The following is a 56,334-nucleotide window of genomic DNA, read 5'->3' as shown; positions in this document are numbered from 1 at the left end:
CGTGGCCGCCAATCCCGGCCTGCGGCTGTGGGCGGCGCCGTCACTGTCCACTGTGCTCTTCCGCCCGCGGGCTTCCGACGACGTGGTGGTGCGCGTGCGGCGGACGCTGCTGGAAGCGGGCCGGGCGGTGCTCGGCCGCGCCACCATGCCCACCGGTCCCGGCGGCGCCGACCAGGTCTGGCTGAAGCTGACCCTGCTCAACCCGGCGGCCACCGCGGCGGACTACCGGCCGCTGCTGGACCTGGTGGTGGAAACGGCCGCGGCGATGGCCGCCACCGGCGAGGAGCGGGTCCTTTCGTGACCGGTCCGGTGGACCTCGCCGGGGTCGGCATCGGCCCGTTCAACCTGTCGCTGGCCGCACTGGCCGCCGGGGTGCCGGAGCTGGACGCGGTCTTCTTCGACCGCCGGGCCGGGTTCCGCTGGCACCCCGGGCTGCTCATCGACGGCACCACGCTGCAGGTGCCCTTCCTCGCCGACCTGGTCACCCTGGCCGACCCGACCAGCGAACTGTCCTTTCTGAACTACCTGCGGGCGAAGGACCGGCTCTTCCCGTTCTACTTCGCCGAGCGCTTCCACGTGCCGCGGGCCGAGTACGACGACTACTGCCGCTGGGCCAGTGAGCGGCTGCCCTCGTGCCGGTTCGGGCGTACGGTGACCGACGTGCGGTGGAACGCCGGGGAGCACGCGTTCGTGTTGTCCTTCGCCGAGGGCGATCCGGTGCTGGCCCGCAACGTCGTGCTCGGGGTGGGCACCTCGCCGCGGGTCCCCGAGCCGCTGCGGGACCTCGTCGGCGACCCCGGTGCGCCGGTCGTGCACTCGGCGGGCTACCTGGACGCGCGGGAGGAACTGCTCGCCGCGCCGTCGGTCACCGTGCTCGGCTCCGGGCAGTCCGGTGCCGAGGTGTTCCTGGACCTGCTGCGGGCCCGGCCGCACGGGCTGCGCTGGCTCAGCCGGACCCGTTCGTTCGCCCCGATGGAGTACTCGAAACTGGGCCTGGAGCAGTTCACCCCCGACTACACGGCCTACTTCCACGGCTTGGCCGAGCCGGTCCGCGACCGGCTGGTCCCGTCGCAGTGGCAGTTGTACAAGGGCATCGACGCCGAGACGATCGCGGCCATCCACGACGAGCTGTACCAGCTGGGCATCGGCGGCGGCTGGCCGGACGTCACGCTCACCCCCGGGGTCGAGGTGGTCGGTGCCCGGCACGCGGAGGCGGGCGTCGAACTGCGGTTGCGGCACACCGAGCAGGGCTCGACGGCGACCGTCCACACCGGAGCCGTGGTGGCCGCGACCGGGTACACCGAGACGCCGGCCCCGTTCACCGGCGACTGCGCTCGTGACGCGGCCGGCCGCCCGGTGATCGGCCGGGACTACCGGCTGGCGCTGCCGTCCGGGGTGACCGGTTCGGTGTTCGTGCAGAACGCCGAGCGCCACACCCACGGCGTCGGCGCGCCGGACCTCGGCCTGGCCGCCTGGCGCTCGGCCAGGATCCTCAACGAGATCAGCGGGCGTACGGTCTACCCGTTGCCGGAACGCGCCGCGTTCACCACGTTCGGACTGGAGGGCTCGTGACCGAGACAGCGCAGGTTTCCCTGGCCACCGGCGACCCGGCGGACACCGCCGCGGCGTGGCGGGCGGCCGGTGCGCTCATCGTGCACAAGATGCTGGGGGAGCTGTCCTACGAGGGCCTGCTGCGACCCGAACCGGCGGATCCGGCGGAGTCCGGTGCCGGGTACCGCGGCTGGGTGCTGACGCTGCCGGGCGCCCGGTACGAGTTCCGCGCCCGCCGCGGTGCGTTCGACGCGTGGACCGTGGAACCGGGCAGCGCGGTGCGCGTGGCCGAGCGGACCGCGCCCGCCGACGATCCGCGGACGCTGGTGGTGGACGCCAGGGCCGCGCTCGGCCTGAGCGGGCTCCGCCTCGCCGACGTGCTGGCCGAGCTGACCGCCACGGTGGCGAACGAAGCCACCCGCCTCGCCGCCGCGCCGTCGGCGGCGGTGCTGTCCACCCTGGACTACGACCTCGCCGACGGGCACCTGACCGGGCACCCGCGGCTGGTGCTGAACAAGGGCCGCGTCGGCTTCTCGGCGGCCGACCGCGAGCGGTACTCCCCGGAGTCCGGTGCCGACGTGGTCCTGCGCTGGTTCGCCGTGCACCGCGAGCACGCCGAATTCCGCTGCGTCGCCGAACTGAGCGAAGAGCGGCTGCTGGCCGAGGAACTCGACCACGACCTGCGTGCCGAGTTCACCGCGAAGGTGGCCGAGCACGGCGATCCGGCGGACTACCTCTGGGTGCCGGTGCACCCGTGGCAGGCCGACGAGATCATCGGCACGCTCTACGCCGCCGAGCTGAGCACCGGCGTGCTGATCGACCTCGGCACCGGCCACGACCACTACCGTCCACACCAGACGGTCCGCACGCTGGCGAACGTGAGCAGGCCCGGGCGCCGCGACGTGAAGACGGCCGTCTCCGTGCGCAACACGCTGGTCTACCGCGGGCTGAACTCGGCGGCGACGCTGGCGGGCCCGGCGATCACCGCGTGGCTGAAGCAGGTCAGCGCGGCCGATCCGGTGCTCACCGAGCAGTACCGGTTCGAGCTGCTGGGTGAGGTGGCCAGCGTGTCGGTCCGGCACCCGCTGTTCGGTGCGCTGGACGAACTGCCGTACCGCTTCCACGAAACGCTCGGCGCGCTGTGGCGCGAGCCGTTGCGCGAGCGGGTCGGCGAGGGCGAGCACGCGTTGTCCTTCGCCGCGCTGCCGTACCGGGGACCGGACGGTGCCTCGGTGCTCGCCACCCTGATCCAGCGCTCCGGGCTGGACGCGGAACAGTGGTGCGGGCGGCTGTTCGACCTGCTGCTGACCCCGCTGCTGCAGTGGCTGCTGCGGTACGGCGTGGGCTTCTGCCCGCACGGCCAGAACCTGGTCCTGATCGTCGACGCCGACGGCAGGCCGCTGCGCGTGGCGATCAAGGACTTCGCGCAGGGCGTGGACCTGCTCGACGAAGACGTCGACGTGTACGCCCAGCTCGCGCCGGAGGCCGCGGAGGAGATGCTCCGCTGGCCCGCGCACCTGCTCGCGCAGTCGCTGTTCAGCTCGGTGTTCTCCGGCCAGTTCCGGTTCTGGGCCGAGCTGCTGCTGGACGAGCTTTCCCTGCCGCGGGCCCGGTTCTGGGCGCTGGTGCGGGAAGTGGTCAACCGCTTCCGCGAAGCGAACCCGGAACTGGCGGCCCGGTTCGACGCCTGCTCGCTGTTCGCGCCGGACGTCGAGCGGGTGACGCTGAACCGCGAGCACCTCGCCGGTGGCGGGTTCGACAAGGTGGAACGGGACGACGAGTTCGACGTGCGCTGGGGCCGGGCGCCGAACCCGCTGCACGGCCCGGACCCGGCGGGCGCCTGGTGATCGGTTCGCCGCGGCCGGCCGGGCCGCGCAGCCTGGCGGATCGGCGGGCGGCGGCGGTGGTCCCGGACGGGCTCGCCGGGGTGCCCCGGGTGCTGCTGCTGGTGCCCGATCCGCACGCGCGGTTCGCCGCGGTCGAGCTGGACGGCGGGTTCTTCGCCGAACAGGTGCTGGCGCACGGGTACGGCGTCTGCTCCTACGTGTTCGTCTGGGACGTCGACCGCGAGGTTCCGCCTGCTTTGGCCGAATCACTGCGCCGGTACGCCGGCCGGTTCGGTGACCTGCGGATGCGGCCGGACCTGGCCACGCTGACCCCGGTGCCGGGAGCGCTGGCGGTGGTCTGCGACGTCGAATGGCCCGATGGGTCACCGGTGGGCATCGCGCCGCGCACGGTGCTGGCGCGTCAGCTGGCGGCGCTGGAGGAACGCGGCCTGGTGCCCTCGGTCGGCATCGAGCACGAGGTCACCTTCCGCGGCCCGGACGGCGAGCCGCTGACCGGGCACCCGGTCGACTACGCGCTCGGCGGCACCGAGCGCCTCCGCCCGGTGCTGGACTCGGCCGCCGGACTGCTGAGCGCGGCCGGGCTGGGCGTCGAGTCGGCCCGTGCCGAATGCCACCCGGGGCAGTACGAGATCGTGCTGCGGCACCGGGACGCGCTCGCGGCCTGCGACGACGTCCTGTTGCAGCAGTTCCTCGTCCGGCGGGCGGCTGCCGAACACGGGGTGACGGCCGGTTACCTGGCCGCCGAGGGTACCGGGCAGGGCAGCTCCGGGCACGTGCACCTGTCGTTGTCCACTGTGGACGGGCAACCGGTGGAGCGGCTGGGCGGGTTCCTCGCCGGGGTGTTGCGCGAAGCCAGGGCGCTCACGCCGATCTGGGCGCCGACCTGGAACAGCTACGTCCGCCTGCGCACGGGCCCGTTCTCCCCGCGGGTGCTGCGCTGGGGCACCGACGACCGCACGGCGTCGATCCGGGTGGCCGGTGGTGACCGCCCGCGCCTGGAGTTCCGGTTCGCCGGCGCGGACGCCCAGTCCCACCTGGTGGTCGCGGCGCTGATCGCGGCCGGCCTGACCGGGCTCGACGAGGACCTGGAGCCGCCGCCGGAAGGTTCCCCGTGCGGGGAGCTGGCCGACTCCCCGTGGGAAGCGCTGGCCGCGTTCTCCGAAGCGGGTGCCCGATTGCTCGGCCCCGAGGTCGCGGCTCAGCAGGTTTCGCTGCTGCGCGCGGAGATCGACGCCGGGCTGACGGCGGTCAGCGATTGGCAGCGCGATCGAGCGCGCCGGCGTTCCTGAGCCCGGCCAGCGCCGGGGCCGCCAGCCACAGCAGCAGGGCGACCGCCACTAGCAGGTAGAGGTTCCCGGCGAACTGCTGACCGGTGGTCCACAGCAGTTCCTTGTTGTTGTACCCCGGTAGTTCGTGGAACGGGGCGACGACGAAGGCGACCGCGGTGACCAGCGCGGCGGTGAACCAGCCGATCGCGGTGAGCGAGCTCTCCGCCACCCGCCGGACCACGTAGGCGAGCATGACCACCAGCGCGGGCACCACCCAGACCCAGTGGTGCGACCACGAGGTCGGCGAGACCAGCAGCGCCAGCGCGGCGTTGGCCATCAGCGCCGGGGCCGGATCGCTCCGCCGCATGGCCACCACCGTCACGCCGAGCACGAGCAGCCCGAGCACGATCCACCACACGGTGACGTCGGCGGGGGAGAGGCCGAACCGCGCGAGCGCGGCTTCGATGGCCTGGTTGGTGCGGAACGGTGAGCCGCTGACCTCGGCCAGCCCGGCCGAACCACCGGTCCAGAACTTCACCGAACCGGCGAAGTCCACCACGAAACCGACGGCGGTGGCGGCCACGCCGGTCACCGCGGCCACGGCCGCCGCGCGGTAGTCCTTGCGCAGCAGGAAGAACAACACGAACGCGGCGGGCGTGAGCTTGACCGCGGCGGCGAGGCCGACCCCGATGCCCCGTGGCCACCACGCCTTCGGCGCCAGGCAGTCGACCGCGACCAGGCCCATCAGCAGCAGGTTGACCTGGCCGAAGCCGAAGGTGTTGTGCACCGGTTCCAAGTAGACGGCCAGCGGGGTGGCCAGCGAGGTGATCACGATCGCGCCACGGGGGCCGCCCTCGGGCCACACCTGCCTGCCCACCACGTAGCCCGTCGCCGCGATCGCGGCGAAACCGGCCAGCACCAGCAGGGTGTTCGCGGTGAACCAGGGCAGCGCGGCGAACGGCAGCAGGGCCAGCAGCGCGAACGGCGGGTAGATGAACGGCAGCGGGTTGCCGATCTGCGTTTCCGGCATCGCGCCGTAGAGGTCGCCGTCGGCGCGCCAGGCGTTGAACCCGTTGCGGTAGACCTCCAGGTCGATCTGCCACGACCCGGCGTCCTCGAGCACCGGCCAGCAGGTGAACCAGGCACCGGCGAGGCCGAGCAGCACCGCCACCCAGAAGAACCGCAGCACCACCGGTTTCGCCGTCACCGCACGCCCCCTCGATCGATCGGGCTCGAGTCTAGGCGAGCGCGACCCGGCGTCGCCGGTGCGTGCGGCGGTAGGCCGACGGCGGGGTGTCGTAGTGGTCCAGGAACGCCTGGCGCAGCGATTCGGTGGAGCCGAACCCGCAGCGCCGGGCCACCGCGGACAGCGGCAGGTCGGTGCCGCCGAGCAATTGCGCGGCGGCCTCGGTCCGCACCCGGCGGACGTGCCTGCCCGGCGTGGTGCCGAGGTGGGTGTCGAACAGGCGGGTCAGCTGGCGCGTGCTCAGGCCCGCCCGCGTGGCCAGCGCCGGGGTGCCGAGATCGGCGTCGAGGTGGCTGACGATGTGGCCGATCAGGTCGCGCACCACCCGGTGCTCCGGCGGCGGGGCGGCCAGGAACACGCTGACCTGCGCCTGGTTGCCCGGCCGCTGCAGGTAGGTGACCAGGTAGCGGGCGATCAGCCGGGCCATCGACGGCCCGTGGTCGGCTTCGACCAGCGCCAGCGCCAGGTCGAGCCCGCTGGTCACCCCGGCGGAGGTGTAGACCTCGCCGTCGCGCACGTACAGCGGTGCCGGATCGACCTCGACCTCCGGGTGGCGCGCGGCGAGGCGGGCGGCGTCGGCCCAGTGGGTGGTGCAGCGGCGGCCGGTGAGCACCCCGGCCGCGGCGAGCAGGGTGGCCCCGGTGCAGACCGAGGCGACCCGGCGGCTGAGCCCGGCGAGCCGCCGGACCTGCGCCACCACCCGGCCGTCCCCGGCGGCGTCCAGGTGCCCGAGCCCGCCCGCCACCAGCAGCGTGTCGAGCGGGCCGGGCACCTGGTCGAGGCGCACCTGCGGGTTGACCGAGAGCCCGGACTGGCAGCGGATCGGCCTGCCGTCGAGCCCGCCCAGCCGCAGTTCGTAGGCCGGGTCGGCGCCCAGCCGGTTGGCCGCGTCGAACACGTCCGACGGGCAGGCGATGTCGAGCAGTTCCGCTTCCGGGAAGGCCGCGATGAGGATCTGCCTGGTCATGGGGCGACGGTAGCAGCGGATGGCTTACCGACACGGTTCGCAGGATTCCGGACATCGGCCGTCCGCGGGTGGCCCGGCGCGGCCACCGTGGGTGGCATGACTGAACCGAAGACGATCGCGTGCGTGCTGTACCCGGGGTTGACCGTGCTGGACCTGGTCGGGCCGTTGCAGGTGTTCGGCGCGCTGGCCGGGCTGTCGCCGAAGTACCGGACGGTCGTGGTGAGCCGGGACCACGAGCTGGTGCCCACGGACACGCCGCTCGGCCTGAAGGCGAGCCACACCTTCGACGAGGTGCCGTCACCGGAGATCGTGGTGGTGCCCGGCGGGGGCGCGCCGACCTGGCGGGCGGCGGCCGACGAGCACCTGCTGGCCTACCTGCGGCGGGTGGCGGAGAGCGCCGAGGTGGTCGCCTCGGTGTGCACCGGGTCGCTGATCCTTGGCGCGGCGGGACTGCTGGCCGGGCGGAAGGCGAACACGCACTGGAGCCACCGCGAGTTCCTGCGGGAGTTCGGGGCCGAGCCGGTGGCGGACCGCTGGGTGGAGGACGGCAAGTTCGTCACCGCCGCCGGGGTGGCCGCGGGCATCGACATGGCGCTGCACCTGGTGGCGCGGCTGGAAGGCGAGGAGCTCGCGCGCGGGGTGCAGTTCGGCATCGAGTACGACCCGGAGCCGCCGCTCGGCGCGCTGGACTGGGCGAAGGCCCCGCACGAAGCGTTCGCGGCGTGGACCGCGGCGGGGATGCGCGAAGGTTTGGCCGGCACGGCTCTGGCCGAACGCTTCCTCCGGGAGTAAGGTCTAGACCATCCCGCCGCCGCAGGGATACGAAGGGAATTCTGCATGCCTTCAACCACTTCCCGGCGACGGTGGGCAGCGGCGGGCCTGGCCGTCGCGGCCGGTCTTTCGGTGGCCGTGGCGGCCGCACCGGCGGCGGGCGCCACGGTGCTGCCGAACGGGTTCCGGAGCGTCGGGTACCTGCCGTCGTGGTCCGGGAACGTCAACAGCATCCAGTACGGCAAGCTGACCCACATCAACTACGCGTTCGTGCTGCCGAACGCGAACGGCACGCTGCAGGCGGTGCCCGATCCCGGCAAGCTGTCGTCGCTGGTGACGCAGGGGCACAACAACGGGGTCAAGGTTTCGCTGGCGATCGGCGGCTGGAACAACGGCAACGACTCGGCGTTCGAGGCGCTGGCGGCGAACCCCGGCAGCCGGACCACGTTCGTCAACAGCGTGGTGAACGTGGTGAACCAGTACCACCTCGACGGCGTCGACATGGACTGGGAGTACCCGGACCCGGGGGCGTCGGGCAGCAACTTCACCGCGTTGATGCAGCAGCTGAGCACCGCGATGCACAGCCGGGGGAAGCTGCTGACCGCGGCCGTGGTGTCCGGCGGGAACACCGCCAACGGGGTGCAGCCCGCGGTGTTCGGGTACGTGGACTGGCTCAACATCATGGCCTACGACGGCGGCAGCCCGCACGCGAACTACGACTGGTCGATCGCGTCGGCGAACGAATGGAAGAACCGGGGCCTGCCCGCGGCGAAAACGGTCTTGGGTGTGCCGTTCTACAGCCGGCCGGGGTACCTGACCTACGCGCAACTGGTGGCGATGGACCCGGCGAACGCCAACCGCGACTGCGTCACCGCGAACGGGGCCCAGCAGTGCTACAACGGCATTCCGACGATCAAGCGGAAAACGCAGTGGGCGATGGCGAACGCCGGCGGAATGATGAACTGGGAACTGTCGCAGGACACCACCGGCAGCACTTCGCTGGTCAGTGCGATCTACGACACGGTGATGGGTGGCGGTTCCGGCGGTGGGGCGATCACCGGGTTCGGCGGGAAGTGCGTCGACGTGGCCGGTGCTTCGAGCGCGAACGGCACGGCGGTGCAGCTGTGGAGTTGCAACGGCAGCCCGGCCCAGCAGTGGACCGCCGGCGGCGGCACCCTGCGGGCGCTGGGGAAGTGCCTCGACGTGACCAGCGCCGGTACCGCGAACGGGACACCGGTGCAGCTGTGGGAGTGCAACGGGACGGGGGCGCAGGTGTGGCAGGCGTCCGGTGGGGCGCTGCGGAATCCGGCTTCGGGGCGGTGTCTGGATGCGACCGGGCCGAGTTCTGCGGATGGGACGCGGTTGCAGCTCTGGGATTGCGCGGGGTCTTCGAACCAGGTTTGGCAGGTGCCTGCTTGATTTCCTGAATTGTCGGCTCCACCCCGGTTTTTCGGGGTGACTACGGTGAGGGCGGCTTCGTCAAGGCTGGGAAGATGCCTTGACGAAGCCGCCTCGCCGTGTTTTGGCTTTGGACCGGGGATGGGAAGGGGTGGTCGGCATCCCGGGTGTCGAGCGCCAAGGGGGCCTCGTGGTGGCGTTGGCCAGTGGGGCTAGCCCGAATGGTGGTGTGCAATTAACCACCTATCCTGGTTCGATTCACGGCACCGCCGCTGGATGTGATCGGTCACTGCAGAAGGAGCAGTCCATGTCCCTGCGCCGCCGTGTCGCTGCGGTTTCGTCCGTGGTCGCACTCGCCGCCCTGTTGTCACCGTCCGCCGCCGGGGTGGAGCCGCTGGCCGTCAAGGAGGTCGCCAGTGGGCTGAACCAGGCCTGGGCGGTCGACTTCCTGCCCGACGGCACGCCGCTGTTCACCCAGCGCAACGCCCGGTCGATCAGCAAGCTCACCGACGGCAAGGTGGTCGAAGTGCAGACCATTCCCGAAGCCGTGGTGACCGCCGAAGGAGGGTTGCTCGGCCTCGCCGTTTCCCCGGACTACGAGACCGACCAGACCGTCTTCATCTACTACACCGCCAACTCCGACAACCGGATCGCCAAGCTCACCCTCGGCTCCGCGCCCACCCCGATCGTCACCGGCATCCCGCGTGGCAGCCAGTTCCACCACGGCGGGCGCCTGCGGTTCGGGCCGGACGGGTACCTCTACGCGGGCACCGGTGACGGTCAGGTGGCCCAGAACGCCCAGGACGACGCCTCGCTCGGTGGCAAGGTGCTGCGCGTCGACACCGACGGCAACGCCGCGCCCGGCAACCCCGGCGGTCACAGGTGGATCTCCAAGGGGCACCGCAACGTGCAGGGGCTCGCCTGGGCGGGCGACGACCTCTACACCGCCGACATCGGGCCGAGTGACGTCGACGAGCTGAACAGGATCGAGCCCGGTGGCAACTACGGCTGGCCGACCTGTTCCGGGCCGTGCGGCAACCCGGGGTTCACCGATCCGGTGAAGACCTGGCCCACCTCGGTCGCCACGCCCAGCGGCCTGGCCTACCACCAGGGCAGTCTGTACCTGGCTTCGCTGAAGGGCGGCACGTTCAAGCTCACCACCGCGGGTGAAGGCGGCAAGATCTACACCGAACTGGGCCGCACCCGCGACGAGGTCGCCGGGCCGGACGGGCAGCTCTGGGTGGTCACCCCCGGCTCGATCTACACCGCCGACGGGTCCTGAACCCCGGCACGGGGGAGGAACGACGTGCGGAGCTCGGTGGCCGGAGCGCTGCCCGCGGGAGCGGTGCCGGCCGGCGGCGGGGTCTCGCCGCCGCCGGTGTGCGCCCGCGCTGCCAGCAGCCGGGGTACTGCCTGTTCTCCGCGACGGACTTCGGCGGCGCGAAGGTGGGGGTGCCCACCGGCACGGGGTGCCACCCGGCGAGTGCGCTGGGCATCCCGGTGGTGCGGTCGGCCGCCCGCGGCTTCGGCGACGGGTACGCGCTGGAGCGGTACGCCGATCTGGACTGCGCGACCGGCGCGGGCACCGTCCACACCGAACTGCCCGACGTGACGGCGACGGCGTACCGGCTCATCCCGATCCCGGGCTGAGCCGGTACGCCCGGATCAGATACCGCAGCTGGGGGCCGACCAGAACTGGCCGGACCGGTGCGCCACGTGGGTGTGGTCGTCGTGCCCGGGGTAACCCGGGCCGAGGATCTCGCTGAACCCGTGGTTGCGGGCCTGCTTCGCCAGGCCGCAGAAGCCCTGCGAACCGGCGCCCAGGTCGACGGCGTCGCCGTAGAGGTGACGGCTGTTCGTCGCGCCCCCGACCGCGTTGTTGCAGGCGACGCTGCGGAAACCACCGTTGACCACGATGGCGCGGTCGCCCATGGCGTGCCGCATCGCCTGCAGCTTCCACATCGACACCAGCGCGTTGGCCTTGGCGGTGGCGGCGGAGACGTTGCCGCCGGACCAGTCGGAGTTGCAGTTGTTCAGCTCGTCGTAGCTGAAGTTGACCGGCGTGCAGTCGTTGTCCTGCAGCTCGTAGAGCTTGCTGAAGGTGGCGGGCCCGGCGATGCCGTCGGCGCCGAGGCCGTACGCCTGCTGGAAGCGGGTCACCGCGGCCTTCGTGCCGGCGCCGAACTGGCCGTCGATGGCCAGCACACCGCCGTAGCCGGGGTAGCCCGCCACGCGGATCTGCAGCTGCCGCACGTCGTCGCCGGAGGCGCCCTGGGACAGCGTGCGGCCCCAGGTGTAGCAGGCGTCGGCGGCGGACACGTCCTCCGCGGTGACCGGGCCCGGGTCGGCGGCCGCCGGGGCCGCCATCGTGGTGCCGAGCCCGGCCAGCAGGGCCAGCATCGGCAGGAGGGAACGGAATCTCATGGAGCAACACCTTTCATGGCAGGGAAGGTGACGCCGCAGCGTTTCGATGTCACACGCATCCTGTCAATGAATCACCAGGCAAAGACCTGGTTCGGCCGTAAGTGACCACCCGTCCGGCTCACGACGAACGGATCTTGACGGCCCACCCCGGTGCCACCCCGGTTTGGCACCGGAGCACAGGGACCGGAGGCGAAATTCCGCCCGGTGGTCACAGAGCGCACCTCCGCGCGTTGTGCCGGTGACGAACCAGCTGTGATACTTCGCGCCCTGGTCCGAAGCCGAGCGCGGGAGGCGGGAGATGATCCGGGAACGAGCCCTGGTACTGGTGGGCGTGCTGGCGGCGGGCCTGCTGCCCGCCACCCCGGCGTCGGCTGCGCCACCAGCGCCGCTGGTGCAGCCGATCCCGGCCGAGGCCGGGCGCGGGCACGCGGTCAGCGGCGCCGAAGGCATCGTGGACCTGGACCGGCTCGGCTACGTCGAGAGCGAGTACCTGCTCTCCGGCACCGCGGAGACCTACGCGCAGGACGGCGCCTGGGTCTCGGACGGCGTCTGGCCGGTCGAGGTGGCGAGCACCGGTAACCCGTACACCACCCGGATGCTCGTGCAGCGGCCCGCCGATCCGGCGAAGTTCAACGGCACCGTGGTGGTGGAGTGGCTCAACGTCAGCTTCGGCGTGGACATCCCGGTGGACCTGTCGCAGTCCTACGAGTACCTCGCCAGGCAGGGCTACGCCTACGTCGGCCTGACCGCCCAGCAGGTGGGCGCGGAGAAGGTGGCCGAACTCGATCCCGCGCGCTACCCCGGTGTCGAGATCAGCGACGACGCGCTGTCCTACGACATCCTGACCCAGGCGGCGACGGCGGTCCGCGCGCACCCGGAGATCGTCGGCGGCGCGCCGGAGATCGTGCTGGCCAGCGGTCATTCCCAGTCGGCCACGCGCCTGACCACCTACGCCAACGCGATCCAGCCGCGCTCGGCGGCCTTCGACGGCTTCCTGGTGCACGGCCGGGCCGGAGGCGCGGCGCCGATCGCCGGTGGCCTGCCGCCGGTGCACACCCGGGTCCGCACCGACCTGCCGGTGCCGGTTTTCGTGCTGCAGGCCGAAACCGACGTCATCCTGTCCGCCTCGGTGCGCCAGGACACGGCGAAGGTGCGCACCTGGGAGGTGGCCGGCACCGGCCACGCCGACCAGTACGGCCTCGACCTGTACAACGCGGCCAACGCCAGGGACGGGGGCATCAACGGCGGTGCGCCGACCTACTGCGACAAGCCGGTCAACAACATGACCTTCCGGTACGCGCAGAACGCGGCCTACGACCACCTGAACCGCTGGGCCAGGGGCGGCGCCGCACCGCCGACGGCACCGCCGATCGACATGCTGTTCGGCCTCATCATCCGGCGTGACGCCGACCAGAACGCCCTCGGCGGCCTCCGGCTGCCCGACTTCGAGGTGCCGATCGCCACCCACAGCCCGCACAACACCGGCGGCAACGTGCCGGGCGCCTGCCTGATCCTCGGCACCACCACCCCGTTCGCACCGCCGCGGCTCGTGCAGCGCTACCCGGACCACGCCACCTACGTCGCCGAGTTCACCGCGGCGGCGGACCGGGCACGGGACGCGGGTCACCTGCTGCCCGCCGACCACGCCGAGGCGATCGCCCGCGCCGAGGCGGCCAAGGTGCCGTGAGCGCGTCCACGACCTGAGCCGACGTACCGGGGGGTGTTCGTGAACTCGTGGACCGCCTCGGTGACGACGGCGCCACGATCGCCGAACTCGGCGCGAGGCCGTTCTCGGGCACTGCCGGGCGGTGCTGCCCGGGAACGGCCGTGTGCTCATCGTCGAACCGCTGCTGCCGGAGCGGTGCCCGAGGGTGTTCCGGCGCTCGACGTGCTGGAAGCCCGGCTCACACCTGCTGGCCGAGCTTGAACCCCTCCTGCTCCGCGGTGTAGGAGAACCCGTCGGCGCCGATGGTGACGTCGGATTCCCGGGTTTCGGCCCTGGCGACCAGCGGCTGGGGCTTGCCGTCCAGGTCGAGCACGGTGGACGCTTCGGCGTACCAGCTCGGCACCACCGGGTTGCCCCACCAGTCCCGGCGCTGGTTGTCGTGCACGTCCCAGCTGATCACCGGGTTGTCCGGGTCGCCGGTGTAGTAGTCGTGCGTGTAGATCTCGATGCGGTGCCCGTCGGGGTCGCGCACGTACAGGTAGAACGCGTTGGACACGCCGTGGCGGCCGGGGCCGCGTTCGATCATGCCGGGACGGCGCAACGCGCCGAGGTGGTCGCAGATGTGCAGGATCTGGTGCCGTTCGTGGGTGGCGAAGGCGATGTGGTGCAGCCGCGGCCCGTCCCCGCCGGTCAGCGCCACGTCGTGCACCGTCGGCTTGCGGAACATCCAGGCCGCGTAGACGGTGCCCTCGTCGTCGCGGATGTCCTCGGACACCCGGAAGCCGAGGCCCTCGTAGTACCGGCGCGCGGCGGGCACGTCCGGGGTGTCGAGGTTGAAGTGGTCCAGTCTGGACAGCGCACCGGCACCGTGCACGTCGTAGCGCTGGGTGAAGCGCTCGGTGTGCTCGGCGTGGTGGAAGAACTCGACCGGGAAGCCCAGCGGGTCCAGCACGCGCACCGCTTCGCCGATGCCGCGGGTGGCCCCGGCCGGGCGGCGTTCCACCCGCACGCCCAGTTCCCGGTAGTACGCCTCGGCCAGCTCCAGATCGGCTTCGGACCGCACGCGGTAGGCGAGCACGGCCACCGCGGGCACCTCGCCCCGGCGCAGGATCAGCGAGTGGTGCAGGTACTCCTCGAAGGCCCGCAGGTAGATCGCCTCTTCGTCTTCGTGCGTGACGACCAGGCCGAGCACGTCGACGTAGAACTCGCGGGAGGCGGCCAGGTCGGTGACGACGAGTTCGGCGTAGGCGCAGCGGAGCACGTCCGGCGGGGTGGTGGTCATGACTGTCCCTTCTGGACGGAACCGAAACGGGGGGTGTGCACCTCGTCGAGCGTGACGTGGATCGCCTGCTGGTCGGTGTAGAAGTCGATCGAGCGGTAGCCGCCCTCGTGCCCGAGCCCGGAGGCCTTCACCCCGCCGAACGGGGTGCGCAGGTCGCGGACGTTGTGCGAGTTGAGCCAGACCATGCCTGCCTCCACCGCCTGGGCGAAGGTGTGCGCCCTGGTCAGGTCCGAGGTCCAGATGTAGGCGGCCAGGCCGTACTTGACGTCGTTGGCCAGCCGCAGCGCCTCGGCGTCGGAGTCGAACGGGGTGATCGCCACCACCGGCCCGAAGATCTCCTCCTGGAAGATCCGCGCGGTCGGCGGCACGTCGGCGAACACCGTGGGCGCCACGTAGTTCCCGGTGTCCAAACCGGACGGACGGCCGCCGCCGGCCAGCAGCGTGGCCTCGGTCTTGCCCAGCTCGACGTAGCTCATCACCTTCTCGTAGTGCTCGGGGTGCACCAGCGCGCCGACCTCGGTGGCCGGGTCGTGCGGGTCACCGACCACGATGTTGCGGGCCCGGTCGGCGTAGCGCTGGCAGAACTCGTCGTAGATGGCGCGTTCGACCAGGATGCGGCTGCCCGCGGTGCAGCGCTCGCCGTTCAGCGAGAACACGCCGAACAGCGTGGAGTCGATGGCGGCGTCGATGTCGGCGTCGGCGAACACCACCGCGGGCGACTTGCCGCCCAGTTCCATCGACATGCCCTTGAGCGAGGCCGCGCAGTTGCGGTAGATCAGCTGCCCGGTGGTGGTCTCCCCGGTGAACGAGATCAGCGGCACGTCCGGGTGCTTGACCAGCGCGTCGCCCGCCTCCTCGCCGAAGCCGTTGACCAGGTTGAACACCCCGTCCGGCAGCCCGGCGTCGCGGAAGATCCCGGCCCACAGGCTGGCCGAGAGCGGGGTGAACTCGGCGGGCTTGAGCACCACCGTGCAGCCCGAGGCCAGTGCCGGCGCCAGCTTCCAGCTCTCCAGCATGAACGGGGTGTTCCACGGGGTGATCAGCCCGGCCACGCCGATCGGCTTGCGGTGCACGTAGTTCACCTGCCGCCCCGGTACGGCGTAGGTGTCGTCGGCCTGGGCGACGACGAGGTCGGCGAAGAAGCGGAAGTTCTCCGCCGCCCGCTGCGCCTGGCCGAGCGCCTGGGTGATCGGCAGGCCGGTGTCGAAGGTTTCGAGTTCGGCCAGCCGCTTCCCCTGTGCCTCGACCGCGTCCGCGATCTTGTTCAGCACGCGGGCCCGTGCCCGGGGCAGCAGGCGCGGCCACGGCCCCTCGGTGAACGCCCGGCGGGCGGCGGCCACCGCCCGGTCGACGTCCTCGGCCTGGCCCGCGGCGGCGGTCACGTAGGGCTGGTTGGACACCGGGTCGAGCACGTCGAAGGTCTTGCCCGACAGGCTGTCGACCAGCTCGCCGCCGATGTAGTGCTGGATCTTCGACGGCAGCCCGTCCGGAACGTGGTGCTTCGCCATGCCTACTCGCCCTCCACCGCGGTGAGATAACTTTCGCCCTGCGCCAGCAGGTCCTTGATCCGGGCGATCCCCGGTTCGGTCGGGGTGATCAGCGGCGGGCGCACGTACCCCGAGCCGATCAGCCCGCGTTGGGCCAGCACCCACTTGCCCGGTGCCGGATTGGTTTCCACGAAGAGCAGGTCCACCAGCGGGTGCAGGCCGTAGTGGAGCTCCCTGGCCCGCTCGAAGTCGCCGGCTTCCCACGCCTCGTACATCTGAGCGCAGGCCGCCGGTGCGATGTTGGCCGTGGCGCTGACGAAACCGGCGCCGCCGAGCGCCAGCAGCGGCAGGCACAGCAGCTCGATCCCCGACCACACCAGCAGTTCCCGCCCGCACAGGTGCAGCACGCGGGAGAAGTGCTCGAAGTCCTTGGTGGTCTCCTTGACGCCGACGAAGTTGTCCAGCTCGCGGAAGAGCCGGGCGACCGTCTCCGGCGCGATGTCCACCGCGGTCCGGCTCGGCACGTTGTAGGCCACGATCGGCAGGTCCGGGAACTCCCGCGCGACCGTGCGGTACCAGGTGTAGAGCGCTTCCTGGGTGGGCCGCGCGTAGTACGGCGTGATGACCAGCGCCGCGTCGGCCCCGGCCTCGGCCGCGGCGGCGGTCAGTTCGAGGGTTTCGTCGAGCTTCGCCGAACCGGTGCCGGGTACCACCGGCACCCGGTCGGCCACCTCGGCGGTCACCGTGCGGATGGCCTCGGCGCGCTCGGCCACGGTCTGCGCCCCCGGCTCGCCGGTGGAGCCGCCGATGGAGATCCCGTGCGAGCCCGCCGCGAGCTGCCAGCGCACCAGGTTCGCCAGTCCCTCGTGGTCGAGTGCGCCGTCGGCGGTGAACGGGGTCATCAGCGGCGCGATCGAGCCCCTGATGGCCTGCGGATCCGAGCGGAATCGCATGGAGTTCCCTTTCTTTGTCCTGCGGTCAGTGGCGACCGGCCTGGTAGGCCAGGAAGGCGTCCAGGGTCGCCAGCCGGTGCTCGCGCACGGCCAGTTCGATCTCCACCGGCGGTGCCCCGCGGTCGAGCAGGTCGAGGATGTTGCGGTGCTCGCGCACCGATTCGTGGGCGCGGCCGGGCACGAAGCTGAAGGTCGAGGTGCGCAGCCCGCTGAGCCGGGTCCAGCCGCGGTTGACCAGGTCGAGCACCTGCGGATTGGGGCAGGTGCCGAACAGCACGCTGTGGAACTCGCGGTTGAGCGCGGTGAACCGGGACGGCTCGAAGTGGTCGAGGCAGCCGGTCAGCTCCTCGTTGAGCTCCTTGGCCCTGGCCAGCGCTTCGGCGGGCAGCGTCGGCGCGGCGAGCGCGGCGGCGTAGCCCTCGACCAGCGCAAGCGTTTGCATGGTGTGCTGGTACTCGCTTTCGTCGACCATCGCGACCTGCGCGCCGACGTTGCGTTCGAAGGTCACCAGCCCTTCGGCCTCCAGCAGCCGGATCGCCTCGCGGATGGGCACCGGGCTGACCCCGAGTTCCTGCGCGATCTGCCCGAGCACCAGCCGGAAGCCGGGGGAGAAGGTGCCGTCGCCGATGCGTTCCCTGATCCACTGGTAGGCGATCTGCGACTTGCTCAGCGTCGGGCTGTTCACCGCGTCGGCTGCCATCGCGCGTACTCCTCCCGCCACTGCTCGTTCATCGGGTACAGGCCCTCCACGGGGTGGCCCTCGGCGACCTGCTCGGCGATGAAGGCCTCCTGCCGCTCCTGCTCGATGGCCGCGTCGGCGACCTCCTCGGCCAGGGACGGCGGGATGACCAGCACACCGTCGGCGTCGCCGACGACCACGTCACCGGGCTGCACCGAGGCGCCGCCGCAGGCGATGGTGAGGTCGGTGTCCCACGGCACGTGCCGCCTGCCGAGCACCGCCGGGTGCGCGCCGGAGTGGTAGGTGGGGATGTCGAGCGCGGCCACGGCTTCGACGTCGCGCACGCCGCCGTCGGTGACGATGCCCGCGGCACCGCGGACCTGGGCCCGCAGGGCGAGGATGTCGCCGACGGTGCCGGTCCCGGTCACCCCGCGGGCTTCCATCACCAGCACGTCACCCGGTTCGAGGGCGTCGAAGGCGCGTTTCTGCGCGTTGAACCCGCCGCCGTGCTCGCGGAACAGGTCCTCGCGGAACGGGATGTACCGCAGCGTCCGCGCCCGGCCGATCAGCTTGGTCCCCGGCCGGGTCGAGGTGACCCCGTCGATGGACACCTCGTTGTAGCCGCGTTTGCGCAGCTGCGCCGACAGGGTCGCCGTGCCGACGCTCGTCAGCTTGGCCTTGAGTTCGTCGGTGAGCGTGAAACCGGTTTCCCCGTGGGCTTCGGCGCGCTGGCGGGCGTCCACCCGCGGCTGCGCCCCGTAATGTCCGAAGTGGACGGTTCCGGCGGTGATCGGCGTGACCAGCTTCCCGGTCGACCGCCCGTCGGCGGTGCTGACTTCGACCTCCACCACGTCACCGGGGCCGACCACCGAAGCACCGGCCGGGGTGCCGGTCAGGAGCACGTCACCGGGTTCCAGGGTGATCAGCTGCGACAGGTCGGCGACCAGGCGGCCGAAGTCGAACAGCAGGTCGGCCGTGGTGTCCTCCTGCACCAGCTCGCCGTTGACCCAGGTGCGCACGCGCAACCCCGCCGGGTCGACGGTGTCGGCGGGCAGCACGGCGGGCCCGAGCGGGGTGAACCCGTCGCCGCCCTTGGAACGCAGGTTCGACCCCTTGTCGGCGTAACGCAGGTCGTAGAGGCCGAAGTCGTTCGCGGCGGTCACCCCGGACACGTACGACCAGCCGTTCTCCGGGCTGACCTGGCGGGCCCGCTCGCCGATGACCAGCGCGACCTCGCCTTCGAAACCGAGCAGTTCGGTGCCGGCCGGCCGGGGGAGCGGGTCCCCGCTGGCGGCCACCGAGGTGGACGGCTTGAGGAAGTACGACGGCTGGGACGGCGTGCGGCCGCGCTGGGCCGCCCGCGACGGGTAGTTCAGGTGCAGCGCGATGATCTTGCCCGGCCGTTCGAGGCCGGGAACGGTGCTGGTCATGGGCAGGATCCTGACTGGTCCGAAAACATATCTCAGAAGGTATACGATCCGCGGCAGGCCATCAGTAGTGCAGCCAGACCGATTTGGTCTCCGTGTAGGCGTCGATCGCCCACGGCCCCATCTCCCGCCCCCAGCCCGAAGCCTTGTACCCGCCCCAGGGCGCGGCCATGTCCGGGATCGACGGCATGTTCACGAAAACCGCGCCCGCCCGGAGGCCGTTGGCGAACCGCTGCGCGGTGGCGATGTCACGGGTCCACACGGTGGCGGCCAGCCCGTACTCGGTGTCGTTCGCCCTGGCGAGCAGTTCGTCGGTGTCGTCGTAGGTGGTGACCGCGAGCACCGGGCCGAAGATCTCCTCGCGCATGATCTTCATGTCGTCGGTCGTCCCGGTGAACAGCGTGGGCGCGTAGAAGTAGCCGTCGCCGTCCACCGCGCGCCCGCCGGTGACCAGTTCGGCGCCCTGCTCGCGGCCGGTCGAGACGAGGAAGTCCACGTGCTCGCGGTGCTTCGCCGACACCAGCGGCCCCAGCTGCGTCGACTCGTCGAGCCCCGGCCCGATCCGGAGACCTTCGAGCCCGGCCGCCAGCTTGTCGACGAACTCCTGTTCCCGCTTGCGGTCGACGAAGAACCGGGTGTACGCGGCGCAGACCTGGCCGCTGTTGAGCGTGGCACCAGCGAGGTTGCCGGCCACCGCGGCGTCGAGGTCGGCGTCCGCGGCGATGATGCTGGGTGCCTTGCCGCCGAGTTCGAGGGTGAGCCGCTTGAGGTTCGACTCCGCGCTGGCCGCGGTGATCAGCTTCCCGACCGCGGTGGAACCGGTGTAGGACAGGTGGTCCACGCCGTGGTGCCGGCTCAGCAGCGCACCCACCGCGCCGTCGCCGGTGACCAGGTTGACCACGCCCGGCGGGAACCCGGCCTCGGCCACCAGCTCCACCAGCCGGATGCTGGTCAGCGGGGTCACCTCGCTGGGCTTGACCACCACGGTGTTGCCGGTGGCCAGCGCGGGCGCGAGCTTCCAGACCAGGATCATCAGCGGGAAGTTCCACGGCGTGATCAGCGCGTTCACCCCGACCGGCTCGCGGCGGGTGTAGTGCAGCGTGTCCGGGAAGGACACCGGGTTCGTGGTGCCCTGGATCTTGGTCACCCAGCCGGCGAAGTACCGCAGGTGCTCGGCCGCGCCGGTCACGCTGACCTGGCGGGAGATGCCGATCGGCTGGCCCTGGTCGCGGGTCTCCAGCGCGGCCAGTTCCTCGTGGTGCGCTTCGACCAGGTCGGCCAGGCGGAACAGCAGCGCGGCGCGCTGGACCGGCAGCAGACCGGCCCACGCCGGCGCGGTCAGCGCCCGGCGGGCCGCGTCCACCGCGGCGTCGACGTCGGCCGCCGACGCGGTGCCCACCTCGTCGATCACCTGGCCGGTGGCCGGATCGTACGTCGGCAGGGCCCCGCCACCCGCGGCGGTCCACTGTCCGTCGATGAACAGGCGTGTGGCCATTATGCGTTCCTCCTCGACCGTTGTGGGATCGAGTATCGGGCGCCGCGCGGTCCCCGGTCTTGCCCGCCAGGGCACGCCGATTGTCGGCCAGCGAAGCGAATCCGCCGGAGGGCCGGGCCGGGTGGGAGAACTGGGGCCATGGACGTCATCGTGGTGGGTGCGGGTTCGGCGGGTTCGGTGCTGGCCAGGCGGCTGGCCGACGCGGGTGCGCGGGTGCGCCTGCTCGAAGCGGGCGGCCCGGACACCAATCCGGCCATCCACGACCCGTCGCGGGCGGGCGAGCTGTGGCACGGTCCCGAGGACTGGGACCACCACACCGTGCCGCAGCCGCACGCGGCCAACCGGCGGCTGCACCTGCCGCGCGGCAAGGTGCTCGGCGGTTCCCACGCGCTCAACGCGATGATCTGGGTCCGCGGCGCGCCCGAGGACTACGACGGCTGGGACCTGCCCGGCTGGCGCTGGCACGACGTGCGGCCGGTGTTCGAGCGGATCGAGAAGGACCTGCTGGAGATCGTGCCGAACGAGCCGCTGCACCCGATCCAGCAATCCATTGTGGACGCCGCGGTGCAGACCGGGCTCGAGTTCAACCCCGACTACAACGCCGACCGGCTCGACGGCGTGTCCGTGCAGCGGATCACCCTGCGCGACGGCCGCCGGCTCAACACCTGGCTCGCCTACGCCCAGCCGGTGGCCGGGCAGCTGACCGTCCACACCGGAGCGCTGGTGCACCGGCTGCTCTTCGACGGCACCAGGGTGACCGGGGTGCTCGCCGAACTCGACGGGCAGCCGCACCGGTTCCAGGCCGATCAGGTGGTGCTCGCCGCCGGTGCGCTCGCCTCGCCCGCCATCCTGCTGCGCAGTGGCGTCGGTCCGGCGGGCGAACTGGCCGCGCTCGGCATCGAGGTGGTCGCCGACCGGCCCGGCGTGGGCCGCAACCTGCACGATCACCTGCTGTCCCCGGTCATCTTCGCCACCGACCGGCGTGAGGTGGAGCCACCCGCCCCCGGCCGCTCGGTCACCCAGACGCACCTGTTCTGGCGCAGCCGCCCCGGCCTGGCGGTGCCGGACACCCAGCCGATCCACTTCAGCGTGCCGATGTACGAATCGTGGATGACCGGGCCGGAGACCGGGTTCTCGCTGATGGCGGGCATGGTCTCGCCCCGCAGCCGGGGCAGCCTGCGGCTGTCCGGGCCGGACCCGGCCGACGAACCGCTGATCGACCTGGCCGCACTGGCCGAGCCCGCCGACTTCGAAAGCCTGGTCGCCTCGGTGGAGCAGTGCCGGGAGATCGGCCGCGCGCCCGCGCTGGCGGACGAGTGGGGTGCCCGCGAGCTGTACCCGGGCCCCGCCGCCGACGTGCGCGAGTACGTGCGGCGGACCGCCATCACGTACCACCACCAGGTCGGCACCTGCCGGATGGGCACCGGCGAGGACACCGTGGTCGATCCGACGCTGAAGGCGCACGGGCTCGACGGGCTGTGGGTGGCCGACGCGTCGGTGCTGCCGGTGGTGACCACCGGCAACACCAACGCGCCCGCGGTGCTGGTCGGCGAGCAGGCCGCGCGGTTCATGCTCGCCCGATAGTCCGGCGCAGCCAGGAGGAGCGGGTGGCCAGCGCGGCCCTGGTCACCTCGCTGTCCGGGGCGATCCGGTCGAACCCGTGGTAGGCGCCCGCCCACACGTGCAGTTCGGCGGGCACGCCCGCCGACCAGAGGCGGCGGGCGTAGTCCACGTCCTCGTCGCGGAAGATCTCGGCCGCGCCGACCTCGATGAACGCGGGTGGCAATCCGGAGAGGTCGGTGGCGGTGGCCGGAACGGCGTACGGCGAGCGGGTGCCGTTCAGCAGGGACCGCCAGCCGAACTCGTTGGCCGCCCGGCCCCACACCCCGCGCTCGGCGAACTCCACCGTGGACGCCGAGTCGTTGCGGTCGTCGAGCATCGGGCACAGCAGCAGCTGCCCGGCCAGCGCCGGGCCACTGCGGTCGCGCGCGAGCAGGGCGAGGCCCGCGCTCAGCCCGCCGCCCGCGCTGCCGCCGCCGACGACCAGCCTGGCCGGGTCGAAACCGAGTTCGGCGGCGTGGTCCACCATCCAGGTCAGACCGGCGTAGCAGTCGTCCAGCGGGGCGGGGTGCGGGTGTTCCGGCGCCAGCCGGTACTCCACGGTGACCGCGACGAAACCGAACTCCTCGACCAGGGCGACCATGCGCGGCAGGTCGGCGAACCGGTTGTCCACCACCATGCCGCCGCCGTGGATGTTGTAGAACCCGGGTGCGCCCGGTTCGGGGTGCGCCGGTTTGACGACGGTGACGACCACGCCGGTGCCGGGCACCTCGTGGTCCGACCACACCAGGTCGCGGTCGCCGATCGCCTCGGCGCAGGTCTGGTTGGCCGCCACCATCGCCTGCCGGACGGCGGGCAGCGATTCGGCGCTGAGCGGGGGTCCGGCGGGCAGGCCGCGCAGGGCTTCGGCCAGTTCGGGGTCGAAGGCGGTCACGGTCCCTCCGGATCGACGACCCCGCGGTCGGCCCAGAACGGTTCGACCAGCTCGCGCAGCTGCCCCGCGCCCACCCGTTCGACCAGCTCGACCGCACCCAGGTTGTCCCGGAGCTGTTCGGTGCTGGTGGCGCCGAACAGCGTGGTGGTGTTGGCCGGGTGGGTGAGGGTGAACGCCAGGCACAGCTGCGCCGGGGTGGTGCCGAGGTCACCGGCGAGCTTGCGCAGGTCCTCGGCCGCGTCGGCGATGCGCTGCCGGATGCCGCCGGGGTCGCGGCCGACCTGGCGGGCACCGCTGTTCTTGCCCAGCAGCACGCCGCCTTCGAAGATGTCCGAGGACTGGAGCGTGACGCCGAGTTCGCCGAACACCGCCGCGAACGGCGCACCGTCCGGAATGGACCGTCGCGCCACGCTGTACTTGAGCTGCGCGATGGCCGGGCCGGGTACGTTCTCGGCCTCGGCGAAGTCGTGCAGCGCGCGGATGGTGCTCGCCGACCAGTTGTTCACCCCCCACTGCCGGATCAGCCCGGCTTCGCGCAACCCGTCGAGGTCGAGCACCAGCCGGTGCAGGTCGGTGTCGTCGCTGCGGAGGTCACCGAGCACCACCAGATCGGCGTGCTCGACCCCGGCGCGGAACAACGCGTTCTCCAGCTGGTCGCGCAGGCTCTGCGCCGGATACCCCTCCAGCCAGAGCTTCGCCGAGAGCAGGTAGTCCTCCCGCTTCAGCCCGGCCGCGCGCACCATGGCCGAGAACAGCACGTCGGTGAACACCGGTGTGCTGCCGGGAAAACCGTAGACGGCGACGTCGAACAGGTTGATCCCGGCGTCCACGGCGGTGCGCAGCATGGTCACCGCTTCGCGGAAGTCCATCCGGTCGTAGGTGTGCCACGAACCGAGCGAGAGCACGCCGGTGTGCGGGCCGTCGCGGCCGATGCGGCGTTGCGGAATGGCGGACATGGGTTCTCCTAGGGCAGACGGGGATCGATGACGGCCTTGAGTTCGCCGAGCCGCGACATCGACTCGACGGCGGCGGAGGCCCCGGACAGGCCGACGGGTTCGCTGAACAGCTCGTCCCACGGCAGCCGGGCGGCGAAGGTGCGGAAGAAGTGCACCGAACGGTGGTAGTCGGCGATGTCGCCGTTGAGCGAGCCGACGACGGTGAGTTCCTTGCCCATCACGGTGCCCAGCGCGACGGGGGTCGGCTGCGGGCCGGTGGACCCGACGATCGCCACGGTGCCGCGCTGGGCGGCGAACGCGACGGCCTCCGCGCCGATGGTCGGGCCGCCGGCGAAGTCGAAGACGTGGTCGGCCCCGCGCCCGCCGGTCAGCTCCTGGACCCGTTCGATGCGCTCCTCCGGGGTGCCGTCGACCGGGATGGTGGCCGTGGCACCGAAGCGCTCGGCGGTCCTGAGCCGGTCGTCCGGGCCGCCGACGGTGATCACCTCGGCCGCCCCGGACAGGCTCGCGACGGCGGTGGCGAACACCCCGAGCGCACCCGCGCCCTGGACCACGACGGTCGACCCGGCCCGGATGCCACCCGAGCGCGCGACCGCCCGCAGCACGGTTTTGCCCGCGCAACCGGACATCGAGGCCCAGGTGTCCTTCACGTCGCCGGGCAGCAGGAGCTTGGCCGCGCCCGGGGTGACGTAGCAGTGGCGCACCAGTCCGCCGGTGGCGTACGGGAAGGCGTCGGCGCGCTGGAGGAAGCCGTAACCGCGCTTGTCGCAGGCGACCGGTTCACGCAGGATCGTGCAGCCGTAGCACTTCCCGCAGGTCGATTCGGACCAGCCGATGCGGTCGCCGACGGAGACTTCGCGGCCGAGGGTGTCGGTGGTGCCGGGGCCGGCGGCCACCACCTCGCCGACCATTTCGTGGCCCAGCACCATCGGCAGCATGCCGGGGAAGGTCATCTGCCCGGACCACAGGTGCACGTCGGTGCCGCACAGCGTGGTGCAGGTGAGCCGGACCAGTGCCGCGCCGGGTTCGGGCTCCGGCGGCAGCGGCAGTTCCCGCAGGGTGAGCGCGGTGCCGTGCTCGGTGAGCACCGCGGCTTCGGTTCTGTTGGGCATCTTTTTAGTCTACAGTCGTGGAAGAAAAAGTCCAGACGCTGGAGGAAACCATGCCGTCGCAACACATTCGTCCCGCATCGCTGGTGGTGCGCGGCGGGCCGATCCACACCTTCGACGCGGCGGGCACGGTGGTGCGGGCGCTGGCCGTGCGGGACGGCCGCGTCGTCGCGCTCGGCGAAGACGTGGTCACCGGACCGGGCACCGAGGTGGTCGAGCTGGACGGGAGAACCGTGCTGCCGGGCATCAACGACTCGCACCTGCACGCCACCTGGCTCGGTGCGCGCTGGCCGGACACGCTCATCGGAAGCGCCGGTTTTGCCGGCGGGCCGGAGAAAACCGTCGAAACGGCGGCCGAACGCCGGGCGGCCATCCTGCGTGCGGGTGACCTCTGCGCGTCACTCGGGATCACCAGCTACACCGAGCCGGGGCTGGGGCCGGGGGAGCGCGGCTGCTTCGCGCCCGAGGTGCTCGAAGAATACGCGGCGCTGGCGTCGGAGGGCTTGCTGCGTGCCAGGGTGACCGTGCTGCGGTTGTTCGGCCTGCTCGACGGCGTCAGCACGCTCGCGGACTTCGAACGCGGCCTGCGCTCGCCGGTTCCGGAGGCCGATCCACGGTGGCTCAACGTGCACGGCGTGAAGATCTTCGCCGACGGCATCCCGCCGATGCGCTCGGCGTGGACGCACCACTGCTACGCCGACGGTTCACACGGCCACCTGCTCGTCGGCACCGAAGCCGACCTGGTGGCGATGATCGTGCTGGCCCACGAAGCCGGAATGGTGGTCGGGGTGCACGCCACCGGTGACCGCAGCATCGAGGCGGTGCTCGGTTCCCTGCGTCAGGGCGATCACGTCGTGCACGGCGACCTGGTGACGCCGGAGCAGCTGACCCGCATGGCCTCGCGTCGCATCGGCCTGACCACCCAGCCCGCGATCGCCGCGGCGATGGGCGGCATGGTGGCCACGGCACTCGGGGACGAGGTCGCCGCCCGCGCTTGGCCGCTGGCGGAAATGCTCGGCGCGGGCGTGCCGCTGACCTTGAGCAGCGACGCGCCGGTGGTCACCCCGGACTGGCGGGTGCACCTGGCCGCGGCCGGCCGGTTGCTGGGTGTGTCCGGTGTGGACTCCCGGCTGATGGCCCGGCTGCTGCGGTGCTACACGACCGCGGCCGCCGAACAGGATGGCGCGGCGGCGTGGAAGGGATCGCTGACCCCCGGCCGGGTGGCCGACTTCTGCGTGCTGTCGGCGGATCCCCACGAAGTCGCCTTCGCGGACCTGCCGGGGGTCGGCGTGGAGCTGACCGTGTCCGGCGGCCGGGTCGTGTACTCAGGTGAGCAGCTGCCCGCCGTCGACCTGCAGGCTCACGCCGGTCAGGTGGCCGGCGCCGGGGGAGGCGAGGAACAGCACTGAGGGCACCACGTCGGCGACGGAAGCGATGGAGCCCAATGGGATCCTCGCTTCCCAAGCCGCGCGGGCCTCGGTGTCCGAGGCGAAACCGGCGGTCATCGGCGTGAGCACCGGGCCGGGCGCGACGGCGTTGACGCGGATGCCGTGCGGGGCCAGTTCCAGCGCGGCCGACCGGGTGAGCGCGTCGACGGCGGCCTTGGTGGCTTCGTAGTGGCCGAGCCCGGGCGTCGGCTGCCGCGCGCCGATCGACGAGATGTTCACGATGACCCCGCGGGTGCCCGCCTCGATCATCCGCGCGCCGACCGCCCGGGTCATCAGGAAGGTGCCGCGGAAGTTGACCGCCACGCACCGGTCGAACACCCCGGTGTCCAGGCCCACCAGCGGCCCGCCGCCCCCGGCCAGCCCGGCGTTGTTCACCAGCACGTCGATCGGGCCGAACTGCCGGTCGACCAGCGCCAGGGCGGCCTCGACGGAATCGGCGTCGGAGATGTCGAGCTGCACGTGCTCCGCCCCGATCTCCCCGGCGACGTCGTGGGCGGCGCGGGCGGACAGGTCGGCGACGACGACCCGGTCCCCGCCGGACAGGAAGGCTTCGGCGACGCCCCGGCCGATGCCACTGGCACCACCGGTCACCACCACGGTTCGCTTGTTCATTCTACGATCGTAGACTAAAAATGAGTTCTCCGGCGAAAGGAAATCCTCGTGCAGCACAACGGTTTGGGCTTCGGCACCTCGGTACTCGGCCTGGGTTCGTGGAACACCTGGGACCGCATGGAATTCGACGACGCGGTGCACCTGATCCGCCAGGCGGCCGACGCCGGGGTCACGCTGTTCGACGTGGCGCACTACAACATGGGCCCGCACGCCGAGCAGTCGCGCACCGACCTCATCTTCGGCGAAGCGGTCCGTGCCGCCGGGCTGGCCCGTGCGGAGTACCAGCTGTGCGGAAAGCTGTGGCTCTGGGACTACCCGAACACCGGCTTCGCCGAGCAGTTGGCCACCTCGTTCGACCGGATCGGCGTCGAGCGGGCGGAAGCGGTGGTGGTCGGTGACTACTTCGAGCGGCCGGACGTGCCACGCATCGTCACCGAGGTGGCCGAGCAAATCCGAGCGGGCCGCTTCGACGTGTGGGGGGTGAACAACTGGATCGCCGAAGACCTGGACACCGCCATTGCTTTCGCCACCGAGGAGGGCCTTCCGGCGCCGGCCTTCGCGCAACTGAAGTACAGCGTGGTGCGCCGCTCGATGGCCGAGGGCCCGTTCTACCGCAAGCACTTCGAAGCCGGTCGGCTGGCGTTGCAGGCCTCGGACGTCTTCGAAGGCGGTGTCCTGCTCGGCAAGGAGCCGACCCGCAAGATCGGCGCCGACCACGGCGGCATCCGGGAGTCGATCAAGGCCGCAGCCACCGACGTGGCCACCGTCGCCGCCGACTTCGGCGCCACCCCGTCACAACTGGCCATCGCCTACTGCCTGGCGTACACCCCAGTGGCGAACGTCCTGTTCGGCGTGAGCCGCGCAGCCCAACTGACCGACAACCTCAACGCCATCACCCTGGCGACCAACCACGGCAAAGAAATCCGCACTGCCCTGGACCACCTCTGGCTGGACCGCAACGTCCCCGCCGACGGCACCCACTAAACGAACAGAACATTCACCAGACCCCAAAACGGGACCACCCACACTCCCCCCACCCCGATCCGAAGCCAAAACACGGCGAAGACCTCGATGTCAAGGCATCTTTCCCGCCTTGACACCGAGGTCTTCGCCGTAGTCACCCTAAAAAAGCGGGGTGGGAAACCCCATCAACGAAGAAATTCCAGGGTCGCAGCCTTGAACTCCGGACCACGCAACGCCCCACCGTGATCCCCAGGCACACGAATCAACTCCGACCCCGCCACCACCTCGACGAGCTGCTCAATCCCCCGACTCACCGGGTCCTCCTCACCCGCCACGAACCGGGTGGGCACGTCAACCGCCCCCGCCACCGGCGCGAACGGTTCCCGGCGCAACCCCTCGACGCACCGGGCCAGCGCCACCGGGTTCCGCCCCGGCGCGGTGATCATGTGCGCGATCATCGCGGTGAGCGGATCGGACGGCGGTTTCCCGCCCTCGGCGAAGGCCAGCGCGGCCTCCAGGTCGACCGCGCCGAACGGTTCCACCGGGCTCAACCCGGCCAGCACCAGCCGCCGCACGGGTGCCTGGGCGGGCAGTTCCCAGGCGAGCCGGGCCCCCAGCGAATACCCGACCACGTCCACTTCGGACAGATCGGCGACCAGCCCGGCCAGCTCGGCGGTGATCGCCTTCGGGGTGGGTGGGTCGCCGGGCGCCGGGCTGGAGCCGTGCCCGGGCAGGTCGGGGACCAGCACCGCGCGCCCGGCGGCGGTCAGCGCCGACGGCCAGCCGGTGGTGATCCAGTCGGTGTGCCCGTCGGAGGCGAAGCCGTGCAGTAGCAGCACGGGTGGTCCCGACTCGGTCTCGGGGGCGAAGCGGCGCACGGCCAAAGTGGTGGCGGACAACGGACTCCTTTCTCAGCTACGAAACGGGCCGGGTGCGCAGGCGCTGCAGCTCGCTCAGCGTCCTGGCCCTGGCGTCGACGGCGATGCGCAGGGACGAGCCGATCAGGTTCAGCAGGAACACGCAGACCATGATCGTCACCCCCGGCACCACCACCAGCCACGGTGCGACCACCAGGTACGACCGGCCTTCGGCGATCATGTTGCCCCAGGTCGGCGTCGGGGGAGCGATGCCGAGGCCGAGGAAGCTCATCGCGCCGTCGACCAGCATCGCCGACGCGGACAGGATGACCACCTGCACCAGCGCCAGCGGCAGCACGTTCGGGAACACGTGCACCAGCAGGATCTTCCACCTGCTCATCCCGGACACCCTGGCCGCGCCGATGTAGGCGCGGGCGGCGATGCCGAGCACCCGGCTGCGGATCACCCTGGCGGTGAACGGGGTGAAGATGACCGTCAGCGCGATCAGCTCGGTCCAGATGCTCGCGCCCAGCGAGATGGCCAGCGCCATCGCCAGGATGATCGCCGGGAACGACATCCAGGCGTCCATCACCCGCATCAGCACCGCGTCCGCGGCCCGGAAGAAGCCGCTGACCAGCCCGATCACCATTCCGGAGAAGGCCGCGCAGAGGGTGATCAACGCGGCCAGCCCCAGCGAGGCGCGCCCGCCGGAGACCAGCCGGGCGAGCACGTCGCGGCCGAAGGAGTCGGTGCCCAGCGGGTGCGCCGCCGACGGCGGCAGCAGCCGGTTCACCGGATCGGTGGCGCTCACGCTCGGCAGGAAGAACGGCAGCACCACCACCGCGAGCACGATCAGCGCCAGCAGCGCGCTGGAGATCACCAGCAGCCGGTTGCGCCGGAACACCCGGGCCGCCCGGCGGGGAGCCGGCGCGTCGGCCACCGGGGCGGACGGATCGGCCAGAGCCACGCTCATGCCACACGCACCTTCGGGTCGAGCAGTGCGTACGACAGGTCGACCAGCAGGTTGACCAGCACGAACAGCACCGCGACGAACAACGTCACGCCCTGGATCAGCGGGAAGTCGCGGGTGGAGACCGCACCCATCAGCAGGTGGCCGAGGCCGGGCACGACGAAGATGGACTCGATGATCACGATGCCGCCGACCAGCATGGCGAAGTTGCTGCCCAGCTGGGTGATCAGCGGCATCAGCGCGTTCGGCAGCACGTGCTTGAGCATCACCTGCCGCTCGGACAGGCCCTTGACCCGCGCGGTGCGCAGGTAGGCCAGCGGCAGTTCACCGAGCAGGCTCTCCCGCAGGGTCAGCACGAACAACGCGGTCTGCCCGATCACCAGCACGGTCAGCGGCAGCACCAGCGCGGGCACCGCGGTGGCCGGATCGGTGAACAGGTTCTCGTAGCCGCTGGACGGGAACCACCGCAGCGTCACCGAGAACACCAGCACCAGCACCAGCGAGATCCAGAAGTCCGGCATCGCCATGCCGAGCGCGGAGAGCCGGTCCAGCGCCCGCGCCAGCGGGTTGCGCGGTGACACCGCCTGCCAGGAGGTGATCGCCACCGACAGGAAGAAGCTGATCACCGTGGACAGCACGGCCAGGGTCAGCGTCGGCAGGATGTGCTCGGCGACCACCCCGAGCACCGGGGCGTGGTAGGTGATCGACGTGCCGAAGTCGCCCTGCAGCACGTTCCCGGCCCAGCTCAGGTACTGCTCCCACAGCGAGCCGTTGAGCCCCATGCTCTCCCGCAGCGCGTCCACGTCGGCCGGGCGTGCGGTCGGACCGAGGATGGCCTGCGCCGGGTCGCCGGGGATGAGCCGGATGACGAAGAACATCATCGTGCCGACGATCACCAGGATGATCAGCAGGTCGCGCAGCCTGCGCAGCAGCAGCCCGGTCATGCGGCCAGCCAGGAGTTCCAGAACACGCGGTAGAAGTCGCCGTAGCCCTTGAGCTTGGGGGAGTAGGCCGCGTACAGCTTCGACTGGCTCAGCGTGATCACCGACAGCTGCTGCCAGGTGAACGCCTGGAACTTCTCCACCACCGCCCGCGCCTGCTCCGGCGAGGTCGAGGCGTTGTACTCGGCCATCAGCGCGTCCAGTTCGGGCGAGGACGAGCCGTTCAGCGTGCCGAGGGTGAGCGCGGGCATCTGGGCGGGTGAGGTCAGCGCCGAGTCGAAGAACAGCGTGGTCAGGTCCCAGCCACCCGGGTCCTTGGTCAGCGTGCCCAGCATGGTGGCGAAGTCGAAGGTGTCGATCTTGGTGTTGATGCCCAGCTCGGACAGTTCGTCCTGGATCAGCACCGCCCACTTGCCGAACTCGGGGTAGGAGTTCGTGGTGACGATGCGGATGGTCGCCCCGGCGGTGACCCCGGTTTCGGCGAGCAGCTGCCGGGCCTTCTCCGGGTCGCGCTGCCGGTAGACCTCGTCCCCGGCGGTGGAGTGGAACGCCTTGTTGTCCGGGGAGGCGAAGGCCCCGGTCTCCACGGTGAGGTCCTTGCTGCCGCCGGTGGCCGCGTTGATGGCCGGCTTGTCCAGCAGCAGGTTCAGCGCCTGGCGGGCCCGGGGATCGGCGAAGCGGGAGCCGGGGTTGAAGTTCGGGATGATCACGTTCTGGTTGCCGCCGGGCAGGTTGTGCACCACCACCGCCGGATTCGCGCGCAGCGTCTCGAACTGGTCGTTGGTCGGCATCACGTGGTCCCACTGGCCGGTCTGCAGGCCGTTGATCAGCGCGTCCTGGTCGGAGACCACCTTGTAGGTCACCGTGTCCAGGTAGGCGTGCTTGGCCCCGGCCTGCCCGCCCCAGTCCTCCTCGGACCGCGAGGCGTAGCCGGGGTGCCGTTCCAGCACCAGTTCCCGGCCGATGTCCCAGCTCTTCAGCTTGTACGGCCCGGTGCCGATCGCCTTGTCCTGGGAGAAGCCGGTCGGCGGCAGGCCGGCGAGGTTCTTCGCCTCGTAGATCTCCGTGCCCGCCCCGGACAGCTCGTCGATCAGCGGGTAGCGCGGCCGCTTGAGCTTGATGGCCACGGTGGCCGGGTCCGGCGCGGTGATCGACTCGATGTCCGGGGAGACCAGCTGCCCGGTGCGGTGGCCCTGCTGCCAGCGCTGCAGGCTGGCCACCACGTCGTTCGCGGTCAGCGGGTTGCCGTCGTGGAAGGTGACGCCACCGCGCAGCCGGAAGGTGTAGTCCAGCCGGTCCGGGCTGATGGTGTAGTCCTGCACCAGCATCGGCCGCGCGGTGAACGTGCGGTCCACCTCGAACAGCTTCTCGTACATCATGTTGCCGATGTGCGCGGTCACCTGGCCGGGATTGGCGACCATGTCCAGCGACTGGGGGTCGGTGGGCACGGCGACGTCGAGGTTGCCGCCGCGCACCGGCGGGCCGTCGGCGGCTGGGCCACCGCCCGCCGCCCCCATGCAGGAGCTGAGCAGCACGGCGGTCACCACGCCGAGCACGGCCGAGGTCAGGGTTCGTCGTCTCATGAGTTCCGCAATCCTGTGTGGGGGAAGGAGGGCAGTTCGGGGTTCGCCGCGAGCAGGCGGCGGGTGTAGTCGTGCCGCGGGCGCAGCCGGACCTCGTCCGGTTCGCCGACCTCGATCAGCTCACCCCGGTACATCACGCCGACGCGGTCGGCGACCGACAGCACCAGGCTCAGGTTGTGGGTGATGAACACCAGGCTCAGCGCCCGCGTCCGCCGCAGGTCCAGCAGCAGGTTCATCACCTGGCCCTGCACCGAGACGTCGAGGGCCGAGGTGGGCTCGTCGGCCACGATCAGCTCGGGTTCCGCGGCGATCGCACGGGCGATCGAGACCCGCTGCCGCTGGCCACCGGACAACTGCGACGGCAGTTTGGCCGCGGTGCCCGCCGGCAGGCCGACCTCGTCGATCAGCTCGGCGACCCGGCGGTCGAGTTCGGCTCCGCGCAGCCCGGTCAGCTCCCGCAGCGGTTCGGCGATGATGCGGGCGGCGGTGTGCCGCGGGTCGAGTGAGCTCTGCGGGTCCTGGAAGATGAGCTGGGCGCGGCGGCGGAAGGCGCGTTCGTCACCGTCGAGCCCGGCCGGGGTGCAGCGGTGCTCGCCGAAGGCGATCGCGCCGCCGGTCGGCGGTTCGAGCGCGCTGATCAGGCGGCCGAGCGTGGTCTTGCCGGAACCCGATTCGCCGACCAGGCCGAAGAACTCGCCGGGCTCGACGGTCAGCGACACCTCCTTGACCGCGTGCACCTCGGGTTCGCGGACCAACGAGAAGCGGCCGCGGCGTCCGTACACTTTGGACACTTTTTCGATGACCAGCGGGGTGCCCTCGCCGGTGCGTTCCGGTTGCGCGCGCAGTGCCCTGGTTTCGGTGGCCACCGCCGATTCGCCGTTCATCGCGGCTTCGAGCAGCGCCTCGGAGATGGTGGGGAAGCCGTCGCGCCTGCTCACGCCGAGCTGCGGCACGCAGTCGAGCAGCGCCCTGGTGTAGGGGTGCTTCGGGTTGCCGAGGATGTCCTCTTTGGACCCGAGTTCGACCAGCTCGCCGCGGTACATCACCGCGATCCGGTCGGCCACCTGCGCGGCCACGCCCATGTCGTGGGTGATGAACACGCAGGCGGTGCCGTGGTCGCGGCGGACCCGGTCGAACAGGGTGAGGATCTCCGCCTGGGTGGTCACGTCCAGCGCGGTGGTCGGCTCGTCGGCGATGAGCAGGCTCGGGTCGGCCATCAGCGCCAGCGCGATCATCACCCGCTGCTGCATGCCACCCGACATCTGGTGCGGGTACAGCGAAAGCACGCGCTCGGTGTCGGTCAGGCCGACTTCGGCGAGCAGCCCGCGTGCCTTCGCTTCGGCTTCGCGGTGCAGCGGGGTGCCCTTGCGGACCGCCTGCCGCGGCAGCGAACCGGGTTTGCGGTAGGCCTCCACCAGCTGCCTGCCCACGCGCTGGCTCGGGTTCAGCGAATCCAGCGCCTCCTGGAAGATCATGCCGATGCGCGGACCGCGGTAGGCCCGCATCTCGTCGGCGGACAGCTCGGTCAGGTCCACGCCGTCCACGGCGATCCGGCCGCGGGTGCGCACCGGCGCGACGAACTCCAGCAGCCGGATGATCGACAACGCGGTCACCGTCTTGCCGCTACCGGACTCGCCGACCACGCAGAGTGTCCGGCCCTGTTCCAGGTCGAACGAGAGTTCGCGGACCAGTTCGCGCTCGGTTTCGTCGGTGAGCACGCCGACGGTGAGTTTTCGTAGTTCGAGCAGGGTCATGAATTCCCCTTCCTCGTGCCCGCCCGACGCGGACCGGACTGCCGGGGAACGGGGGCCGCCGGCAGGGGTAGTTCTACGCATGTTGACACCGGTGGGGTGCCCTGTCAATGGTTATATTCTACGAATGTAGGAAGTTGATATCCGGCCGGTTTTGCTTGCTGGCCGGGGAAAACCGACACTGGATTCTTTTATCTACGTATGTAGACTCATGCCGAACCAAGTGAAGGAGGGTGACCGTGACCGGGTCCACCGAAACAGCCAGTCCCGAGCGGATCGTGGACATCGCCGTGGGGTACATGGCGGCGAAGCAGCTCTTCGCGGCGAGCCGCATCGGCCTGTTCACCGCGCTCGGCGCGGGACCGCTGACCGCCGCGGAACTGGCGGAGAAGACCGGCAGGCCGGAGCGGATCACCCGCATCCTCGGTGACGCCATGTCGTCACTGGGTGTGTTGTCGCGTGTGGACGGATGGTACGAGCTGACCGCCGACACCGCGGCCTACCTCGGCGGTGGCGACCTGGACCTGGCGCCGTTCCTCGGCTTCCTCGACTCGATCAGCTACGGGCACTGGCTCCAGTTCGGCCGCACCGCCGACACCGGCGAGCCGGGGGAACTGGACATGGACGACGAGCGCTGGGGCACCTTCCTCGGCGGCGTGATGACCTACAACGCGCTGCACGCCAAGATGCTGGCGCGGGCGTTCGACTACTCCGGGCACCGGAAGCTGCTCGACCTCGGCGGGCTGTCGAGCGCGTTCGCGGTGGAGGCCATGACCGCGAACCCGGAACTGCACACCACGTTCGTGTTCGCTCCGCGCTCGGTCGAGCCGGTTACCGAGGCGGTGGCGTCGGCCGGGCTGGCGGACCGCGCGGTGGTGGTGGGCGCCGAGACCGAGACCGCGGAACCGGACGGCGAGTTCGACCTGGTCATGGTCAACCACGTGGTGCACCGGTTCACCGCCGAGCAGAACCAGGGCATCCTGCGGCACGCCCGCGCGGCGGCGGCTCCCGGTGCCCGGCTGCTGCTGCTCGACTTCTTCCTCGACGACGACCCGGTCCAGCGGCCGCTCGACGCGTTGCACGCCGGGGAGTACCTGGTGATCGACGGCACGGTGGTCTACCCGGAGGCCGAGGTGCGCGGGTGGCTGGGCGAGGCGGGCTGGCGGGTGGTGGACCGGCTGGCGCTGCCGGGCAGCCCGCGGGTCCTGGTCGCGGAAGCGGTGTGAGCCGTGACCCTCGATCCCGCTGTCCGGGAACTGCTGGCCCGTAGTCCCGCGCCCGCTGCCGGGGAGCCGGTCCGGCCGCCGACCGCGGCCGAGATGCGGGCGGCCTTCGCGGCGTCGTGGCGGCGCCCGGAAACGGTGGAGCCGGTCGCGTCGGTCACCGACCTGTTCGTGCCGGACGGGCCGCGGGTGCGGTTGTACCTGCCGGAGGCTTCCGGGCCGGTGCCGGTTTTCGTGTGGATCCACGGTGGGGGGTGGACCATCGGCTCGATCGACGAGAACGAGGTGGCGTCGCGGGCGGTCTGCAACGCGGCGGGGGTCGCGGTGGTGGCGGTGGACTACCGGCTGGCGCCGGAGCACCCGTACCCGGCGGCGCCGTCGGACTGCTACGCGGTGGTCGAGTGGCTGGCCGGTGGGGGTGCCGGTCCGGCGGTCGACCCGGCGCGCATCGCTGTCGGCGGGGAGAGCGCGGGTGGCAACCTGTCCACCGTGGTCTCGATGATGGCGCGGGATCGGGGTGGACCGCCGCTGGCGGCTCAGGTGCTGATCTGCCCGGTCTACGGTCACCCGGACGACGGGTATTCGTCCTATGCGGATTTCGCGGAGGGGTACGGGATGACCGCTGGGGCGATGCGGTTCTTCTTCGCCCAGTACGTTTCGGATCCGGCGCAGCTGGACGATCCGTACCTGCTGCCGTTGCGGGCGGAGGACCTGTCGGGGCTGCCGCCCGCGCTGGTGCTCACCGCGGAGTACGACGTGCTGCGGGATGAGGGGGAGGAGTTCGCCCGTCGGCTGGCGGAGGCGGGGGTGGAGGTGGAGATGTGCCGGTATCCGGGGCAGATCCACGGGTTCTACGGGTTGTACACGGAGCTGCCGGCGTCGGGGCGGTCGCATGGGCAGGTGGCGGGGTATCTGCGGGGCGTGTTCGGCTGAGTGCGTCGGGGGCCACCCCGCTTTTCAGTGTGACTACGGCGAAGACCTCGATGTCAAGGCGGGAAAGATGCCTTGACATCGAGGTCTTCGCCGAGTTTTGGCTGTGGACCGGGGTGGGAGGGGGGCTGGGTGCCCGCTCCTGTTGGGATGGCCGGCTGCGGTTGGTTGCCGAAACCCGGGAACTCAGGCGGTGGGGGTGGTCAGGCGGGCGAAGAAGGTTTCCAGGTGGGCGTGTTGCAGGGCCACGGTGGAGAACTCGCCGCTGACCAGGCTCATGACGTTCGCGCCGGCGTTGAGCAGGACGATTTCGTCGACCAGTTGCTCGTCCGGGGTGGGGGTGACGATGTCGCCGTCTTCGCGGCCTTCGGTGAGGTAGCGGTGCAGCAGGCCCCGCCACTCCCGCACGTGTTCCAGGTACTTGTCGTGCAGTTTGCGGTTCGTCAGCGACATCTGCCAGAAAGTCAGCAGCACGCGACCGGCGGCGATGCGTTCCTCGTCGATCGGCATCGAGGAGAAGCACAGTTCTCGCAGGGCGACCAGGCCCCGCAGCTCGTCGAGTTCCACGTAGGCGCGCATCATGCCGAGCGCGCGCTCGTAGGTGGCCTCGATGATGTCTTCCTTGCTCGGGAAGTAGAGCTTGAGCGCGCCGTTGGCGTAACCGGCCGCCGCCGCGATCTCGCGCATGGTTGCGGCTTCGATCCCGCCCCTGGTGATCAGGTCCCAGGTGACATCGACGATCTCACTGCGACGCTGGTCGTGGTCGATGATCTTCGGCATCGGCTGGCCTCCCGGACTGGTTCGTCTACCAGTGTAGGAGATCAGTCGCGGCGGAACACCCGCTGCCCGGCGAACCACGTCTCCACCACCGTCGTCCTGGCCAGCTCCTCCGGGTCGGTCCGGAACGGGTCCCGGTCCAGGACCAGGAAGTCGGCCGACTTGCCCGGGGTCAGCGAACCGGTGACCCCGTCGAGGCCCATCGCGCGGGCGCTGCCGATGGTGAACGCCTCGATCGCCTCGGGCAGGGAGATCGCCTGCTCCGGCCACAGCGCACCGGGGTGCACGCCGGTCGGGTCCCGCCGGGTGACCAGGCCCTGGATGCCCTCCCAGGCGTCCGGCGACTCGCTGACCGGCCAGTCCGAGCCACCCGCCACCAGCGCCCCGCTGTCCAGCAGCGAGCGGTTGGGCTGCATGCGTGCCGCCCGGTCGCCGGGCAGCACCTCGGCGATGGCCGCCGGGATGACCCCGGGCACCCACAGGAACGGCGAGATGTCGGCGGAGACGTCCAGCGCGGCGAACCGCGGCACGTCGTCCGGGTGCACGAACTGGCCGTGCGCCACCTGGAACCGCGCCTCGGTGTACCCCTGCGCCCGCACCTTCTCCACCGCGTCCAGGGTGGCGCGGACCGAGGCGTCGCCGGTGCAGTGGACCTTGGCCGACAGGCCCGCCTCGGCCGCCGTGCGCAACCAGCCCTCCAGCTCGGGACCGGGCATGGTGGTGGCGCCGTGGTGGCAGCCGCCGTGGGCCTCGTCGGGCAGGTACGGCTCCAGGAAGGCGGCGGTGCGGGTCGGCGGCACGCCGTCGAGGAAGATCTTCACGAAGTCCGGCCGGTGGTGCTCGGTGCGGTAGCGCCCGGCCACCTCCAGCAGCGGTGCGCCGATCGGGTCGAAACCGAAGATCGGGTCGTTGATCAGCAGCGACGAGACCACCCAGCAGTGCAGCGCACCGGCGTCGTCGAGCGACTTCAGCGCCCGCAGGATGTCGACCGAGACCCCGGCGTCCTGGAAGGCGGTCACCCCGTACGAGTGCAGCGTGCCGATGGCGTGCTGCGAGGCGGCGGCGTGCTGCTCCTCGGTGAGCGTCCGCGTCTCGCGCACGGCGTGTTCGACCAGCACACCGGCGGCTTCGAGCAGCACCCCGGTGGGTTCCCCCCGCTCGCGGACGATCTCCCCGCCCGCCGGGTCCGGCGTGGCGGCGGTGATCCCGGCCAGCTCCAGCGCCCGGCTGCTGACCCAGCGGTTGTGCCTGCTGTCGTCGGTCAGGGTGACCGGGCGGCCACCCGCCGCCTCGTCGAGGGCCCGCCGGGCGTCGCTCCGCGACAGCCTGGCGACCAGGGTGGACGCCCACGCGCCGCCGATCACCCATTCGTCCGGTCCCAGCCCCGCCGCGCGGTCCCGGACCGCGGCCAGCAGCCGGTCGAAGTCCGCCTCCGTGCCCAGGTCCAGTTCGAACAGCGCCGCCCGCCCGGCGAAGGCGTGGTGGGTGTGCACGTCGACCAGGCCGGGCATGACGAAGGCGCCGCCGAGGTCGAGCACCTCGGTCTTCGGGCCGCGCTCGACCTCCTCCAGCGACAGCACCCGGCCGTCCTTGACCGCCAGCGCGGAGGCCCACGGCCTGCCGGGGTCCACCGGGTAGACCGTGGCGTTGGTGAGGATCAGGTCGGCGGCCAAGGCTCAGCTCCCGGCGGGGTCGAAGGTCTCCGGGTGCACGGTGGTGCTGAGCAGCCTGCCGTGCGCGCCGAAGGTGAAGTGGGTCGGCTTGCTCCCGGAGGAGTCCAAACCGAACAGTACGCCGTGCGAGCGCAGGCGCCGGGCGTCGCGGTGGTCGGCGACGGTCACCGACGCGCACGGGATCACCTTCTCCCGCCAGGCGAACACGTAGATCCCCGGCCGCAGCTCGTAGACCGAGTTCTCGTCGGTGTCGGCGAGCCCCTTCTCCGGACCGGCCAGGCACTGCCAGGTGTACCAGTGCGGGCTCAGGTAGACGTGCTCGTAGGCGTGGGCGGTGCTGTAGACCCACAGCACCCGGCGCCCGATCAGCGACGTGCTCGGCGCGAGCGGTTCACCACGCGTCTCGAAGCCGTCGATGGTGGCGGCCAGGAAGGTCTGCGTCACCCGCGGCGAGGTGTCGCCGATGCGGCTGAGCACCAGCAGCGCCCGCCCCAGCCGGAGGTCGAGCAGCAGGGTGACCGCTTCCTCCTGCCGCGCGCTGGGGTGGAACTGGATGTAGTACAGCTCGTCGTCGACCAGGAAGGTCTCGCAGCGGTCGGTGCCGGAGCCGTGGTGGCGCCACTCGACCCGGGTGCCGGTGAACGCCGCGGTGAAGGCGGTGCCGTCGGCGCAGCTCAGCTCGAACGAGCGGCCGTGCAGATCACCGACGGTCGGCGCCTTGTTCGCGTCGAACCCGGGGGCCAGGCCGTCCAGCGGCAGCCAGGTGGAGGTGTCGGACAGGGTCAGTTCGGTCATCGGTTTCAGTCCTCAGCGTGGCAGTGTCGGCCGGCGGGCAGGTCGAGTGCGGGATTGCGGTCGCAGAAGCCGTAGGGGCGGAAGGTGAAGCCCGAGTAGTCGACCGGCATCACCGGCCAGTCCTCGGGACGCGGGATGTGGGTGGGACCGAAGACGTGCCACAGCACGAGATCGGCGTTGACGAGGTCGCGGTTCGCGGCGGTCCAGGCGGGCAGCCCGGCGCCGCCGGGGTGCGCGTTCGGCCGGTCACCGGCGGGGAAGCGCTCTTCGGCTTGGTACGGGGTGGCCCACAGGTGCCGGGTGGCGAAGGTCGCTCGTTCGTGGACGGTCGACCCCGGTTGCGCCATCAGGGTCGCCGACGGCTTCGGGACGAGCTGGTAGGCCGTGGGCGTGCCGAGCCGGTTCGTCCGTTCGGCACTGCGGACCTCCCACACCCGGGCGGTGGCGGGGTTCGCCAGGCGCTGGGCTTCCTGCTCGGTGCGCAGCGGGGTTTCCCGCCAGGTGAAGGCGTTGCCGTACGGGTTGTGTTCGCCGGTCGGCACGCCTTCGACGTCGATTTCGTGCAGCGAATTGCGTTCGCCGTCGACGGCCACGTCCAGCCGGGCGCAGAACAGGTGCTGGTGCACCGGGGCGAACAGGCCGGGGGCGATCTCGCTGGCGTGCGGCTGCGGCTCCCCGGACCGCCCGCCGGCGGCGAACACGACCCCGGTGGCCTTCGCCTCCAGCTCGACGGTGCCGTCGAGGTAGAAGTACCAGAAGAAACCGTAGTCGTAGTTGCCGATGGTGGAGATCGACGAGATGACCAGCCGCCGCGACCGGCGGACCTCGGCGTGGCCGTCGAGGTCGGTGTGCTTCCAGAGGATGCCGTAGTCCTCTTCGTGCATGCAGATGGCGTTCGGGATCTCGACGGGGTGGCCGTGGTCGTCGGCGACGAAGGCCGGGAAGTAGTGGATGACCCCGAGGCAGTCGCAGCCGAGCCGCAGGCTGTTGCCGTTCTTGCCGAGCAGGTACTCACCCGCGTCGAAGTAGCTGATCCAGAACCGGCCGGGTGCGGTGTCGCCGTAGGGCACGACCATCTCCGGCACCGACGCCCGGTACAGCACCGACCGGCCCTGGAAGCCGACCTGGTGCAGCGTCAGCCCTTCGCGGGCGTTGAAACCGACGCGCAGGCGCCAGCCCTCCCAGGTGACCTCGCTGCCGTCGACGGTGAAGCTGGGGCCGTCCGGCTGGGTGATCTCGATCGGCTTGAGCGTGGTGCGGGCCGGGACGTCACCGTACCGGCCGTGTTCCGGCGGCACCGGCACGTCGCCCTCGTCCTCGACCCGGAGCACCCGCCGCTCGGTCAGGTCGATGTGCACGATCAGCCCTTCGACGGGGTGCGCCCACGGGCTGTCCTGCGCGTCGTCACGCAGGAAGGTCAGTGACCGGATCACCCGCCCGGTCTCGTCGGGCCTGCCGAAGAAACCCGGGGCCAGCGGGGCGCAGAAGGCGTGCTCGACGCGATCGGCGAGGCCGCGCCGGGCCATCGCCGCCTGCCACCCGGGGGACGCCTTGGTGATCGACGCGGCGAGGTCGTACTCCTCGAAGAGGTAGGCGGGTTGGCCTTCACCGCAGTCCTCGACGGACAGGACCTCGTGCTTGGTCACCGAGACCACCGCATCGCGGGCGCGCCCGGTGGCCGTGTCCAGCAGCGTGTACTGGATGCGCCGGTCGGCCACCAGCGCGGTCACGCTCGCCTTGTCCGGCTCGACCGGCAGCACCTGGGGGAACCGGGTGGTCTCGGTGAGCAGGCCCTCGGCGGCCAGTGCCGCGCGGCCCGCCGCCAGTTCGCCGGCGGTCAGCGGGTCGAGTGGGTGCATGGTTCGCAGTCTCGGCGCCCGCGCGCCCCGGCGGAACGACCGGCGAAGGGGCGTGCGGCTGCGGACAAGAAGGGTGCACTGACGGCCAACCACCGTCCGCGCGCGGGCCCGCAGGATGACGCCATGCGACTGGATCTCGCGGGCAGAACCGTGCTGGTGACCGGTGCGGCCTCCGGAATCGGACTGGCCTGCGCACGGGCGTTCCTGGCCGAAGGCGCCCGCGTCGGCGCGCTCGACCTCGCCCCGGTGCCCGCTCTCGACGGCGATTTCCTGGCCGTCCGGGCGGATGTCACCGACGAAGCGGAGGTGGCCGCCGCGGTGGACGCGGTGGCCCGGCGCTTCGGCGGCCTGGACGTGGTGGTCGGCTGCGCCGGGATCTCCGGCCCGGTCGGCACCCCGCTCGCCGACACCCCGGCGGCGGCCGTCAACGCGTTGCTGGCGGTCAACGTCACCGGGCAGTTCCTGCTGGTCAAGCACGCGGCGCCGTGGCTGACCGCGGCCGGTGGCGCGGTGGTGCTGCTGGCCAGCGACTCCGCCTTCACCAGCGCCCCCGGCATGGTGCCCTACTGCGCCTCGAAGGGCGCCGTGGTGGCGCTGACCAGGGCGCTTTCGGTGGAGCTGCCCGGGGTGCGGGTGAACTGCGTGTGCCCGTCGGTGGTGGACACCCCGATGGCGCGGGCCGATCTCGGCGCGGTGCTCGACGAGCCCGCGTTCCCGGTGCAGGCGGCCGAGGACGTCGCCTGCCAGGTGCTGTACCTGGCCTCCGCGTGCTCGCGGACGGTCAACGGCCAGGCCGTGCTCGCCGACTTCGGCGTGTCCGCGCGGTCCGGTTTTCCCGCCTAGGAAGGATGCAAGTTGAACAAGGTTGTCGCGATCACGGGTGGCGGTACCGGTATCGGCGCGGCGGTGGCCCGCCGGTACGCCGGCGAAGGCGCGCAGGTGGTGGTGCTCGGGCGGCGGCGTGAACCGCTGGAGGCGGTGGCCGCGGACACCGGTGCGCACGTGATCGCCTGCGATGCCAGTGACCGGGAGGCCGCCGAGCACGCCACCGCGGAGATCATCGGCCGGTACGGGCGGCTGGACGTGGTGGTCGCCAACGCCGGCGGGCACGGGCTGTCCTCGGTGACCGACACCGGGGACGAGGAGTGGGAGCTGGCGCTGCGGTCGAACCTGTCCAGCGCCTTCGTCTTCTGCCGGGCCACCCTGCCGTCGCTGGTGGAGAGCGGGGGACAGGTGGTGATCGTGTCCTCGCTGGCCGGGTTGTTCGCCGGGCCGAACGTGGCCGGCTACACCGTGGCCAAGCACGCGCTGATCGGGCTGACCCGGTCCATCGCCAGGGACTACGGCCCGCGCGGGGTGCGGGCGAACGCGGTCTGCCCCGGCTGGGTGCGCACCCCGATGGCGGACGGCGAGATGGACCAGTTCGCCGCCGCGGCCGGGTTCACCGGCGGGCACGAGGAGGGGTACCGGCGGGTCACCGCCGAGGTCCCGCTGCGGCGGGCGGCCGAGCCGGAGGAGATCGCCTCGATCGTGCGCTTCCTCGGTTCGGCCGAATCCTCCTACATCACCGGCGCCGTCCTCGTCGCCGACGGCGGCGCCCACGCGGTGGACCTGCCGACGCTGGCCTTCGAACGCGCCGGCATGTAGTGCGCGCGACGAGGTCTCCGGTGACTCGGTGAGTGACCGGAGACCTCGTGCTGGGTCAGGAACCGCCCAGGTAGGCGGTTTGCAGGGTGCCGGGGGAGTCGAGCAGGGTGGCCGCGTCGCCGGAGTAGGTGACGCGGCCCGACGACACCACCAGCGCGTCGCGGGCCACGCCGAGGGCGAGGTGGGTGAACTGCTCGACGAGCAGGATGGCCGCGCCTTCCCCGGCGAAGCGGGTGATCATCGGCAGCAGCCGGGTGAACACCACCGGGGCCAGGCCCAGCGACATCTCGTCGATGAGCAGGAAGGCCGGGCGGGCGGCGAACGCCCGCGCCAGCACCACCATCTGCTGCTCCCCGCCGCTGAGCAGCGCCGCGGGTGAATCGCGGCGCTTGGCCAGTTCCGGGAAGGCGTCGAACAGCTCGTCGGCCCGGGACCGGGTGCGGGCGGTCAGCATCAGGTTCTCCAGCACGGTCAGCCCGGGGAACACCGCGCGACCCTGCTCGATGTGCGCCAGGCCCATGCGGGCACGCGCCACCCTGGAGTGCCGGGTGATCTCCTCCGCGCCGAGGTGGACGGTGCCGGCGGCGGCCGGGACCACCCCGGAGACGGCCTCCAGCAGGCTGGTCTTCCCGGCCCCGTTCGGGCCGACGAGCGCGGTGATCCGCCCCGGCTCCAGGGTGAAGCCGACATCGGAGATCACCGGGCCCGCGCCCCGCGTGACCGTCAGTCCCGTTACCCGCAACGCGTTCACAGCAGCTCCGTTTCACCCATGTACGCCTTGAGCACCGCCGGATCGGCCAGCACCTCGGCCTGCGGCCCGGACGCCAGCACCTGGCCGAAGTCGAGCACGGTGACCGTGTCGCAGACCGAGCGCACCAGGTCGAGGTCGTGCTCGATGAGCAGGACCGACACCCCGAAGCGCGCGGGCACCTGCCGCAGCCGCTCCCCGAACGCGACGTGCTCGGAGTGCGGCAGCCCGGCCGCCGGCTCGTCGAGCAGCAGCACCCGCGGCCGGGCCAGCAGGTGCCCGACCACCTCGACCAGCCTGCGCGCACCGACGTCCACCTGGGCCAGCGGCGTGCGGGCGGGCGGGCAGCCGAAGAAGTCCAGCGCCTCCGCGATCTCGGTGGCGGTGAGCCGCCGCCTGGCCACGAAGCGCAGGTACGCCTGCACGGTCAGCCCCGGTGGCACGCGGTCCTGCTGGAAGGTCCGGCGCAGCCCGGAGCGCGCCCGCTTCGCCGGGGACCCGGTCAGCGGCCTGCCGTCCAGTTCGACGCGGCCCTCGGCGTTCGGCAGGAACCCGCTGATCGCGTCGACCAGGGTCGACTTGCCCGCCCCGTTCGGCCCGATCACCCCGAGCACCCCGTGCTCCGGTACCGCTATGTCCACAGAGAACAGCGCGGTGACCTCGCCGAAGCGCACGCCCAGCCCGCGCACCACCAGCACCGGTGCCCCCGGCGTGACCGGTTCCGGGGCGGCGGTGTTCGCCGCCAGGTCGAGCTTCGCCGGTTCACGCGACCGCCGGTGGACCAGCCGCCGCACCGCCACGCCCAGGTTCCCGCCGCTGGTCAGCGCCTGGACGCCGAGCAGGCCGAACACCACGAAGCCCCAGTCCTGCGGCACACCCCAGCGCTTGAGCAGCTCCGGTACCCCCACCCAGAGCACCGCGCCGAACACCGCCATGTCGATCAGGTGCGCCCCGGACATGATCGCCAGCACGTACAGCGCCAGCGACTGGATCGCGGTGAAACTGGCCGGGAAGGCCAGCCCGACCTGACCGGTGAGCAGCCCGCCGCTGATGCCGCCGAGGGTGGCGCTCACCGCGAACGCGGTCAGCTTCGAGGTGCGCACGCTCGCACCGGCGGCCGCGGTACCGCGTTCGGAGAAGGCCACCGCCTGCCAGCCGCTGCCCCAGCGCCCGCGGCGCAGGTGGTGCACGGCCAGGCAGCACAGCACCAGCACCACCACGGCCAGCAGGAAGTACGACCGGTCGTCGGAGAAGGCGTCCGGGCGTTCCACCGAGATGCCGTCGGCGACCCCGGGGAACTGCAACTGCACCAGCGTCAGGTCGGCCGCGGCGGCCAGGCCGAGGGTGACCACGGCCAGGTTGATCCCGCGCAACCGCAGCGCGGGCAGCCCGACCAGCACCCCGACCAGCCCGGCGGCGAGCCCGCCGAGCAGCAGCCAGACCAGGAAACCGCCGGGTGCCTCGGCCCTGTTCAACGCCGAGACCACCCAGGCGCCGACCGCCCCGAAGGTCAGCTGGCACAACGAGATCATGCCCGCGCTGCCGGTGACCACCCCGAGCCCGAGCAGCGAGATCCCGGCGACCACGGCACTCATGCCCAGGTAGACGAAGTACCCGTCGAGCCCGACGCTCAACGCGTACCCGAGCGCGACCGCCACCGCGGCCACGGCGAACGGGAGGAATCGCTCAGCGAGCCGCATCCCACACCTCCTTGCGCTGCGACCACAGCAGCAGCGCCACGATCACGCCGAACGGAAGGAAATAACGCAGCACCGACAGCCCGTCGACCTGCGCGGCGGCGCCCTGCACCAGGCCGAGCACCAGGCCACCGGCCACCGCCAGGTCCAGCCGGCGGAACCCGCCGAGCAGCGCCGCCGCGGCGGCGGGCACCACCAGCATGGCCAGCGAGGTCGCGTCGTTGGACTGCGACGGCGCCACGATGGAGATCACCAGCGTGCTGATCACCCCGGTGGCCGCCCACACCGCCACGCTCAGCCGCTTCGCCGGGATGCCCAGCAGTTCGGCGGTGGTCGGGCGCTCGGACAGCGCCCGCAGCTGGACCCCGGCCGGGGTCCGTGTCAGCACCACCCGGCTGACCAGCGCGACCAGCACCGCCAGCACCACGGTGACCACGGTGACCTGGCTGATCACCACCCCGCCGAGGCTGAGCGCCGGGCCGTCGAGGATCGGGTGGAACGGCTGCGGTTTGTTGCCGAACAGGATGAACGACAACGAGATCAGCAGGAGCAGCACCGCCACGGTGACCGCCGACCGGGTGCCGGTGTCGGCCTCGGCCAGCCAGGTGGAGACGACCCAGCCGAGCAGTGCGCTGAGCAGCCCGCCCAGCACGATGCCCGCGACCGTGGCCGCCCAGGTCGGCAGTCCGAACTGGACGGACAGGAAAACCGCGACGTAGCAGCCGAACATGCCGGTGGCGGACTGGGCGAAGTTGACCACCCGCACCAGCCGGGACATCAGCGTCAGGCAGACCGCGAGCACCGCGTACAGCCCACCGGCGGCCAGGCCGGCCAGCGCTCCCTGCAGCATTGGTGTTCCTCCTACCGCTGCGGGATCCGCAGCCAGTCGTCCGCGGCCAGTTCCCACCGGTTGGTGCCGGTGGTGAGCTTGATCGGCCAGCCCGCGGTGTTGGCGTGGTGCGAGTCGCCGGGGCCGAACACGTACGGCGTGCCGACCATCGGATCGCTGATCGGCTGCATCTCGCGCAGCGCCTTGGTCACCGATTCGCGGGTGATCTCCCCGTTGATGCCCTTGATCACGCTCAGGAAGTACTTCGCCGCGAGGTAACCGCCCTGGCTGAACGAGGTCAGCGGAATGCCGTTCTGCGTCATCAGGTCCCGCCACTCCTTGTTCTGCGGGCTGGTGGAGTCGGTGAACGGGTAGAACTCGGCGGGCACGTACACCCCGGCACCGGCGTTCGAGATCGCCTTGGCGTAGTTCTCGCTGTAGACGCTGGTCAGCAGCAGCCAGGTGACGTCGGTCCAGCCCTGCGCCTGCGCGGCCTTGAGCTGGCCGATCGAGTCCGGCTCCACCGGGTTCACCGTGATCGCCTTGCAACCGGCGTTGCGGGCCTTGACGATGTAGGAGGTGTAGTCGGAACCGCCGTAGGGCACGGTCGCGTCGAGGTACTTGAGCTTCTTGCCGGTGATCGCCGACCACTCGTCGATGGCCGCCTGGTAGGACGGCAGCGTGTTGCCCGCGATCTCCAGCAGCGCGCAGATGTCGGTCAGCCCCAGTTCCTCCGAGCCGTAGAGCAGGCTCAGCGTCATGTCGTGGAACGGGCCCACGTTGACCGGGGCGATGTTGGGGCTGGAGAAGCACGCCGGGTCCACGCCGATCCCGGACATGGACAGGATCTTCTGCTGCTCGTAGTACTCGGCGTTGATCTCGCACTCGAGCAGGCTGGACGAACCGACCAGGGCCACCGCTTCGTCACCGCCGACGATCTCGCGGGCCGCCGCGGCGGCTGCCGCCGGATCGCCCTTGTCGTCGAGGGCCTTGTATTCGATCTGCCTGCCGTTCACCCCGCCGCCGGCGTTGGCCGCGTCGAACACCGCCTTCGCCGCCTGCGACGCCTCGGGAAAGGTGGCCGGGCCGCTGAGCGCGTTGACCGAACCGACCACGATCGGATCGCCGGAACCGCTTTCCGCACCGGCGCAGGCCGCGGTGGTGAGCAGAACGGCAGCTGCCAGCGAAGCGAGTCTCGCGAAGCGAGTCGGTTGAGGGCGGTGGGCAGGCGGGCGGGCGGGGATGCGGCGCATCACTGGTCCTCCGCCGCACGGATCACCGGCGCGGAGTCGACGATCTGCTCGAAGCTGGTGACCTTGCCGCCGTCGAACTTCCACACGTGCGCGACGCGGGCGGTGAACGAGCGCCCGGTCTCGCGGTGCCTGCCGCGGTAGGACCCCAGGCCGATCACCGCGTCCCCGGCGTCGAGCAGTTCGGCGAGGGTGAAGGTGTAGCCCTCCCAGTCCCGCGCGATCGCCTCGAACACGTTCTCCTTGACTTCCTCGGGGCCGACGTAGGTGCCGGCGTAGGGAAAGCCGGCGGCTTCGGTCCAGGTGGTCTCCGGGCCGAGCGGGGCCAGCATGCCGGCCAGGTCGCCCTGGTCGCTGGCGTCGTAGTGCGCCGCGATCACGTCTACATTGGACATCGTTCGCTCCTTCAGACCGGTTGCGCGTCGGGGTAGGCGACCGCGCCGAGTGGGTAGATGTGCCCGCCGGCGCGGGAGTGCTCGGACCGGCCGTCGCCGGTCAGGCCGAGGAAGACGCCGGTGGTCCGCAGCGCGTAACCGAGGTCGTGCAACCACACGCTGGCCACGGCGATGCGGAATTCGCGGAAGCAGAACAGGTACAGCCCGTCCTGGAACTTCCAGACCGTCGAGAGGTCCATGTCACCGTGGCCGCGCTGCACGCCTTCGAGGCACTGCCAGGCGTAGCGCTGCGAGGAGACGTAGACGTGCTCGTACAGGTGTTCCGGGCTGTACCGGTAGACGTTGCGCTTGCCGATCAGGTCGCGCGACGGTCCCGGTGCCTCGCCGGACGGGGTGCCCGCGTCGGTGGTACCGGCCCAGAACGTCTGTGAGACACGGGGGATCCCCTCGACGTCCTCGGCGCCGATGACCGACCGCACGGCCAGCGCGCGGTGCGTGGCCGTGGAGAAGACGATCGTCAGCGCTTCCCCTTCGACGCTGGTGTGCGGGAGGTTGACGAAGAAGACGTCGTCCCGCACGGCGACCGCGTCGTACGGGTCCCGCACACCGTTGCAGACCACGTGCTCGGCGTCCTCGAACCGCAGTTCCAGCGCCGTGCCGTCGTCGAGGGTGACGGTCAGGGCCCGCCCCGAGAGGTCCGCGCCGGGCAGGCGGTAGGTGGCTATTCCGGCGGCGAACTCGTCATAGGTGCGCCATTGTTCCTCTGCTGCTTCGGGCATGCGGTCATCGTCGAGGCCCCGCCCGGTGCGAGCCAGCGGTCACGCGCTGGGCGGCAAGAACCGATCGCTCACGGTCAAGCCCCGGCGCAGTTCACTCGGCGAGCAGCCGAACTCGGTCTTGAACACCCGGCTGAAGTGCGGTGCGTCGACGAAGCCCCACTTCGCCGCGATGGCCGCGACCGGGCGGGTGGCGTGCACCGGGTCGAGCAGTTCGCGGCGGCAGTGCTCCAGGCGGCGGGTGCGGATCCAGCCCGAAACCGTGGTGCCCTGCTCGTGGAACAGCCCGTGCAGGTGCCGGGTGGAGATGTAGTGCTCGGCGGCGATCTGCGCCGGGCCGAGGTCGGTGGCGGACAGGTGCGCGTCGATGTAGGCGAGCACCCGGCGCATCAATTCGTGGCGCGGGCCCGCGGTGGCGCGGGCGAGGTCGAGTTCGGTGGCGAACAGGGTGGCGAGCAGGTCCACCGCGGTGTGCGCGAGCCGGACGCCCGCCGGGCCGCCGAGCTGGTCGAGGTTGGTGCCGAGCTGGGCGAGGAAGGGCACCACCACGTTGCCCATGCCGCGCTTGCCGGACATCCGGACCGCGGTGAGCTGGCCGACCAGGTCGCGCGGCAGGTCGATCAGCCGCTGCGGGAACATCACCACCAGCGTGCGGAAGTCCTCTTCGAACACCAGTGAATACGGACGGTGCGTGTCGTAGAGCGCCACGTCACCGGGGCGCAGCACGGCCTGGCGGTCGTCCTGCACCAGCAGGCCGGTGCCGGCCAGGATCAGGCTCAGCTTGTAGTAGTGCCGGTCGGCCCTGGCGATCAGCTCGGGCGTGCGCTCGACCACGTGCGCGGAGGCGGCCACCTCGGAGAGCTGGATGTCGTCGGCCCCGCAGGAGCGGATGCGCCCGCGGAAGTGGTCGCGGTGGTCGCTGGTCACCTGCAGCGGGACGAAGGCCTGCGACACGACCGTGCGGAAGTCGGTGAAGTCGCGCGCGACCACGGTGGTGGTCGGGTCGGCGGCAGTGGTCACGGCGTCACCTCACTACTTCGGGAGGACCGGAATTTCATATACGATAAGCGATACGATGCCTCCCGGCAATGATCCGGCCACCGATCTCGATCCTTTTGTGATGGGATCCCGCGCCGGGGTTTTCCGGCGCCTGAGCCACCGTCCGCGCCTGGAATCCGCCATCTGACCGCTCCGCGTGCAGGATTCCCGCGTTGACGGGACCCGCTGGGCGTATCTAGCGTCTGCCCGCATGGTGATCGACGACCTGGACCGCCGCATCATCGGCGCGCTGCAGCTCAACGGCCGGGCGCCGTGGAGCGCGATCGCGCGCTGGGCGGACGCCAGCGAGACCACCGTGCAGCGCCGGTTCGCCGCCCTGCACGAGCGCGGCCTGGTGCACGTGGTCGGCGTGATCGACCTCGACCGCACGGCCGCGGGCTCGTCGATGCTGGTGCGGGTGCAGGCCCAGCCGGGCCGGGGCTGGGAACTGGCCGAGCAGCTGGCCGCGCGGCCGGAGGCCCGGTTCCTCGCCGTGGTCACCGGCACCGCCGATCTGGTGGTCGACTTCGTCGCGCACGACAACGACGAACTGCTGCGCCTGCTGTTCACCGACCTCCCGGGGGCCGACCTGATCGCCGGGACCGACAGCGTCGCGGTCATCCGCACCTTCACCACCGCACCGATGTGGGACACCGGCCTGCTGCCCCCGGAAGCAGCCGAGGACCTGCGCCCGGCGCACCGGCCGCCCTACGAGCGGGCCGACTGGGGTGCGCCACCGCGCTCGCCGGGCGAGCTGGAACGCGCGGTCGCCGAGGAGTTGGCGGCCGACGGCAGGCTGCCGGTGAGCACCGTCGCGCGGCGGCTGTCCCGCAGCGAGTCCAGTGTGGCCAGGGCGCTGGACCGGCTGCTGTCCACCGGCAGCCTGCGGTTCCGCACCCTGGTCGAACCGGCGCTGCTCGGCTTCGGCGTGGAGTTCATGCTCTGGCTCTCGATCCACCCCGGGCAGCTCACCGAGGCCGGGCGCCGCCTGGCCAGGCACCCGGGCACCAAGTTCCTGGCCGCCTCCACCGGCCGGTTCAACCTGGTCGGCCAGATGGTGCTGCCCGCCACCGCCGACCTGTTCCGCTACACCGACGAGGTGATCGGCAGGCTGCCCGGCCTGACCGCCTCCGACATCACCCTGCACCTGGCCACGCTGAAGCGCGCGTGGACCAGGGTCGACCGTTTCCGCTGAGCTTGGAGGAAGCATGGACACCCAGCCATGGCAGTGGCCGGAGCAGACCTGGCGCGGCCACGTCGAGGCCGTGCGGGCCGGACGGCCGCTCACCCCGGCGGCCTGGCCGGGCGGCGCCAGGGTGGCGGTCGCCCTGTCGTTCGACGCCGACCACGAGACCATCCCGTTGCGCGACGGTGAAACCAGCCCCGGCCGCCTGGCGCAGGGCGAGTACGGCGCCCGCGTCGGCGCCGGGCGGGTGCTGGAACTGCTGGCGGAGCACCACATCCCGGCCACCTTCTTCATGCCGGCGGTGTCCGCCCTGCTGCACCCGGCCGAGGCGAAGGACTACGCCGCTGAACCGCACGAGATCGGCGTGCACGGCTGGATCCACGAACGCAACGCGCTGCTGTCCGAAGAAGACGAACTCGACCTGGTCCGCCGGTCGCTGGACACCCTGGCCGAGCTGACCGGCACCCGCCCGACCGGCATCCGCACGCCGTCGTGGGACTTCTCCGACTCCACTTTGGACATCATCAGGGAACTGGGCTTCGCCTACGACTCCTCGCTGATGGCCGACGACGAGCCGTACGAGATCCTGGCCGGTGGGCAGCCGACCGGCGTGGTGGAGATCCCGGTCGACTGGATCAGGGACGACGCGCCGTACTTCACCATGGACCGGTTCGGCTCGGTGCGCCCCTACACCCGCCCGCGTGACGTGCTGGAGATCTGGACCGACGAGTTCGACGCGGCCTACCGCGACGGCGGGGTGTTCCAGCTGACCATGCACCCGCACGTGATCGGCCACCGCTCGCGCCTGGTGGTGCTGCGGGAGCTGATCGACCACATCCGCGGGCACCGCGACGTCTGGTTCACCACGCACGCCGAGCTCGCGGCCACCGTGCGCGACACCCCGGGGAGCACACCATGACCACCGCGGAGACCACCGCGAAGCTGTCCGCCCGGCAGCGCAGGGCGATCGTGGCAGGCACCATCGGCAACACCGTCGAATGGGTGGACTGGGCGCTGTACTCGATCTTCGCGAAGATCATCTCGGTGGAGTTCTTCCCCGGCGGGGACGAAACCGTGGCGCTGCTGTCGACCCTGGCGGTGTTCGCGGTCGGGTTCGTGATGCGCCCGGTCGGGGCCGCGGTGCTCGGCGCCTACGCCGACCGGCACGGTCGCAAGAAGGGCCTGACGCTGACCGTCGGGCTGATGGCGGGTGCGTCCTTCGTCATCGCCCTGACGCCCGGCTACGGCGCGATCGGGGTGTTCGCCCCGTTGGTCCTGCTGCTCGCCCGGTTGCTGCAGGGCTTTTCGGCGGGCGGGGAATTCGGTTCGTCATCAGCGTTCCTGGTCGAATCGGCGGCCCGCGGCCGTCGCGCCTTCGCCGGGTCGTGGCAGCAGGTTTCGGTCGGCGGCGGGGTGCTGATCGCCTCGCTGCTCGGCACCGTCGCCACCTCCGCGCTGGACGAGCGAGCCCTGCACGACTGGGGCTGGCGGGTGGCCTTCGTGCTCGGCGGGCTGCTCGGCCTGATCGGGCTGTGGCTGCGGATCTCGGTGGAGGAGACCGATTCGTTCACGCGGTCCGCCCGGCGCGTCAACCCGCTGAAGGCGATGTTCAAGGAGCACCCCGGTGCCGCGCTGCGGGTTGCCGGTATCACCATCGCCGGAACGCTGACCTACTACATCTGGGTCAACTACCTGCCCACCTACGCCAACATCACCACCGGCATCCCGCTGTCGCAGGCCCTGCTCTCGCAGACGCTGTGCCTGGTGCTGTTCGTGGTGCTGCTGCCCTTCGCCGGGCTGGTGTCGGACAGGTTCGGCCGCAAGCCCACCCTCGGGGTGTTCGCCGGCGGGTTCGTGGTGCTGTCGTGGCCGATGCTGCACCTGCTGGACAACAGCTTCCTCAGCGTGTTCCTGGTGCAGCTGACCGGAATGCTGTTCCTGCTCGGCTACTCGGCGAACTGCGCGGTGATCATGGCCGAGCAGTTCCCGCCGGAGGTGCGGGCCACCGGCATCGCGCTGCCGTACGCACTGGCGGTGGCGTTGTTCGGCGGGACCGCGCCGTACGTGACCACCTGGCTCAACGACATCGGCCGGCGCGACCTGCTCTGGCTCTACGTCTCCGGTTCGGCGCTGATCTCGCTGGTGGTCTACCTGACCATGCCGGAGACCAAGGACAAGGAGTTCGACTGATGCACGTGCTGGTCACCGGCGCGGCCAGGGGGATCGGGCGGGCGATCGCCGAGGAGTTCACCGGCGCCGCGCTCAGCCTGGCCGACCTCGACGGCGACCTGATCCCGGCCTCGCTCGGCTTCGCGATCACCGCGGACCTGACCCGGCCGGAGGCACCGGAGGCGGTCGTCGACCGGGCGTGGCGGCACCACGGGCCGATCGACGTGCTGGTGAACGCGGCCGGGCGGTACCCGTCGCTGGACCTGATCGACGTGGACGCCGCGGCCTGGGACGAGTTGTTCGCGTTGAACCTGCGTGCCCCGGTGCTGGCCACGGCGGCGTTCGCCCGCCGGGCCGGCGAGCGCGGGGGATCGGTGGTCAACATCTCCTCCGGTGCCGCGCTGCGAGCCCGCCCCGGTGGCGGTCCCTACGCCAGCACGAAGGCGGCGCTGGAGATGGCCACCCGTGCCGCCGCCCTCGAATTCGGGCCGCTCGGCATCCGGGTCAACGCGGTCAGCCCCGGTTTTGTGGCCGTGGACAGCGACCGGAACCCGGTGGCCCCGGACTACGCGGCGGCGGTTTCGGCCAATCCGCTCGGCCGCCCGGGAACGCCGCCGGACATCGCCCGCGCGGTCCGGTGGCTCGCCGGTCCCGAAGCTTCGTGGATCACCGGGGAGGTGCTGCGCGTGGACGGCGGTGCCGGCGCCGGTGCCGCGCACCTGCCCCGCCTGTGGCCACCCCAGACCGTCCGGAAAGGACAGAGCGAATGACCCGCGACGCGTATGCGGTGGTCGGCGGCGGAGCGATCGGCGGCACCCTCGCCTTCCACCTGGCCAGGGCCGGGCACCCGGTCACCGTGGTGGACGCCGACGCCGAGCACGTGGCGGCGATCCGCGACCACGGCCTGGTCCTCGAGCGCGGTGGCGCCAGGGAACGGGCCGCCGTCCGGGCCTTCACCCCGGACGAGTTCGGCGAACCGCTGGGCCGCGTCCTGCTCGCGGTGAAGGCGCAGGCCACCGCGGGCGCGGCCGACTGGATCGCGTCGCGGCTGACTGACGACGGTTACGTGGTGTCCGTGCAGAACGGGTTCAACGAGCCGGTGCTGGCGAGCCGGATCGGCTGGCGGCGGACCGTCGGCGCGTTCGTCAACATCTTCGCCGACCGCCTCGGCCCCGGCGTGATCGCCGACGGCGGTGCCGGTGCGCTGGTGCTCGGGGAGCCGGGTGGGCGACCGGTTTCGCCGCGGGTGACTTCGCTGGTCGGCGACCTGCGGGCGTGGGGACCGGCGCAGGCCAGCGACAACGTCGAAGGCTTCCTGTGGGCGAAGGCCGGGTTCGGCGCGATGCTGGCCGCCACGGCGCTGGCCGACGACGCGATGGCCGACCTGATCGACCGGCACCACGCCGCGATCCACGCGCTCGGTGCGGAGGTGTTCGACGTGGCGGGCGCGCTGGGCGTCCGGCTGGAGGCCTTCGACGCGTTCACCCCGGACGCCTTCGTCCGCGGTGCCGCTCCCCAGGCGCGGATCGCGGCGACCGGCCGGCTGACCGCCTGGTTGCGCACGCAGCCGAAGAACCGCAGCGGGATCTGGCGGGACCTGGCCGTGCGGCGGCGGCCGGTGGAGGTGACCACGCACTACGCCACCGTGCTGGCCGAAGCGGACCGGCTGGGCCTGCGGACCCCGGTGCTGCGAGCCGTGCTCGACGGCCTGCGGGAACTGGAGTCGGCCCCGGGAACCATGTCGGAAACCCGGCTCGACGCCCTCGACCGGCTCGCCGGGCGGTAGCACGGAAGGAGGTTGCGCGAGCGGGGGCGCTCCTGCGAGGTTGATCGTCGTGAAACGCGGGCGCCGCCGGGCGAAGAGCAGGGAACCGGGCACGCTGTCGACCAGGGTGCGCCGGATCTGGGAGGCGGTGACCACCGGGCTGGCCCTGCTCACCGCGGTCTACCTGGTGCTGAACACGATCGAGCCGACCAGGATGGTGCTGGAACGGTACGTGCTGAAGCTGAACGTGGAGGCGCTGACCGCGATCGTGGCGATCATGCTGGAGGTGGCGATCGTGGCGGTCTACCAGCTGGGCCGCCAGGTGCGGAAGATGCGGGCGGAACTGGGCCCGCGCCAGGACACGCGGATCGTGCACGACGTCGGCGCCGCCCTCGACGCGGTGAAGCGGTTGTCGGTGAGCGGGCGTCGCAGCGAACGGACGCTGGAAGTGCTGGGCCTGACGCTGAACACCACCTGGCCGCAACTGGCCGCTTGGCTGACCACGGACGCTTCGCCGTCGCACTGGCGCATCACCCTGTACAGCCTCGACCCGGCGTTCGTGGCGCGTTCGGGCGAACTGCCCACCCACTGGAGCACCGAGGCGGCACGCAGCCAGGACCGCATCCGGTCCCTGCTCGACGAGGAGTCGGACGACCTGGCCCGCCGCCGGATCTCGGTCGAGCTGCACCCCTACGCCTGCCTCCCGGTGGTCCACGGTTTCCGGCTGGGCAACGGGGAGCTGTTCCTGGCTTACCTGCAGTGGACCGAGGCGGGCACCATTCGGCCGTTCGAGTTCTACGAGCACATTCCGCGGGACGACGTCTCCGCCCGGGCGAACCGCTACCGGGACCTGTTCGACAGCTGGCTGAACCGGGCCGCGGTGAAGAGCACGGCCGGATGAGTCACGAGGGCTGAACGCCTCGCAACAACGGCGTCATCTCCGCCACCACATCCGTCAGCGGTCCCACCGAGCGCCGCACCCGGGCCGCCATGATGGCGCCCTCCAGCGTGCTGATCATCAGCGTCGCCAGCCTGCGGGCCCGGCGTTTGGGGAACGCCATCCGCGCCAGCTGCTCAGCCACCGCCGACTCCCACAGCACCAGCGCCGCCCGCAGCGGTTCGGTGACCGCCGACTCGCCGCCTGCCAGGTCGCCGGCGGTCGCCATCACCGGGCAGCCCCGTTCGAAGCCCCGCCGGGTGAACTCCTCCTGCCACGGCTCGACCAGGTGGGCGAACAAGCCCGCCGCACTCGGGCGCCGCGCCGCCGAGTACGCGGCCGCGTGCCGGGCGGCGAATTCGCCCGACCACAGCAGCGCTTCGCCGACCAGCTGGTCCTTGCCGCCGGGGAAGTAGTGCTGGAACGAGCCCCGCGGCGCCCCGGCGTGCTCGACCACGTCGCGCACCCCGGTCCCGGTCACCCCGCGGCTGCGCA

General features: G+C 71.5%; 52 protein-coding genes (2 of these 52 running past the window's edge). 22 read left to right on the top strand and 30 right to left on the bottom strand.

All coding sequences use genetic code 11. From position 1 onward, the window contains the following. The 4 genes from AC07EG_RS15665 to AC07EG_RS15650 all read left to right on the top strand — a co-directional run. Positions 1–301, top strand: partial view of a pyridoxal phosphate-dependent decarboxylase family protein gene (locus AC07EG_RS15665; RefSeq protein ID WP_478253784.1) — the end only. The gene continues 1,148 nt to the left of window position 1, outside the view; only the last 301 of its 1,449 coding nucleotides appear in the window; the start codon falls outside the window, past its left edge; the stop codon is at positions 299–301. Continuing rightward, the gene (locus tag AC07EG_RS15660; RefSeq protein WP_478253783.1) at positions 298–1,572 is read left to right on the top strand and encodes a lysine N(6)-hydroxylase/L-ornithine N(5)-oxygenase family protein; all 1,275 of its coding nucleotides are present in this window, start codon (positions 298–300) and stop codon (positions 1,570–1,572) included. Before AC07EG_RS15665 ends, AC07EG_RS15660 begins: the two co-directional genes overlap by 4 nt. Before the next feature lie 89 nt (positions 1,573–1,661). Then, on the top strand, positions 1,662–3,398 hold the full coding sequence (locus AC07EG_RS15655) for an IucA/IucC family protein (protein ID WP_478253926.1): 1,737 nt from the start codon (positions 1,662–1,664) through the stop codon (positions 3,396–3,398). Further along, the gene (locus AC07EG_RS15650; RefSeq protein ID WP_478253782.1) at positions 3,395–4,687 is read left to right on the top strand and encodes a type I glutamate--ammonia ligase; all 1,293 of its coding nucleotides are present in this window, start codon (positions 3,395–3,397) and stop codon (positions 4,685–4,687) included. The genes AC07EG_RS15655 and AC07EG_RS15650 overlap by 4 nt, the downstream gene beginning before the upstream one ends. Here AC07EG_RS15650 and AC07EG_RS15645 read toward each other — a convergent pair. Together AC07EG_RS15645 and AC07EG_RS15640 are read right to left on the bottom strand one after the other, a co-directional pair. Then, positions 4,647–5,873 carry a glycosyltransferase 87 family protein gene (locus tag AC07EG_RS15645; protein ID WP_478253781.1) on the bottom strand — a complete coding sequence of 409 codons (1,227 nt, stop codon included), beginning with the start codon at positions 5,871–5,873 and terminating at the stop codon, positions 4,647–4,649. The genes AC07EG_RS15650 and AC07EG_RS15645 overlap by 41 nt on opposite strands. Before the next feature lie 31 nt (positions 5,874–5,904). Continuing rightward, positions 5,905–6,879, bottom strand: coding sequence for a GlxA family transcriptional regulator (locus AC07EG_RS15640; protein WP_478253780.1), 975 nt, complete (start codon positions 6,877–6,879; stop codon positions 5,905–5,907). Positions 6,880–6,975: 96 nt separating this feature from the next. Between AC07EG_RS15640 and AC07EG_RS15635 the strand changes: the two genes are divergently transcribed. From AC07EG_RS15635 to AC07EG_RS15620, 4 genes are all read left to right on the top strand, one after another. Further along, a complete protein-coding gene (locus AC07EG_RS15635) occupies positions 6,976–7,671 on the top strand; it encodes a DJ-1/PfpI family protein (protein WP_478253779.1) in 696 nt (231 codons plus the stop codon). Between the two features lie 45 nt (positions 7,672–7,716). After that, on the top strand, positions 7,717–9,069 hold the full coding sequence (locus AC07EG_RS15630; RefSeq protein WP_478253778.1) for a glycosyl hydrolase family 18 protein: 1,353 nt from the start codon (positions 7,717–7,719) through the stop codon (positions 9,067–9,069). Positions 9,070–9,355: 286 nt separating this feature from the next. Continuing rightward, positions 9,356–10,330 (top strand): PQQ-dependent sugar dehydrogenase, encoded by a 975-nt coding sequence (locus AC07EG_RS15625; protein ID WP_478253777.1) that lies wholly within the window; start codon positions 9,356–9,358, stop codon positions 10,328–10,330. Between the two features lie 98 nt (positions 10,331–10,428). Then, the gene (locus AC07EG_RS15620) at positions 10,429–10,698 is read left to right on the top strand and encodes a hypothetical protein (RefSeq protein WP_478253776.1); all 270 of its coding nucleotides are present in this window, start codon (positions 10,429–10,431) and stop codon (positions 10,696–10,698) included. A 15-nt stretch (positions 10,699–10,713) separates the two neighbouring features. Here the strand turns inward: AC07EG_RS15620 and AC07EG_RS15615 are convergent, their stop codons facing one another. Then, complete coding sequence (locus tag AC07EG_RS15615) at positions 10,714–11,472, bottom strand: D-Ala-D-Ala carboxypeptidase family metallohydrolase (protein ID WP_478253775.1); 759 nt, start codon at positions 11,470–11,472, stop codon at positions 10,714–10,716. Between the two features lie 298 nt (positions 11,473–11,770). On the opposite strand from AC07EG_RS15615, the gene AC07EG_RS15610 reads away from it, so the two are divergent. After that, positions 11,771–13,159, top strand: a complete 1,389-nt coding sequence (locus AC07EG_RS15610; RefSeq protein ID WP_478253774.1) for an alpha/beta hydrolase domain-containing protein — start codon at positions 11,771–11,773, stop codon at positions 13,157–13,159. Between the two features lie 217 nt (positions 13,160–13,376). Here the strand turns inward: AC07EG_RS15610 and hpaD are convergent, their stop codons facing one another. The 6 genes from hpaD to AC07EG_RS15580 all read right to left on the bottom strand — a co-directional run bounded on the left by hpaD (position 13,377) and on the right by AC07EG_RS15580 (position 20,461). After that, positions 13,377–14,420 carry a 3,4-dihydroxyphenylacetate 2,3-dioxygenase gene (gene hpaD / locus AC07EG_RS15605; RefSeq protein ID WP_478253773.1) on the bottom strand — a complete coding sequence of 348 codons (1,044 nt, stop codon included), beginning with the start codon at positions 14,418–14,420 and terminating at the stop codon, positions 13,377–13,379. Next, positions 14,417–15,928 carry a 5-carboxymethyl-2-hydroxymuconate semialdehyde dehydrogenase gene (hpaE, locus tag AC07EG_RS15600; protein WP_478253772.1) on the bottom strand — a complete coding sequence of 504 codons (1,512 nt, stop codon included), beginning with the start codon at positions 15,926–15,928 and terminating at the stop codon, positions 14,417–14,419. Before hpaE ends, hpaD begins: the two co-directional genes overlap by 4 nt. A 2-nt stretch (positions 15,929–15,930) precedes the next feature. After that, positions 15,931–16,860, bottom strand: a complete 930-nt coding sequence (gene dapA, locus AC07EG_RS15595; protein ID WP_478253771.1) for a 4-hydroxy-tetrahydrodipicolinate synthase — start codon at positions 16,858–16,860, stop codon at positions 15,931–15,933. Positions 16,861–16,885: 25 nt separating this feature from the next. Then, positions 16,886–17,560 (bottom strand): GntR family transcriptional regulator, encoded by a 675-nt coding sequence (locus AC07EG_RS15590; RefSeq protein WP_478253770.1) that lies wholly within the window; start codon positions 17,558–17,560, stop codon positions 16,886–16,888. Next, positions 17,542–18,969, bottom strand: a complete 1,428-nt coding sequence (locus AC07EG_RS15585) for a fumarylacetoacetate hydrolase family protein (RefSeq protein WP_478253769.1) — start codon at positions 18,967–18,969, stop codon at positions 17,542–17,544. The genes AC07EG_RS15590 and AC07EG_RS15585 overlap by 19 nt, the downstream gene beginning before the upstream one ends. Before the next feature lie 61 nt (positions 18,970–19,030). After that, the gene (locus AC07EG_RS15580) at positions 19,031–20,461 is read right to left on the bottom strand and encodes an aldehyde dehydrogenase family protein (RefSeq protein WP_478253768.1); all 1,431 of its coding nucleotides are present in this window, start codon (positions 20,459–20,461) and stop codon (positions 19,031–19,033) included. 138 nt (positions 20,462–20,599) lie between these two features. Here AC07EG_RS15580 and AC07EG_RS15575 point away from each other — a divergent pair, with 138 nt between their 5' ends. Next, entirely contained in the window at positions 20,600–22,045 is a 1,446-nt protein-coding gene (locus AC07EG_RS15575) for a GMC family oxidoreductase (protein WP_478253767.1), read from the top strand. On the opposite strand, the gene AC07EG_RS15570 is transcribed toward AC07EG_RS15575, so the two are convergent. Genes AC07EG_RS15570 through AC07EG_RS15560 form a run of 3 tightly spaced genes read right to left on the bottom strand, consistent with a single transcriptional unit; the run spans position 22,029 to position 25,023 of the window. Next, complete coding sequence (locus tag AC07EG_RS15570; protein ID WP_478253766.1) at positions 22,029–22,955, bottom strand: alpha/beta hydrolase; 927 nt, start codon at positions 22,953–22,955, stop codon at positions 22,029–22,031. The two genes, AC07EG_RS15575 and AC07EG_RS15570, sit on opposite strands and share 17 nt — an antisense overlap. Beyond that, positions 22,952–23,911 (bottom strand): aldo/keto reductase, encoded by a 960-nt coding sequence (locus AC07EG_RS15565; protein WP_478253765.1) that lies wholly within the window; start codon positions 23,909–23,911, stop codon positions 22,952–22,954. Before AC07EG_RS15565 ends, AC07EG_RS15570 begins: the two co-directional genes overlap by 4 nt. An 8-nt stretch (positions 23,912–23,919) precedes the next feature. Further along, positions 23,920–25,023, bottom strand: coding sequence for a zinc-binding dehydrogenase (locus AC07EG_RS15560; protein ID WP_478253764.1), 1,104 nt, complete (start codon positions 25,021–25,023; stop codon positions 23,920–23,922). A gap of 50 nt (positions 25,024–25,073) precedes the next feature. Between AC07EG_RS15560 and AC07EG_RS15555 the strand changes: the two genes are divergently transcribed. Next, positions 25,074–26,429 carry an amidohydrolase gene (locus AC07EG_RS15555; RefSeq protein WP_478253925.1) on the top strand — a complete coding sequence of 452 codons (1,356 nt, stop codon included), beginning with the start codon at positions 25,074–25,076 and terminating at the stop codon, positions 26,427–26,429. Here the strand turns inward: AC07EG_RS15555 and AC07EG_RS15550 are convergent. Continuing rightward, entirely contained in the window at positions 26,346–27,080 is a 735-nt protein-coding gene (locus AC07EG_RS15550) for an SDR family NAD(P)-dependent oxidoreductase (RefSeq protein ID WP_478253763.1), read from the bottom strand. The two genes, AC07EG_RS15555 and AC07EG_RS15550, sit on opposite strands and share 84 nt — an antisense overlap. Positions 27,081–27,128: 48 nt before the next feature. On the opposite strand from AC07EG_RS15550, the gene AC07EG_RS15545 reads away from it, so the two are divergent. Beyond that, positions 27,129–28,064, top strand: coding sequence for an aldo/keto reductase (locus AC07EG_RS15545; protein ID WP_478253762.1), 936 nt, complete (start codon positions 27,129–27,131; stop codon positions 28,062–28,064). A 164-nt stretch (positions 28,065–28,228) separates the two neighbouring features. On the opposite strand, the gene AC07EG_RS15540 is transcribed toward AC07EG_RS15545, so the two are convergent. Genes AC07EG_RS15540 through AC07EG_RS15520 form a run of 5 tightly spaced genes read right to left on the bottom strand, consistent with a single transcriptional unit; the run spans position 28,229 to position 34,148 of the window. Beyond that, positions 28,229–28,942, bottom strand: a complete 714-nt coding sequence (locus AC07EG_RS15540; RefSeq protein ID WP_478253761.1) for an alpha/beta fold hydrolase — start codon at positions 28,940–28,942, stop codon at positions 28,229–28,231. Positions 28,943–28,958: 16 nt separating this feature from the next. After that, on the bottom strand, positions 28,959–29,873 hold the full coding sequence (locus AC07EG_RS15535) for an ABC transporter permease (RefSeq protein WP_478253760.1): 915 nt from the start codon (positions 29,871–29,873) through the stop codon (positions 28,959–28,961). Then, positions 29,870–30,814, bottom strand: coding sequence for an ABC transporter permease (locus tag AC07EG_RS15530; RefSeq protein ID WP_478253759.1), 945 nt, complete (start codon positions 30,812–30,814; stop codon positions 29,870–29,872). Before AC07EG_RS15530 ends, AC07EG_RS15535 begins: the two co-directional genes overlap by 4 nt. Beyond that, the gene (locus AC07EG_RS15525) at positions 30,811–32,394 is read right to left on the bottom strand and encodes an ABC transporter substrate-binding protein (RefSeq protein ID WP_478253758.1); all 1,584 of its coding nucleotides are present in this window, start codon (positions 32,392–32,394) and stop codon (positions 30,811–30,813) included. Before AC07EG_RS15525 ends, AC07EG_RS15530 begins: the two co-directional genes overlap by 4 nt. Continuing rightward, entirely contained in the window at positions 32,391–34,148 is a 1,758-nt protein-coding gene (locus AC07EG_RS15520) for a dipeptide ABC transporter ATP-binding protein (protein ID WP_478253757.1), read from the bottom strand. The genes AC07EG_RS15525 and AC07EG_RS15520 overlap by 4 nt, the downstream gene beginning before the upstream one ends. 236 nt (positions 34,149–34,384) lie before the next feature. Between AC07EG_RS15520 and AC07EG_RS15515 the strand changes: the two genes are divergently transcribed. Together AC07EG_RS15515 and AC07EG_RS15510 are read left to right on the top strand one after the other, a co-directional pair. Continuing rightward, positions 34,385–35,371, top strand: coding sequence for a methyltransferase (locus AC07EG_RS15515; protein WP_478253756.1), 987 nt, complete (start codon positions 34,385–34,387; stop codon positions 35,369–35,371). A gap of 3 nt (positions 35,372–35,374) precedes the next feature. Beyond that, complete coding sequence (locus AC07EG_RS15510; RefSeq protein ID WP_478253755.1) at positions 35,375–36,301, top strand: alpha/beta hydrolase; 927 nt, start codon at positions 35,375–35,377, stop codon at positions 36,299–36,301. A 183-nt stretch (positions 36,302–36,484) separates the two neighbouring features. On the opposite strand, the gene AC07EG_RS15505 is transcribed toward AC07EG_RS15510, so the two are convergent. The 4 genes from AC07EG_RS15505 to AC07EG_RS15490 are packed head-to-tail and all read right to left on the bottom strand — an operon-like array spanning position 36,485 to position 41,411. Next, positions 36,485–37,078, bottom strand: a complete 594-nt coding sequence (locus AC07EG_RS15505) for a TetR family transcriptional regulator (protein ID WP_478253754.1) — start codon at positions 37,076–37,078, stop codon at positions 36,485–36,487. Positions 37,079–37,119: 41 nt separating this feature from the next. After that, a complete protein-coding gene (locus tag AC07EG_RS15500; RefSeq protein WP_478253753.1) occupies positions 37,120–38,748 on the bottom strand; it encodes an amidohydrolase in 1,629 nt (542 codons plus the stop codon). A gap of 3 nt (positions 38,749–38,751) precedes the next feature. Next, the gene (locus tag AC07EG_RS15495) at positions 38,752–39,543 is read right to left on the bottom strand and encodes a molybdenum cofactor biosynthesis F family protein (RefSeq protein WP_478253752.1); all 792 of its coding nucleotides are present in this window, start codon (positions 39,541–39,543) and stop codon (positions 38,752–38,754) included. A 5-nt stretch (positions 39,544–39,548) separates the two neighbouring features. Continuing rightward, on the bottom strand, positions 39,549–41,411 hold the full coding sequence (locus tag AC07EG_RS15490) for a primary-amine oxidase (RefSeq protein ID WP_478253924.1): 1,863 nt from the start codon (positions 41,409–41,411) through the stop codon (positions 39,549–39,551). A 114-nt stretch (positions 41,412–41,525) separates the two neighbouring features. Here AC07EG_RS15490 and AC07EG_RS15485 point away from each other — a divergent pair, with 114 nt between their 5' ends. Beyond that, on the top strand, positions 41,526–42,245 hold the full coding sequence (locus AC07EG_RS15485; RefSeq protein WP_478253751.1) for an SDR family NAD(P)-dependent oxidoreductase: 720 nt from the start codon (positions 41,526–41,528) through the stop codon (positions 42,243–42,245). Positions 42,246–42,257: 12 nt separating this feature from the next. Continuing rightward, on the top strand, positions 42,258–43,049 hold the full coding sequence (locus AC07EG_RS15480; protein ID WP_478253750.1) for an SDR family NAD(P)-dependent oxidoreductase: 792 nt from the start codon (positions 42,258–42,260) through the stop codon (positions 43,047–43,049). A gap of 55 nt (positions 43,050–43,104) precedes the next feature. Here AC07EG_RS15480 and AC07EG_RS15475 read toward each other — a convergent pair whose 3' ends face one another. From AC07EG_RS15475 to AC07EG_RS15445, 7 genes are read right to left on the bottom strand one after another with little or no spacing between them, the layout of a single operon-like run. Further along, positions 43,105–43,800: an ABC transporter ATP-binding protein gene (locus AC07EG_RS15475; RefSeq protein WP_478253749.1), complete on the bottom strand. Its 696-nt coding sequence runs from the start codon at positions 43,798–43,800 to the stop codon at positions 43,105–43,107. Next, on the bottom strand, positions 43,797–45,497 hold the full coding sequence (locus tag AC07EG_RS15470; protein WP_478253748.1) for a branched-chain amino acid ABC transporter ATP-binding protein/permease: 1,701 nt from the start codon (positions 45,495–45,497) through the stop codon (positions 43,797–43,799). The genes AC07EG_RS15475 and AC07EG_RS15470 overlap by 4 nt, the downstream gene beginning before the upstream one ends. Next, the gene (locus AC07EG_RS15465; RefSeq protein WP_478253747.1) at positions 45,484–46,344 is read right to left on the bottom strand and encodes an ABC transporter permease subunit; all 861 of its coding nucleotides are present in this window, start codon (positions 46,342–46,344) and stop codon (positions 45,484–45,486) included. Before AC07EG_RS15465 ends, AC07EG_RS15470 begins: the two co-directional genes overlap by 14 nt. 11 nt (positions 46,345–46,355) lie before the next feature. Beyond that, entirely contained in the window at positions 46,356–47,576 is a 1,221-nt protein-coding gene (locus tag AC07EG_RS15460; RefSeq protein ID WP_478253746.1) for an ABC transporter substrate-binding protein, read from the bottom strand. Beyond that, entirely contained in the window at positions 47,576–47,968 is a 393-nt protein-coding gene (locus tag AC07EG_RS15455; protein WP_478253745.1) for a nuclear transport factor 2 family protein, read from the bottom strand. The genes AC07EG_RS15460 and AC07EG_RS15455 overlap by 1 nt, the downstream gene beginning before the upstream one ends. 11 nt (positions 47,969–47,979) lie before the next feature. Continuing rightward, entirely contained in the window at positions 47,980–48,747 is a 768-nt protein-coding gene (locus tag AC07EG_RS15450; RefSeq protein WP_478253744.1) for a MoaF C-terminal domain-containing protein, read from the bottom strand. Positions 48,748–48,786: 39 nt separating this feature from the next. After that, the gene (locus tag AC07EG_RS15445) at positions 48,787–49,764 is read right to left on the bottom strand and encodes an AraC-like ligand-binding domain-containing protein (RefSeq protein ID WP_478253743.1); all 978 of its coding nucleotides are present in this window, start codon (positions 49,762–49,764) and stop codon (positions 48,787–48,789) included. A gap of 229 nt (positions 49,765–49,993) precedes the next feature. Here AC07EG_RS15445 and AC07EG_RS15440 point away from each other — a divergent pair, with 229 nt between their 5' ends. The 6 genes from AC07EG_RS15440 to AC07EG_RS15415 are packed head-to-tail and all read left to right on the top strand — an operon-like array spanning position 49,994 to position 55,803. Continuing rightward, positions 49,994–50,977: an Lrp/AsnC family transcriptional regulator gene (locus AC07EG_RS15440; protein ID WP_478253742.1), complete on the top strand. Its 984-nt coding sequence runs from the start codon at positions 49,994–49,996 to the stop codon at positions 50,975–50,977. 13 nt (positions 50,978–50,990) lie between these two features. Continuing rightward, positions 50,991–51,887 (top strand): polysaccharide deacetylase family protein, encoded by an 897-nt coding sequence (locus tag AC07EG_RS15435; RefSeq protein WP_478253741.1) that lies wholly within the window; start codon positions 50,991–50,993, stop codon positions 51,885–51,887. After that, on the top strand, positions 51,884–53,158 hold the full coding sequence (locus tag AC07EG_RS15430; protein WP_478253740.1) for an MFS transporter: 1,275 nt from the start codon (positions 51,884–51,886) through the stop codon (positions 53,156–53,158). The genes AC07EG_RS15435 and AC07EG_RS15430 overlap by 4 nt, the downstream gene beginning before the upstream one ends. Next, a complete protein-coding gene (locus tag AC07EG_RS15425) occupies positions 53,158–53,907 on the top strand; it encodes an SDR family NAD(P)-dependent oxidoreductase (protein WP_478253739.1) in 750 nt (249 codons plus the stop codon). The genes AC07EG_RS15430 and AC07EG_RS15425 overlap by 1 nt, the downstream gene beginning before the upstream one ends. Further along, positions 53,904–54,923, top strand: a complete 1,020-nt coding sequence (locus AC07EG_RS15420; RefSeq protein ID WP_478253738.1) for a ketopantoate reductase family protein — start codon at positions 53,904–53,906, stop codon at positions 54,921–54,923. The genes AC07EG_RS15425 and AC07EG_RS15420 overlap by 4 nt, the downstream gene beginning before the upstream one ends. A gap of 49 nt (positions 54,924–54,972) precedes the next feature. Continuing rightward, complete coding sequence (locus AC07EG_RS15415) at positions 54,973–55,803, top strand: hypothetical protein (RefSeq protein ID WP_478253737.1); 831 nt, start codon at positions 54,973–54,975, stop codon at positions 55,801–55,803. Between the two features lies 1 nt (position 55,804). Here the strand turns inward: AC07EG_RS15415 and AC07EG_RS15410 are convergent, their stop codons facing one another. Beyond that, positions 55,805–56,334 carry the 3' portion of a TetR/AcrR family transcriptional regulator gene (locus AC07EG_RS15410; protein ID WP_478253736.1) on the bottom strand. It continues 58 nt past the right edge of the window, so the window shows 530 of its 588 coding nt (coding positions 59–588); the start codon falls outside the window, past its right edge; its stop codon occupies positions 55,805–55,807.

The sequence above is a fragment of the Amycolatopsis sp. NPDC045836 genome (genome assembly GCF_056431745.1).
Note: the sequence above shows the minus strand (reverse complement) of the source record. Positions and strands in the feature narration are given on the sequence as shown.

Bases quoted from the DNA above. Each gene is read 5' to 3' on its own strand.
- AC07EG_RS15450 (WP_478253744.1), bottom strand. From the start codon at position 48,747: ATGCCCGAAGCAGCAGAGGAACAATGGCGCACCTATGACGAGTTCGCC.
- AC07EG_RS15610 (WP_478253774.1), top strand. From the start codon at position 11,771: ATGATCCGGGAACGAGCCCTGGTACTGGTGGGCGTGCTGGCGGCGGGC.
- AC07EG_RS15455 (WP_478253745.1), bottom strand. From the start codon at position 47,968: ATGTCCAATGTAGACGTGATCGCGGCGCACTACGACGCCAGCGACCAG.
- AC07EG_RS15425 (WP_478253739.1), top strand. From the start codon at position 53,158: ATGCACGTGCTGGTCACCGGCGCGGCCAGGGGGATCGGGCGGGCGATC.
- AC07EG_RS15565 (WP_478253765.1), bottom strand. From the start codon at position 23,911: ATGTCCGCCATTCCGCAACGCCGCATCGGCCGCGACGGCCCGCACACC.
- AC07EG_RS15550 (WP_478253763.1), bottom strand. From the start codon at position 27,080: ATGAACAAGCGAACCGTGGTGGTGACCGGTGGTGCCAGTGGCATCGGC.
- AC07EG_RS15470 (WP_478253748.1), bottom strand. From the start codon at position 45,497: ATGCGGCTCGCTGAGCGATTCCTCCCGTTCGCCGTGGCCGCGGTGGCG.
- AC07EG_RS15535 (WP_478253760.1), bottom strand. From the start codon at position 29,873: ATGAGCGTGGCTCTGGCCGATCCGTCCGCCCCGGTGGCCGACGCGCCG.
- hpaD (WP_478253773.1), bottom strand. From the start codon at position 14,420: ATGACCACCACCCCGCCGGACGTGCTCCGCTGCGCCTACGCCGAACTC.
- AC07EG_RS15585 (WP_478253769.1), bottom strand. From the start codon at position 18,969: ATGACCAGCACCGTTCCCGGCCTCGAACGGCCGGGCAAGATCATCGCG.
- AC07EG_RS15630 (WP_478253778.1), top strand. From the start codon at position 7,717: ATGCCTTCAACCACTTCCCGGCGACGGTGGGCAGCGGCGGGCCTGGCC.
- AC07EG_RS15430 (WP_478253740.1), top strand. From the start codon at position 51,884: ATGACCACCGCGGAGACCACCGCGAAGCTGTCCGCCCGGCAGCGCAGG.
- AC07EG_RS15435 (WP_478253741.1), top strand. From the start codon at position 50,991: ATGGACACCCAGCCATGGCAGTGGCCGGAGCAGACCTGGCGCGGCCAC.
- AC07EG_RS15485 (WP_478253751.1), top strand. From the start codon at position 41,526: ATGCGACTGGATCTCGCGGGCAGAACCGTGCTGGTGACCGGTGCGGCC.
- AC07EG_RS15625 (WP_478253777.1), top strand. From the start codon at position 9,356: ATGTCCCTGCGCCGCCGTGTCGCTGCGGTTTCGTCCGTGGTCGCACTC.
- AC07EG_RS15420 (WP_478253738.1), top strand. From the start codon at position 53,904: ATGACCCGCGACGCGTATGCGGTGGTCGGCGGCGGAGCGATCGGCGGC.
- AC07EG_RS15640 (WP_478253780.1), bottom strand. From the start codon at position 6,879: ATGACCAGGCAGATCCTCATCGCGGCCTTCCCGGAAGCGGAACTGCTC.
- AC07EG_RS15575 (WP_478253767.1), top strand. From the start codon at position 20,600: ATGGACGTCATCGTGGTGGGTGCGGGTTCGGCGGGTTCGGTGCTGGCC.
- AC07EG_RS15495 (WP_478253752.1), bottom strand. From the start codon at position 39,543: ATGACCGAACTGACCCTGTCCGACACCTCCACCTGGCTGCCGCTGGAC.
- AC07EG_RS15505 (WP_478253754.1), bottom strand. From the start codon at position 37,078: ATGCCGAAGATCATCGACCACGACCAGCGTCGCAGTGAGATCGTCGAT.
- AC07EG_RS15635 (WP_478253779.1), top strand. From the start codon at position 6,976: ATGACTGAACCGAAGACGATCGCGTGCGTGCTGTACCCGGGGTTGACC.
- AC07EG_RS15520 (WP_478253757.1), bottom strand. From the start codon at position 34,148: ATGACCCTGCTCGAACTACGAAAACTCACCGTCGGCGTGCTCACCGAC.
- AC07EG_RS15555 (WP_478253925.1), top strand. From the start codon at position 25,074: ATGCCGTCGCAACACATTCGTCCCGCATCGCTGGTGGTGCGCGGCGGG.
- AC07EG_RS15560 (WP_478253764.1), bottom strand. From the start codon at position 25,023: ATGCCCAACAGAACCGAAGCCGCGGTGCTCACCGAGCACGGCACCGCG.
- AC07EG_RS15440 (WP_478253742.1), top strand. From the start codon at position 49,994: ATGGTGATCGACGACCTGGACCGCCGCATCATCGGCGCGCTGCAGCTC.
- AC07EG_RS15590 (WP_478253770.1), bottom strand. From the start codon at position 17,560: ATGGCAGCCGACGCGGTGAACAGCCCGACGCTGAGCAAGTCGCAGATC.
- AC07EG_RS15525 (WP_478253758.1), bottom strand. From the start codon at position 32,394: ATGAGACGACGAACCCTGACCTCGGCCGTGCTCGGCGTGGTGACCGCC.
- AC07EG_RS15465 (WP_478253747.1), bottom strand. From the start codon at position 46,344: ATGCTGCAGGGAGCGCTGGCCGGCCTGGCCGCCGGTGGGCTGTACGCG.
- AC07EG_RS15530 (WP_478253759.1), bottom strand. From the start codon at position 30,814: ATGACCGGGCTGCTGCTGCGCAGGCTGCGCGACCTGCTGATCATCCTG.
- dapA (WP_478253771.1), bottom strand. From the start codon at position 16,860: ATGCGATTCCGCTCGGATCCGCAGGCCATCAGGGGCTCGATCGCGCCG.
- AC07EG_RS15580 (WP_478253768.1), bottom strand. From the start codon at position 20,461: ATGGCCACACGCCTGTTCATCGACGGACAGTGGACCGCCGCGGGTGGC.
- hpaE (WP_478253772.1), bottom strand. From the start codon at position 15,928: ATGGCGAAGCACCACGTTCCGGACGGGCTGCCGTCGAAGATCCAGCAC.
- AC07EG_RS15615 (WP_478253775.1), bottom strand. From the start codon at position 11,472: ATGAGATTCCGTTCCCTCCTGCCGATGCTGGCCCTGCTGGCCGGGCTC.
- AC07EG_RS15655 (WP_478253926.1), top strand. From the start codon at position 1,662: ATGCTGGGGGAGCTGTCCTACGAGGGCCTGCTGCGACCCGAACCGGCG.
- AC07EG_RS15460 (WP_478253746.1), bottom strand. From the start codon at position 47,576: ATGCGCCGCATCCCCGCCCGCCCGCCTGCCCACCGCCCTCAACCGACT.